Annotated in this window: 52 protein-coding genes and 1 tRNA gene (1 of these 53 running past the window's edge); 42 read left to right on the top strand and 11 right to left on the bottom strand. The window is 51.9% G+C overall.

Annotated elements, in window-relative coordinates; genetic code table 11:
* The 15 genes from WMO29_RS02615 to WMO29_RS02545 form a co-directional block, all read left to right on the top strand.
* A protein-coding gene (locus tag WMO29_RS02615) for an aminotransferase class V-fold PLP-dependent enzyme (RefSeq protein ID WP_349163638.1) crosses the window boundary here: on the top strand, positions 1 to 88 show its final stretch. 1064 nt of this gene lie to the left of the window's left edge; 88 of the gene's 1152 nt are visible here — the last part of the coding sequence; its start codon lies off the left edge, out of view; the stop codon is at positions 86 to 88.
* 2 nt (positions 89 to 90) lie between these two features.
* Positions 91 to 327 (top strand): putative Se/S carrier protein, encoded by a 237-nt coding sequence (locus WMO29_RS02610; RefSeq protein WP_349163637.1) that lies wholly within the window; start codon positions 91 to 93, stop codon positions 325 to 327.
* Between the two features lie 53 nt (positions 328 to 380).
* Positions 381 to 1772: a uracil-xanthine permease family protein gene (locus WMO29_RS02605; protein ID WP_349163636.1), complete on the top strand. Its 1392-nt coding sequence runs from the start codon at positions 381 to 383 to the stop codon at positions 1770 to 1772.
* Between the two features lies 1 nt (position 1773).
* Positions 1774 to 2535, top strand: a complete 762-nt coding sequence (locus WMO29_RS02600; protein ID WP_349163635.1) for an FAD binding domain-containing protein — start codon at positions 1774 to 1776, stop codon at positions 2533 to 2535.
* A 7-nt stretch (positions 2536 to 2542) separates the two neighbouring features.
* Positions 2543 to 3019: a (2Fe-2S)-binding protein gene (locus tag WMO29_RS02595; protein ID WP_349163633.1), complete on the top strand. Its 477-nt coding sequence runs from the start codon at positions 2543 to 2545 to the stop codon at positions 3017 to 3019.
* A complete protein-coding gene (locus tag WMO29_RS02590) occupies positions 3007 to 5280 on the top strand; it encodes a xanthine dehydrogenase family protein molybdopterin-binding subunit (RefSeq protein ID WP_349163632.1) in 2274 nt (757 codons plus the stop codon). Before WMO29_RS02595 ends, WMO29_RS02590 begins: the two co-directional genes overlap by 13 nt.
* 12 nt (positions 5281 to 5292) lie before the next feature.
* Positions 5293 to 6108, top strand: a complete 816-nt coding sequence (gene yqeC / locus WMO29_RS02585) for a selenium cofactor biosynthesis protein YqeC (protein ID WP_349163631.1) — start codon at positions 5293 to 5295, stop codon at positions 6106 to 6108.
* Positions 6105 to 7448, top strand: a complete 1344-nt coding sequence (yqeB, locus tag WMO29_RS02580) for a selenium-dependent molybdenum cofactor biosynthesis protein YqeB (RefSeq protein ID WP_349163630.1) — start codon at positions 6105 to 6107, stop codon at positions 7446 to 7448. The genes yqeC and yqeB overlap by 4 nt, the downstream gene beginning before the upstream one ends.
* 13 nt (positions 7449 to 7461) lie before the next feature.
* Positions 7462 to 8496, top strand: coding sequence for an XdhC family protein (locus WMO29_RS02575; RefSeq protein WP_435391107.1), 1035 nt, complete (start codon positions 7462 to 7464; stop codon positions 8494 to 8496).
* Between the two features lie 67 nt (positions 8497 to 8563).
* The gene (locus WMO29_RS02570; protein ID WP_349163627.1) at positions 8564 to 9394 is read left to right on the top strand and encodes a M15 family metallopeptidase; all 831 of its coding nucleotides are present in this window, start codon (positions 8564 to 8566) and stop codon (positions 9392 to 9394) included.
* A gap of 15 nt (positions 9395 to 9409) precedes the next feature.
* The gene (locus tag WMO29_RS02565) at positions 9410 to 10081 is read left to right on the top strand and encodes an epoxyqueuosine reductase QueH (protein ID WP_349163626.1); all 672 of its coding nucleotides are present in this window, start codon (positions 9410 to 9412) and stop codon (positions 10079 to 10081) included.
* A gap of 147 nt (positions 10082 to 10228) precedes the next feature.
* Positions 10229 to 10301: transfer RNA gene (locus WMO29_RS02560), tRNA-Gly, on the top strand.
* Between the two features lie 170 nt (positions 10302 to 10471).
* A complete protein-coding gene (locus WMO29_RS02555) occupies positions 10472 to 11491 on the top strand; it encodes a zinc-dependent alcohol dehydrogenase (protein WP_349163625.1) in 1020 nt (339 codons plus the stop codon).
* A 93-nt stretch (positions 11492 to 11584) separates the two neighbouring features.
* On the top strand, positions 11585 to 13270 hold the full coding sequence (locus tag WMO29_RS02550; RefSeq protein WP_349163624.1) for a sensor domain-containing diguanylate cyclase: 1686 nt from the start codon (positions 11585 to 11587) through the stop codon (positions 13268 to 13270).
* Positions 13260 to 15164, top strand: a complete 1905-nt coding sequence (locus tag WMO29_RS02545) for an EAL domain-containing protein (RefSeq protein ID WP_349163622.1) — start codon at positions 13260 to 13262, stop codon at positions 15162 to 15164. Before WMO29_RS02550 ends, WMO29_RS02545 begins: the two co-directional genes overlap by 11 nt.
* 97 nt (positions 15165 to 15261) lie before the next feature.
* Here WMO29_RS02545 and WMO29_RS02540 read toward each other — a convergent pair whose 3' ends face one another.
* The 5 genes from WMO29_RS02540 to WMO29_RS02520 form a co-directional block, all read right to left on the bottom strand.
* The gene (locus tag WMO29_RS02540; protein ID WP_349163621.1) at positions 15262 to 16344 is read right to left on the bottom strand and encodes an S-methyl thiohydantoin desulfurase family protein; all 1083 of its coding nucleotides are present in this window, start codon (positions 16342 to 16344) and stop codon (positions 15262 to 15264) included.
* Between the two features lie 27 nt (positions 16345 to 16371).
* A complete protein-coding gene (locus WMO29_RS02535) occupies positions 16372 to 17028 on the bottom strand; it encodes an aspartate/glutamate racemase family protein (RefSeq protein ID WP_349163620.1) in 657 nt (218 codons plus the stop codon).
* Between the two features lie 22 nt (positions 17029 to 17050).
* A complete protein-coding gene (locus tag WMO29_RS02530) occupies positions 17051 to 17992 on the bottom strand; it encodes an aminopeptidase (protein WP_349163619.1) in 942 nt (313 codons plus the stop codon).
* Positions 17993 to 18067: 75 nt separating this feature from the next.
* Positions 18068 to 18742 carry an AroM family protein gene (locus tag WMO29_RS02525; protein ID WP_178039770.1) on the bottom strand — a complete coding sequence of 225 codons (675 nt, stop codon included), beginning with the start codon at positions 18740 to 18742 and terminating at the stop codon, positions 18068 to 18070.
* A gap of 124 nt (positions 18743 to 18866) precedes the next feature.
* Positions 18867 to 19805, bottom strand: coding sequence for a DUF1177 domain-containing protein (locus tag WMO29_RS02520; protein WP_178039769.1), 939 nt, complete (start codon positions 19803 to 19805; stop codon positions 18867 to 18869).
* 248 nt (positions 19806 to 20053) lie between these two features.
* On the opposite strand from WMO29_RS02520, the gene WMO29_RS02515 reads away from it, so the two are divergent.
* The 16 genes from WMO29_RS02515 to xerD all read left to right on the top strand — a co-directional run bounded on the left by WMO29_RS02515 (position 20054) and on the right by xerD (position 40362).
* Entirely contained in the window at positions 20054 to 21736 is a 1683-nt protein-coding gene (locus tag WMO29_RS02515; RefSeq protein ID WP_349163618.1) for an OPT/YSL family transporter, read from the top strand.
* Between the two features lie 157 nt (positions 21737 to 21893).
* Entirely contained in the window at positions 21894 to 22844 is a 951-nt protein-coding gene (locus tag WMO29_RS02510) for an AEC family transporter (protein ID WP_349163617.1), read from the top strand.
* Between the two features lie 90 nt (positions 22845 to 22934).
* Complete coding sequence (locus WMO29_RS02505; RefSeq protein WP_349163616.1) at positions 22935 to 23846, top strand: DUF6092 family protein; 912 nt, start codon at positions 22935 to 22937, stop codon at positions 23844 to 23846.
* A gap of 146 nt (positions 23847 to 23992) precedes the next feature.
* Positions 23993 to 25078, top strand: a complete 1086-nt coding sequence (gene asd / locus WMO29_RS02500) for an aspartate-semialdehyde dehydrogenase (protein WP_349163615.1) — start codon at positions 23993 to 23995, stop codon at positions 25076 to 25078.
* 11 nt (positions 25079 to 25089) lie between these two features.
* Positions 25090 to 25911, top strand: coding sequence for a M15 family metallopeptidase (locus WMO29_RS02495; protein WP_349163614.1), 822 nt, complete (start codon positions 25090 to 25092; stop codon positions 25909 to 25911).
* Between the two features lie 275 nt (positions 25912 to 26186).
* Complete coding sequence (gene recA / locus WMO29_RS02490) at positions 26187 to 27275, top strand: recombinase RecA (RefSeq protein ID WP_349163613.1); 1089 nt, start codon at positions 26187 to 26189, stop codon at positions 27273 to 27275.
* The gene (locus WMO29_RS02485; RefSeq protein WP_178039763.1) at positions 27250 to 27789 is read left to right on the top strand and encodes a RecX family transcriptional regulator; all 540 of its coding nucleotides are present in this window, start codon (positions 27250 to 27252) and stop codon (positions 27787 to 27789) included. Before recA ends, WMO29_RS02485 begins: the two co-directional genes overlap by 26 nt.
* Positions 27790 to 27976: 187 nt before the next feature.
* Positions 27977 to 33007 carry a SpaA isopeptide-forming pilin-related protein gene (locus tag WMO29_RS02480; RefSeq protein WP_349163612.1) on the top strand — a complete coding sequence of 1677 codons (5031 nt, stop codon included), beginning with the start codon at positions 27977 to 27979 and terminating at the stop codon, positions 33005 to 33007.
* Positions 33008 to 33397 (top strand): S24/S26 family peptidase, encoded by a 390-nt coding sequence (locus WMO29_RS02475; RefSeq protein WP_349163611.1) that lies wholly within the window; start codon positions 33008 to 33010, stop codon positions 33395 to 33397.
* A gap of 47 nt (positions 33398 to 33444) precedes the next feature.
* The gene (locus WMO29_RS02470; RefSeq protein ID WP_349163610.1) at positions 33445 to 34638 is read left to right on the top strand and encodes a DUF7601 domain-containing protein; all 1194 of its coding nucleotides are present in this window, start codon (positions 33445 to 33447) and stop codon (positions 34636 to 34638) included.
* The gene (srtB, locus tag WMO29_RS02465) at positions 34622 to 35389 is read left to right on the top strand and encodes a class B sortase (RefSeq protein ID WP_349163609.1); all 768 of its coding nucleotides are present in this window, start codon (positions 34622 to 34624) and stop codon (positions 35387 to 35389) included. The genes WMO29_RS02470 and srtB overlap by 17 nt, the downstream gene beginning before the upstream one ends.
* Entirely contained in the window at positions 35386 to 36066 is a 681-nt protein-coding gene (locus WMO29_RS02460) for a hypothetical protein (RefSeq protein WP_349163608.1), read from the top strand. The genes srtB and WMO29_RS02460 overlap by 4 nt, the downstream gene beginning before the upstream one ends.
* 142 nt (positions 36067 to 36208) lie before the next feature.
* Entirely contained in the window at positions 36209 to 37717 is a 1509-nt protein-coding gene (gene rny, locus WMO29_RS02455) for a ribonuclease Y (protein WP_435391110.1), read from the top strand.
* 124 nt (positions 37718 to 37841) lie between these two features.
* Positions 37842 to 38639 (top strand): pyrroline-5-carboxylate reductase, encoded by a 798-nt coding sequence (gene proC / locus WMO29_RS02450; protein WP_349163606.1) that lies wholly within the window; start codon positions 37842 to 37844, stop codon positions 38637 to 38639.
* Positions 38640 to 38692: 53 nt separating this feature from the next.
* Positions 38693 to 39283: a stage II sporulation protein M gene (locus tag WMO29_RS02445; protein ID WP_349163605.1), complete on the top strand. Its 591-nt coding sequence runs from the start codon at positions 38693 to 38695 to the stop codon at positions 39281 to 39283.
* A 206-nt stretch (positions 39284 to 39489) separates the two neighbouring features.
* Positions 39490 to 40362, top strand: coding sequence for a site-specific tyrosine recombinase XerD (xerD, locus tag WMO29_RS02440; RefSeq protein WP_349163604.1), 873 nt, complete (start codon positions 39490 to 39492; stop codon positions 40360 to 40362).
* A 183-nt stretch (positions 40363 to 40545) separates the two neighbouring features.
* Here xerD and WMO29_RS02435 read toward each other — a convergent pair whose 3' ends face one another.
* On the bottom strand, positions 40546 to 41574 hold the full coding sequence (locus WMO29_RS02435) for a 3-deoxy-7-phosphoheptulonate synthase (protein WP_349163603.1): 1029 nt from the start codon (positions 41572 to 41574) through the stop codon (positions 40546 to 40548).
* An 86-nt stretch (positions 41575 to 41660) separates the two neighbouring features.
* Positions 41661 to 42989, bottom strand: a complete 1329-nt coding sequence (locus tag WMO29_RS02430; RefSeq protein WP_349163602.1) for an oligosaccharide flippase family protein — start codon at positions 42987 to 42989, stop codon at positions 41661 to 41663.
* 137 nt (positions 42990 to 43126) lie between these two features.
* Here WMO29_RS02430 and WMO29_RS02425 point away from each other — a divergent pair, with 137 nt between their 5' ends.
* The 4 genes from WMO29_RS02425 to mnmA are packed head-to-tail and all read left to right on the top strand — an operon-like array spanning position 43127 to position 46378.
* Positions 43127 to 43588, top strand: coding sequence for an Rrf2 family transcriptional regulator (locus WMO29_RS02425; RefSeq protein ID WP_178038085.1), 462 nt, complete (start codon positions 43127 to 43129; stop codon positions 43586 to 43588).
* A gap of 19 nt (positions 43589 to 43607) precedes the next feature.
* A complete protein-coding gene (gene nifS / locus WMO29_RS02420) occupies positions 43608 to 44789 on the top strand; it encodes a cysteine desulfurase NifS (protein WP_349163601.1) in 1182 nt (393 codons plus the stop codon).
* Between the two features lie 17 nt (positions 44790 to 44806).
* On the top strand, positions 44807 to 45250 hold the full coding sequence (gene nifU, locus WMO29_RS02415; RefSeq protein WP_158363365.1) for a Fe-S cluster assembly scaffold protein NifU: 444 nt from the start codon (positions 44807 to 44809) through the stop codon (positions 45248 to 45250).
* Positions 45251 to 45265: 15 nt separating this feature from the next.
* Positions 45266 to 46378: a tRNA 2-thiouridine(34) synthase MnmA gene (gene mnmA, locus WMO29_RS02410; protein WP_349163600.1), complete on the top strand. Its 1113-nt coding sequence runs from the start codon at positions 45266 to 45268 to the stop codon at positions 46376 to 46378.
* Between the two features lie 224 nt (positions 46379 to 46602).
* Here mnmA and WMO29_RS02405 read toward each other — a convergent pair whose 3' ends face one another.
* Complete coding sequence (locus WMO29_RS02405; RefSeq protein WP_349163599.1) at positions 46603 to 47403, bottom strand: histidinol-phosphatase HisJ family protein; 801 nt, start codon at positions 47401 to 47403, stop codon at positions 46603 to 46605.
* 238 nt (positions 47404 to 47641) lie between these two features.
* Here WMO29_RS02405 and gap point away from each other — a divergent pair, with 238 nt between their 5' ends.
* The 5 genes from gap (at position 47642) to WMO29_RS02380 (ending at position 53578) form a co-directional block, all read left to right on the top strand.
* Complete coding sequence (gene gap / locus WMO29_RS02400) at positions 47642 to 48655, top strand: type I glyceraldehyde-3-phosphate dehydrogenase (RefSeq protein WP_178038091.1); 1014 nt, start codon at positions 47642 to 47644, stop codon at positions 48653 to 48655.
* A 262-nt stretch (positions 48656 to 48917) separates the two neighbouring features.
* Entirely contained in the window at positions 48918 to 50123 is a 1206-nt protein-coding gene (locus WMO29_RS02395; protein ID WP_349163598.1) for a phosphoglycerate kinase, read from the top strand.
* A 34-nt stretch (positions 50124 to 50157) separates the two neighbouring features.
* Positions 50158 to 50907, top strand: coding sequence for a triose-phosphate isomerase (gene tpiA / locus WMO29_RS02390; protein ID WP_349163596.1), 750 nt, complete (start codon positions 50158 to 50160; stop codon positions 50905 to 50907).
* Positions 50908 to 51102: 195 nt separating this feature from the next.
* Positions 51103 to 51456 (top strand): hypothetical protein, encoded by a 354-nt coding sequence (locus WMO29_RS02385; protein ID WP_349163595.1) that lies wholly within the window; start codon positions 51103 to 51105, stop codon positions 51454 to 51456.
* A gap of 472 nt (positions 51457 to 51928) precedes the next feature.
* On the top strand, positions 51929 to 53578 hold the full coding sequence (locus tag WMO29_RS02380) for a sensor domain-containing diguanylate cyclase (protein WP_349163594.1): 1650 nt from the start codon (positions 51929 to 51931) through the stop codon (positions 53576 to 53578).
* A 2-nt stretch (positions 53579 to 53580) separates the two neighbouring features.
* On the opposite strand, the gene WMO29_RS02375 is transcribed toward WMO29_RS02380, so the two are convergent.
* From WMO29_RS02375 to WMO29_RS02365, 3 genes are read right to left on the bottom strand one after another with little or no spacing between them, the layout of a single operon-like run.
* Entirely contained in the window at positions 53581 to 54525 is a 945-nt protein-coding gene (locus WMO29_RS02375) for a TlpA disulfide reductase family protein (RefSeq protein WP_349163593.1), read from the bottom strand.
* 42 nt (positions 54526 to 54567) lie between these two features.
* Positions 54568 to 55455: a 4Fe-4S binding protein gene (locus WMO29_RS02370; RefSeq protein ID WP_349163592.1), complete on the bottom strand. Its 888-nt coding sequence runs from the start codon at positions 55453 to 55455 to the stop codon at positions 54568 to 54570.
* Positions 55448 to 55588 (bottom strand): CD1871A family CXXC motif-containing protein, encoded by a 141-nt coding sequence (locus WMO29_RS02365; RefSeq protein ID WP_349163591.1) that lies wholly within the window; start codon positions 55586 to 55588, stop codon positions 55448 to 55450. The genes WMO29_RS02370 and WMO29_RS02365 overlap by 8 nt, the downstream gene beginning before the upstream one ends.
* Positions 55589 to 55665: 77 nt before the next feature.
* Here WMO29_RS02365 and WMO29_RS02360 point away from each other — a divergent pair, with 77 nt between their 5' ends.
* On the top strand, positions 55666 to 56406 hold the full coding sequence (locus tag WMO29_RS02360) for a response regulator transcription factor (protein ID WP_349163590.1): 741 nt from the start codon (positions 55666 to 55668) through the stop codon (positions 56404 to 56406).
* The gene (locus WMO29_RS02355) at positions 56403 to 57581 is read left to right on the top strand and encodes a sensor histidine kinase (protein ID WP_349163588.1); all 1179 of its coding nucleotides are present in this window, start codon (positions 56403 to 56405) and stop codon (positions 57579 to 57581) included. The genes WMO29_RS02360 and WMO29_RS02355 overlap by 4 nt, the downstream gene beginning before the upstream one ends.
* The last annotated feature ends 90 nt before the right edge of the window (positions 57582 to 57671 follow it).

Raw genomic sequence — 57671 nt, 5'->3', positions numbered from 1 at the left:
GGCCGTCCGGTTCAGCTTTTCGTATTTTAACACGGAAGCGGAAGTGGACAGAGCCATCGAGGCCGTCCGGGAGCTTGCGGAGGAATAGCCATGCGGCAAAAAAAGGACACACTGATCATTTCCTTCGGTACGACTACAGAGGCCATGAAAATGGAGCGATACTGCGAAGGGAAGGGACTTCCGGGGCGGCTGATTCCCATTCCCCGGGAGATTACGGCAGGCTGTGGTATGGCCTGGAAGGCATTGCCGGAGGATAAGGAGCTGCTGCAGCAGGAGCTGCTGGCGGGTAAGATCCGATGGGAAGGTATGTATACTTTGAAATTGTAAAAAAATGGGATTTACAAAAGTCCCGGTGAATTGCTACAAGAGGAGAAACATTTATGAATGAAGTAGAGAATAAGAAAGCAGCCTACGATTTTTACGGCAAAATGCCCTTTCGTAAGGCATTTCCTTTAGGACTCCAGCACGTGCTGGCCATGTTCGTGGGAAATCTGACCCCGATTCTGATTATCACAGGAGCCTGTGGAATCGGCTCCGGTACGGAATTTGCGGAGGTGCAGGTAGCGCTTCTGCAGAACGCCATGCTGGTGGCGGGAATTGTAACCCTGATTCAGCTGTACGCCATCGGTCCGGTGGGCGGAAAGGTGCCGATTATCATGGGTACCAGCTCCGGCTTTATCGGCGTATTCAATAGCGTGGCAGGCGTTATGGGCGGCGGTATCCTGGCGTACGGCGCGATTCTGGGAGCTTCCCTGATTGGCGGCCTTTTTGAGACGGTTCTGGGCTTTATGCTGAAGCCCCTGCGCCGCTTCTTCCCGGCAGTTGTGACCGGTACCGTGGTACTTTCCATCGGACTGTCCCTGATTTCCGTAGGCGTGGGATCCTTCGGCGGCGGAAGCTCCGCGAAGGATTACGGCTCCATGGAAAACCTGCTTCTGGGAACCCTGGTGCTGGTGGTCATCATTGCGCTGAAGCATGGCACCAAGGGAATGACCAGTGTTTCTTCTATTCTGATTGGAATTATTGTAGGTTATATTGTGGCGGCGATCATGGCGCTGGTTCTGCCCACCACCGGAGTAACCGCGGAGGGCGTGGAGTATACCAAGGCCTGGGTTCTGAACTGGGACAAGGTAGCCCAGGCAAAATGGTTCGCGGTTCCGGCCCTGATGCCGGTGAAGCTGGTCTTCGATCCCAGAGCCATTGTTCCGGTGCTGATTATGTTCGTGGTAACCGCGGTGGAGACCGTAGGAGATATCTCCGGCGTCATTGAGGGCGGTATGGCTCGGGAGGCGACCGATTCCGAGCTGTCCGGCGGCGTAGTCTGCGACGGCGTGGGATCCTCTCTGGCTTCCCTGTTCGGCGTGCTTCCGAACACCTCCTTCAGCCAGAACGTAGGTCTGGTCACCATGACCAAGGTGGTAAACCGGTTTGCCCTGGCGACCGGAGCCGTGTTCCTGATTCTCTGCGGCCTGTTCCCCAAGCTGTCCGCACTGATTTCCATTATGCCCCAGAGCGTTCTGGGCGGCGCGGCAGTTATGATGTTCTCCTCCATCGTTGTCAGCGGTATCGGCCTGATTACCAAGGAGAAAATGACCGTCCGCAACACGACGATTGTATCTGTAGCACTGGGTCTGGGCTATGGTCTGGGCGCCAACAGCGGCGTGCTGGCAGGACTGCCCCAGAGCGTACAGCTCATCTTCGGCGGATCCGGTATCGTACCGGCTGCCCTGGTAGCGATTATCCTGAATATTGTTCTCCCAAAGGAGGAATAGCATGATAAAAATAAGAGAATTGGTAAAGGTGGAAAGTCTGGAGGAGGCCTGGGAGCTGAACCAGAAGCGCACCAACAAGATCCTGGGCGGTATGCTGTGGCTCCGCCTGGGCAACCGGAACGTGCAGAAGGCCATCGATCTGTCAGGCCTGGGGCTTGATCAGATCGAGGAGACGGAGGAAGCATTTTCCATCGGCTGTATGGCGACCTTACGTCAGATCGAGCTGCATGAGGGACTGAACGCCCTGTGCGAGGGACTGCTGCATGACGCGGTCTGTGATATCGTGGGCACCCAGTTCCGGAATCTGGCTACGGTAGGCGGCAGTATCTTCGGACGCTTCGGCTTCTCCGATGTGATGACGGCGTTTCTGGCCCTGGATTCCTACGTGGAGCTCTATAAGGGCGGCGTTGTCCAAATGTCAGAATTTGTAAAAATGAAGCGTGACAATGACATTCTGGTGCGGGTCATCGTAAAGAAATGTCCGGGTCATTTTGTCTATCTGTCCCACCGGAACACACGAACCGATTTTCCGGTGCTGACCGTGGCCGTATCCGACTGCGGCGGCGTAAAGAAGGCCGTGATCGGCGCAAGACCGGGTATCGCGAAGCTGTATGAGATCGAGCGCATGGACAAGGAGACGGCAGAGCGTCTGGCAGAGGAAACCCCGTTCCAGAGCAATATGCGCGCCTCCGAGGCTTTCCGCCGTCATCTGGCGGGCGTACTGCTAGGACGTGCCTTCGCAGAGATTCAGGGAAAGGAGTGAGGCTGACATGATCGTAACGATGACCTTAAACGGAAAAAAGATAACAGATGAGATTGCCGCGGATATGACACTCTTTACCTTTGTCCGGAAGCATGGCTGCTACAGTGTAAAATGCGGCTGTGAGACCACCAACTGCGGACTCTGTACCGTATTTCTGGACGGTACTCCGGTGCTTTCCTGCGCCATGCTTGCGGCGCGGGCAGAGGGACGCCGGGTGGAGACCCTGGAGGGACTGCAGAAGGAGGCAGAGGAATTCGGCTCCTTTATCGCCGATCAGGGCGCGGAGCAGTGCGGCTTCTGCAATCCGGGCATGATTATGAACGCTATCGCCCTGTTCCGGGAGAATCCGGAGCCCACCGACGAGGAAATCAAGCAGTATCTGGCAGGCAATCTGTGCCGCTGCTCCGGCTATGAGGGACAGCTGCGGGGAATGCACGCCTTTATCGAGTATAAGAAGAACGGAGGTGCCGCATGCGGGAAGTAGGAAAACGGGAACGCAAGAAGGACGCCATAGCGCTGGTGACGGGACAGCCGGTCTATGTAGATGACCTCGCCCCGAAGGAATGTCTGGTGGTAAAGCTTCTTCGCAGCCCCCACGCCAATGCCATCGTGGAGGACGTAAACTATGCGGCGGCCCTGAAGATTCCGGGTATCGAGGCAGTGTATACCTGGAAGGACGTGCCGAAGAACCGGTTTGCCACAGCGGGACAGACCTATCCGGAGTGGAGCCCCTACGACCATCTGATTCTGGATCAGCATGTGCGCTTTGTGGGCGATCCGGTAGCGATTGTAGCAGGCGAGAATGAAGAATGTGTGGATAAAGCCCTGCGGGTGATCCGGGTGAAATATCAGGTGCTTCCGGCGCTGCTGGATTACCATGAGGCCATCGACAATGAAATCCTGGTGCATCCGGAGGACAACTGGGAATCCCGGTTCCCGGTGGGAGCCGACAACAGGCGGAATCTCTGCGCCCATATGGAGGACGGCGACGGAGATGTGGAGGCGGTCCTTGAGGACTGTGAGGTAAAGCTTACCCGCACCTACCATGTCCCGGCGGTCAACCAGGCCATGATGGAGACCTTCCGGACCTATTGCTATATCGATACCTACGGAAGACTGGTGGTCGTAAGCTCGACCCAGATCGTATTCCATGTAAGACGAATTGTGTCCACGGCCCTCGGGATTCCCAGGGCAAAGGTGCGGGCTATGAAGCCCCGGATAGGCGGCGGCTTCGGCGCCAAGCAGACGGTGGTGTCGGAGATTTATCCGGCCTTTGTCACCTGGATGACAAAGAAGCCCTCCAAGCTCATCTATACCAGAAAAGAAAGCCAGATTGCCGGCTCTCCCCGTCATGAGATGGACGTCCGGGTCAGCATCGGCGCAGACCGGGACGGAACGATCCGGGCCATCGATCTTTACAACCTGTCCAATACAGGCGCTTACGGCGACCACGGCCCCACTACGGCGGGACTGACGGGACACAAGGCGATTCCCTTGTATACAGCCAACCTGGAGGCCTTCCGTCATGTATTTGACGTAGTCTACACGAATCAGCTTGCCACAGGCGCGTACCGGGGGTATGGAGCCACCCAGGGAATCTTTGCCCTGGAATCCATCGTAAATGAGCTGGCGACGGTTCTTCACATGGATCCGGTGGAGCTCCGTCTGAAAAATGTGGTACGGGAAAAGATGCTTATGCCGGCTTATTTCGGCGAGGTGGCAGAGAGCTGCCGTCTGGACGAGTGTCTGGTCCGGGCCTGCGAAATGATTGGCTGGAAGGAAAAATACCCTGCCCGGGATATGGGAAATGGCAAGGTACGCGCCGTAGGCGTGGGCATGGCCATGCAGGGCTCCTGTATCTCCAACGTGGACGTGGGATCCGCGACGATCATGCTCAACGAGGACGGTACCTATAAGCTGGCCATCGCGGCGGCGGATATGGGAACCGGCTGCGATACCATTCTGGCCCAGATGGCGGCGGAATGTCTGCATGTGACCACCGACGAGATCTTCGTCTCCGGCGCGGACACAGACAGCTCTCCCTATGATTCCGGATCCTACGCCTCCAGTACCACCTATATTACCGGTCAGGCCGTGGTCAAGGCGGCCACAGAGCTGGAAAAACGGATCTGCCAGGTAGCGGCAGGCATGCTGGAATGCGACCCGGAGGACGTGGAGTTCGACGGCAGAAAAGCCACCGATGTGAAAACCGGAAAATCCGTTACCAGCGAGGAGATCGGCTACAAGGCCCAGGTCTGCAACGAAATCGCGTTACAGGTGACAGAAAGCCACAGCTCCCCGGTATCGCCGCCTCCCTATATGGCAGGCGCGGTGGAAATCGAGCTGGATAAGGAGACGGGCCATGTGGAGATCCTGGACTATGCGGCGGTGGTAGACTGCGGTACGGTTGTGAACCCGAACCTGGCGACAGTTCAGGTGGAGGGAGGCTTAGGTCAGGGAATCGGAATGACTCTCTACGAGAATATCCAGTACACGGAGAAGGGTAAGCTTATCAATAGTTCCCTGATGCAGTACAAGATCCCGACCCGCCAGGATATGGGACATTTCCGGGTGGAATTTAAGCCGAGCTACGAGCCTACCGGTCCCTTTGGCGTGAAATCCATCGGCGAGATTGTGATCAATACTCCGGCTCCGGCCCTGGCCCATGCCATCTATAACGCGACGGGCGTATGGCACCGGAACCTGCCGATTACCAGCGAGAAGATTGCACTGGGGACAGACTGATTCGGATAAGATATGTTAAAAGAATGGATAGACGGAAAATGGGTGGAGCGGGAGTCGCTGCTGGCTGCCCTGGGGCTGATCGAAAGCAGCGTTGCTTTTGGCGGGAAACCGGAAAAGAAGCCGGAAAAGAACCGGGTCATTTCCATCGTGGGCGCAGGCGGAAAAACCACCTGCCTGCGCCGCTTCCAGTTGGAATGTGAAAAACTGGGAATCCTGGCGGCCGCAGGCACCACCACCCATATCCAATATGAAAAGAATACCGGATTTCTGGACCGTCCGGATCTGCAGGCGGCCCGGGAGATGTTAAAGAATACAGGCACTCTCTGGATGGGAGAGCCTGTTTCCGACTGGAAATGTAAAGCGCTGCCGGAATGGTTTTACCGGGAGCTTCTGACGGAGGGGATCTGGCTTTTGCTGGAGGCAGACGGAGCCAGAGAGAAGCCGGTCAAAGCGCCCAGAGAGGGCGAACCGGTAATTTTGCCGGAGACCGGGCTTGTGCTCTGTGTGTATGGACTGGACGGAGTGGGGCAGCCTATCAAAGAGGTCTGCTGCCGTGTGGAAGAGGTCTGCGCCATTCTCGGAAAAGAAGAGAAGGACGTCCTGACGGCGACAGATCTGGCGAAGCTGGCGGCCAGTCCGGCAGGAGGGAGAAAGGGCGTAAGACCCGGTATGGACTACGCGGTGTTATTTAACAAGGCGGATACCCGGGAGCGGGAGGCAGCGGCGCTGGAAGCCGCGAAAGCGCTTGCGAGCCCGGAAACGAGGATTCTCATGGCGGCGGATCTGATGCCGCCCTGGAAGCTTCAGAGAGCAGGAGAGACAGGATGAAGATCGTAATCAAGGGAGCCGGGGATCTGGCTACCGGCGTGGCCTGGGAGCTTTTCCGGGAGGGACACCGGATTATCATGACAGAAATTGCCGTACCGCTGACGGTACGCCGCCAGGTGGCCTATTCCCGGGCGGTCTACGAGGGACGGGCGGAGGTAGAGGGCGTGACCGGCGTGCTGGCCGGATCGGCGGAGGAAGCCATAGCCCTTTCGGAACAGGGCGTCATCAGCGTGCTGGTGGATCCAGAAGCCCGGGTGCGAAAGATCTGGCAGCCGGAGGTGGTCATCGACGCCATCATGGCGAAGAACAATATCGGAACAACGCTTACGGACGCGCCGCTGGTGCTGGCTCTGGGGCCCGGCTTTTCGGCAGGGACAGACTGCCACGCGGTCATTGAAACCATGCGTGGGGAAGCCTTAGGCCGCCCCATTTACCGGGGCAGCGCCATTCCCAATACGGGCGTGCCGGGCATGGTGGGCGGCTACGCCATGGAGCGCCTGATCAAGGCTTCCGGAGACGGCCGGATGGAGCCGGTGGCAGCCATCGGCGATATCGTAGAGAAGGGCAGCGTCCTGGCCTATACGGGCGGCGAGCCGGTGTACGCGCAGATCGACGGCGTGATCCGGGGTATGCTGCAGGCAGGCGTGCCGGTAAAGAAGGGCATGAAAATCGGGGACGTGGATCCGAGAAAGGACGAAAGCCTGGTTCACCTCATTTCCGATAAATCCCATAAGATAGGACGAGGCTGCGCGGAGGCCGTCCGGACGCTGGTAGGGCGGCAGTACGGTATCGTGGCGCTGGCAGCGGGGCTGTCCAGCCGGTACGGCGGAAATAAGCTTCTGGAGGAGCAGGTGGACGGGCGTCCCCTGTATGAAGTAACTTTGGATAAGCTGGGCGCTTTTTCGGACTGCACCCGTGTGATTGTGACCCGGTTTCCGGAAATAGCCGGGGCGGCCGGGGAGCGCGGCGTAAGGGCTGTGATAAACCGGGAGCCGGAGCGGGGCATCAGCCATTCCCTGCAGCTTGGACTTACGGAATGTCTTCGGCAGAATCCGGATCTGCGGGGCGTATTGTGTATGGTCTGCGACCAGCCCTATCTGGAACCGGCGACCATGGAAAGACTTCTGGAGGAGGGCTTTTCTTATCCCGGGGCTATCGTCTGCGCCGGACACGGGGAGCGGCGGGGCAATCCGGTTCTCTGGGACCGAAGCTATTTCCCGGAGCTTCTGGAGCTGACCGGCGATACCGGAGGCCGTCAGGTGATAAAGCGGTATCCGGAAAGGGTACGCCTGGTGGAATGTGGGGAAAAGGAACTCGCAGATGTGGATATCCGCGCATAAAGAAAGAAGGATTGTGGAAAACTTGCGTCATTTATATACCATCTTACAGGAATATCAGGATAAAAAGGAAAAACGGATTCTGACCGTCTTAAAGGGACCCCATGCGGGGGAAAAAGCCTTTTTTGCCGGAGACGGGCTTCTCTGGGAGAGAACCGGACAGGGCTTCTTCACAGAACACCGGGAAGAGGCCGGGGCAATCCGGGCCGAAGGGCAGCAGGAGCTGGCAGGGGAGACGGTATTCTGCGACTGTCTGGGAGAAGCGAAGAAGCTGGTGATCTGCGGCGCGGGCCATGTGGGCGTGGCGCTGCTTCGTATGGCACTGCTGCTGGGCTTCGACGTGACGGTTCTGGAGGATCGACCGTACTTTGCGGACGGAGCCAGACGGGCCGGCGCCCGGAGGGTGATCTGCGATACGTTTGAGACAGGGCTTGCAGAGGTTCCCGGGGACGGGGACACCTTCTTTGTCGTCATGACCCGGGGACACCGCTACGATCTCATCTGCCTGGAAAAGATTCTGGGGAAGAGCTATGCCTATCTGGGTATGATGGGCAGCAGGGGCCGGTCGGCGCTTGTGAAAAAGAAGCTGTTGGAGCAGGGCTTTCCCGCAGGACAGGTGGAGGAGCTTCACGCGCCCATCGGACTGAGCATTCACGCGGAGACGCCGGAGGAAATCGCGGTCTCGATACTGGGAGAAATCATTTCCGCCAAAAACGGAGAAAAGAAGAACAGCAGCTTCTCGGAGGAACAGCTGGAGCTTCTCGGGGACGGGACGGACACACAGGCGAAGGTACTGTGTACCATCGTAGCCCGCCGGGGATCGGCGCCAAGAAGCGTCGGTACCAAAATGCTGGTGCTGGAGGACGGCACCGTATCCGGAACCATCGGCGGCGGCTGCGTGGAAGCGGGCGTGAAGGAAAAAGCCCGGTGGCTTATGCAGGATAAGGAAAAGCGGCAGGAGCTGATTTCTGTGAGCATGACAGCCTGCGACGCGGAGGAAGAGGGCATGGTCTGCGGCGGCGTCATAGAGGTACTGCTGGAGAAATGCTGAAAGAATTTTAAAATGATACAAGCCGGATACATTCCTCACCTATACTGAGCTTCAAGAGGTGAGGAACATGCAGCGTGAGCATGGATATGAGAGACCGGGGCGTTCCGAATCCCGCCGTCGCCGCCGGCAGAGGCAGTTTTATCGGATCCTTGCAGCCATCTGGTTGATGGCCTTTGTGTTGGGATTGCTTTGCGGGAAGCTTGTATTTGCGAAGGAGACGGGGCTGCTGGCGAGAGCCGGGGCGGAATCGGCGGCAGAAGAATCCGAAAATGACAGGACGCAGACGGCTGAGCATGACAGTGGGACAATCGATAACCCGGACGGGAAAGAAAGCGCCGGGGACTGGAAGCTGACCCTGGTCAACGCCACGCACCCCATGGCGGAGGGCTATCGTCCCCGGGTGTCTGAAATCGAGAATAATTACTATTTTGACAGCCGGGCGGTGGGAGAGCTGCAGCAGATGCTGGCCGATGGCCGGAAAGAGGGCCTGGACTTCTGGATCTGCTCCGCTTATCGGACCATGGAGAAGCAGACAGATCTTTATAACAATAAGGTGAGCCGCCTGCAGGCCGAGGGCTTAAGCTATGAGGATGCCTATCGTCAGGCGGGAACCGTCGTGGCCTACCCCGGAACCAGCGAGCATAACCTGGGACTGGCGGCAGATATTGTGGCAAAGGATTATCAGCTTCTGGACGATAAGCAGGCAGAGACGCCGGAGGCTAAATGGCTCAAGGAAAACTGCTGGCGCTACGGCTTTATCCTGCGCTATCCCACGGATAAGACCGGGGAAACGGGGATCATCTTCGAACCCTGGCATTACCGCTATGTGGGGAAAGAGGCTGCCAGGGAAATCATGGAGCAGGGAATCTGCCTGGAAGAGTATCTGGGCGAGAAGTAAGAGGAAGCAGGAACGATGAATAAAATAAATTATCAAAAAGAACTGGATAAAGTAATCGAAGTATTGCAGCGTCAGGGCCGGGTGCCCCGTCTTCTGCTCCACAGCTGCTGCGCGCCCTGCAGCAGCTACGTGCTGGAATACCTGTCCCGGTATTTTGAAATCACCGTCTTTTATTACAATCCGAATATCTATCCGCCGGAGGAATTCGGAAAGCGTGTGGAGGAGCAGAAGCGCCTGATTGCCCAGCTTCCCGCAGAGCATCCCATCTCCTTCCTGGACGGGCCTTACGAGCCGGAGCGCTTCTATGAGATGGCAAAGGGCCTGGAGCAGGTTCCCGAGGGAGGGGCGCGCTGCTTTAAGTGCTATCGTCTGCGTCTTACGGAGACTGCGGAGATGGCCCGCGCCGGAAAATACGATTACTTTACCACGACGCTGTCCATCAGCCCTTTAAAGAACGCGGAGAAGCTCAATGAGATCGGCGGTCAGCTGGCGAAGGATTATGGCGTGGACTATCTCTACAGCGATTTCAAAAAACGGAACGGTTACAAGCGCTCCACAGAGCTGTCCAGGGAATACGGCCTCTACCGGCAGGATTACTGCGGCTGCGTGTTCTCCATGCGGGAACGCCGCGCGCAGCAGGAGGCCGCGGCAAGACAGGAACCTGCTGAACCGAAATTATTTCTGTGAGAATGAAAAAGATGAGAAACGCATAGAAAAACAGAAATGTTTCGGAAAATGAAAAAACACAAAAAAATTCACAAAATGGGTTGACAAACCGCTCATCATCCCGTATAATACATTTTGTTACTGCTTCAGTAAGAAGCAAACATAAATGCGATAGTGGCGTAGTTGGTAACGCGCGACCTTGCCAAGGTCGAGACCGCGGGTTCGAGCCCCGTCTATCGCTCTTGCGAAAAGGAATCATGCATAGCATGGTTCCTTTTTTTGATCCTTATTTACAAAAAGAAAATTGCAGAACAAAGGAATTCATGTTATAATTGTACAAAAGTGATAAAAAGAAAACGAAAAGAAAGAAATTTATAGGCAAAATAGAAAAGACATAAAGGAGAGGGAAACATGAAAGCTGCGTATCTGAAAGCAAAAAATCAATTTGAAATCCGCGAGGTGGAGGTGCGGGAGCCGGAGGCCGGAGAAGTACTTGTGGGAGTAAAGGCCTGCGGATTCTGCGGACACGATAAGATTCTGGCGAGCTATGCCGGAGAAGAATGGCAGCCCTTCGGACATGAATTTGCCGGTGTGGTAGAGAAGGTCGGACATGGCGTAAAGAATGTAAAGGTGGGAGACCGGGTGGTAGTAGAGACTTCTATCTTTGATCCTATTTCGGATTACGCGCGGAACGGTCGTCCCGATCTGGATACCGAGGGCCCCAACTATATGACCATGGAGCATACGGGAATGGGCTTTGCGGAGAAGACCATTGTCCCGGCGATTCTCTGCGTGCCCTTTACGGATCTGGAGGATCGGGAAGCCTGCTTCCTGGAGCCCATGGGTGTGGCGGCAGACCTGATTCTGACTGCGGATATCCATCTGGGACAGGACGTATTGCTGATGGGCTGCGGAGCCATCGGCCTGATGGCCCTGCAGATGGCGAAGGCCTCCGGCGCAAGAAATATCTATGTGGCAGAGCATAAGGCAAACCAGAAGAAGATAGAGCTGGCAAAACAATTCGGGGCCACCGATGTGATTCTCACTGATGAGATGGAGCTGACGGATTATCCGTTCCCCCGGGGAGGCGTAGACCGGGTGCTGGTTACCACGCCGCCCGTCACCATAGCCGAAGCGGTAAAGGTGGCAAACGTGGGCGGCATTGTGGCGTTCCTGGGTATCAGCTACGGCCCCGGCGCCATGGTGACCTTTGATTCCAACATTGTGCATCTGAACAAGCTGCAGATCCGGGGATCCAATGCGATTCCGGCGCTCTACTTCCCCCATTGCCTGGATTTGGTGAAGGCGGGAATCGTAGATGTAAAACCGCTCATTACCCATACCTTCCCGCTGGAAAAGGCGCCGGAGGGTATCATGGAATTCCTGACGGATAAAGCGCATGCGGTGAAAGCGGTTATGCTGAACGAATAAGAAAAAATTTCTTTCGCACATCTTCATTTTACCTGATTGCCTGCTTCCTGTTCCTATGGTAAAATAGGAGTAACGAGATTGTGAGGTGGGAAAATGAAGATGTCGAAGGGATGGAAGCAGTTCGAGAGAACGTTACTGGTTCTTCTTGTACTGCTTCTTTTTGCGTTGACAGGCCCGCTGCGGCTAAGAAGCGGCGGTGGAGAGCAAAGCAGAGCGACAGCCCTCAGAACCGGCTGGTATCAGCTTTCGGACGGGGGCAGGAAGGAGATACAGCTTCCGGTCAGGATGGAGGCTTCCGGGGAGGGCAGCATCGAACTGTGGAACGACAGCCTCCGGCCGGAGGACGCCGGGAAGGTATTGTCTGTAGGGGGCGTACAGTATGGACCGGAGGTCTGGCTGGGTGAGACACTGCTCTACCGATATAAGGACAACGCGTTTCCGAAAAACGATCAGATGAAGGGAAAGCTGTGGGCGGATATTACGCTTCCCCAGGAGACGGGAACCGAGCCTCTCCGGCTGATTTATACACAGACGGGCGCCGGAGAACTTATCATAGAAGCGCCGGAGCTTGGAAGCAGGCAGGAGATCACCGGACGGCATCTTCAGAAGGTATCGGTTTCCCTGGTTATCGTGGTGTGTATGCAGTGCCTGGGAGTGATATCCCTGTGTATCTATCTCTATATGCGCAGGCAGGGAATCCGGGAAGAACGGTTTCTGGATGTATCGCTTTTTCTGCTGGTGTGCGGCTTCTGGTGCCTGACGGATTCCGGGATCTATCAGATGTATGGAAAAAATACAGCCCTGGGAAGCGTGCTTTCCTTCTATGCGTTTATGCTGATGTCGATTCCCATGTTGCATTTTGTCCGCAATACGTTGAAAAAAGAGTCCGGTGTGGTTGTGAATCTCTGGATTGCGGCCCTGTATCTGAACGCGCTGATTCAGGGATTATTGAATAAAATGTATGGGATTCCCTTTATCCGGATGCTGGTTGTGACCCATCTGCTGCTGTTCTCCGGCGTGCTGTGTATGATTTTCCTGCTGTGGAGAGAATACCGGATCGAGAAGAATCTGCAGTCCGGGCTCTGCCTGTACGCGTTCAGTGTGCTGGGACTCTCCGGGGTGACTGCGCTTGTGCTGTACTGGGCGTTCAGGATATACTGGTACGAGGCTGTTTTCCAGTTTGGAATTCTGATTTATATCGCGCTGATGTTCTGGGGACTGATTTGCAAGGTGACGGAGGATATCCGGTTTCGCATGGAGCAGAGGATCTGTGAACGGATGTCCATCGAGGATCGCCTGACCGGCATGAAGAACCGGAAAGCCTTTGAGAAATATCTGCAGAACTGCGCCCGGGATGTGGAAGGCGTGAAGGATGCAGAGCTGATTTTTATTCAGATGGAGGATCTGCGGGAATTTAATGACACCTACGGCATGAGCGTAGGTGACGAGAGCGTTATCGGCACGGCGGGCTGTGTAAAGCGGGCCGGAGCCCTGGCGGGAGAAGGGGTAAGGTGCTTCCGCGTCAGCGGCAATGAATTTGCGGCCGTGATGACTGGGCAGGATGGCGGAGAGACATTTGAGAAGCTTCTGGTTCAGGAGGTCTGCCGCTATAACGGCATGGTCACAGGAAGGGGACGGCTGCATTTAAGCTGTGGAAGCAGTTCCTTAAGAAAGCAGGACGGTTCCCGCAGAACCGTCAGCGACTGGATGGCTTGCGCGAATCAGAATCTGCAGAAGAATCGAGACAGCATGAGGGGAGGCGGAAGAGATGACGTATAATATGGATTTCCTGTTCGTGGCAATGATCCTTCTGGTGCTGGTTCTGTGGCATTATTACAGCCAGAGACGGCCGGACAACCTGAACAACCGCGCGTTTCTTATTTTTGTGGTGCTGGGCAGTCTGGATGTGCTGGCAGAAATCCTGAGTACCTATTATATCATTTCCACAAAGGGAAGCTTCGGAATCGGAGCTGTTCTTACGACGACGGTATTCTATGTGTTCCAGGCACTGATTCCCTATGTATTTATCTGTTATATTTGTACGCTCAGGGAAAATCATACGGTTTCGTGGAAGTGTCTGGCCCTGTGCGGCGTTCCGACGCTGATCCTTCTGGGGATTATCCTGACCAATCCCTTTACAGGTCTGTTATTTTCCTTTGACGCGTATAGGGGGTATGTAAAAGGCAGCTGGTATATGTTGATGTACGCAAGCGCCCTGTTTCATATCCTGGCGGCGTTTATAATGGTTCTGGCCTGGAAAAAGAAGCTGGATCGGCAGAAAATCAGGACGCTCAGGGAAATTGTGGTGCTGACCGCAGGCGGCGTACTGATACAGAGCCGGTGCCAGTGGCTTCTAATGACAGGCTTTGGCCTGAGCCTGGCGATTCTGACCCTGTTCTTTACCATCAACAATCCTTACACCAACTCGGACAGTATGACAGGACTTTATGACAAGCCCTGCCTGATCCGGAAAATGGATGAAATGATTCGGAGCGGCCGGCAGTTCCATCTGATTATGGTGGACGTCTACCAGCTGTCCCACATCAATAAGGTGGCCGGAATCCGCGGCGGTGACAGGTTGCTTCAGGAGCTGGCAGAGCGGATGCAGCTGCTGGCAGGCGCCCGGGCGTTCCGGACGGCAGGCAAGCACTTTGTGCTGCTGGCAATCTCCCTGGAGGAGTATGAACGATTTCTGAAAACCCTGAAAGGGCTGTTTGAGAAGGATATGACACTTGGGGACGAGGAGCAGTGGATAAAGTGTCCGGCCATACTCAGCGGCATTGTAAATGCAGAGAAGCTGGAGGATGGCAATATGGTGCTTTCCTATGCGGAATATCTGGAATCCCTGTCCCTGAAAATGGGTTCCTCCGAGGTGGTCCAGAATGACGCGCATACCAAGAAGAGCTTTCTGTACAACAAGCAGGTAGAAAATTTCCTGTATACAGCCATCGAGGAGGATCTGTTCCAGGTATACTACCAGCCGGTCTATTCCACCAGAAATAAGCAGTTTGTGACCCTGGAGGCCTTAAGCCGTCTGAAGCATCCGGAGCTTGGCTGGATTGCGCCGGATATCTTTATCCGGATTGCGGAGGACAACTGCCTGATTGACCGCATCAGTGATCTGCAGTTTTACCGGATCTGTCGGTTTCTGAAGGAGCATTCGGATTTGATGAAGCAGATTCGGAATGTGAAGATCAACCTGTCCCCACTGGATCTGATGCGTAAGGACTGCAGCGGCCATTTTATCCGGATCATGGATGAATTCGGACTGCCCCATGAATGGGTTCAGTTTGAAATCACCGAAACCGTGGCCACCGAGTACAATACGGGGCTGTGCCGGGTAGTAGAGGATTTTCTGAAGGATGGAATCGGCCTGTGCCTGGACGATTTCGGTTCCGGCTACGCGAACCTGAATACGGTTATGCAGCTTCCGTTCTCGGTGATCAAGCTGGACCGCTCCCTGCTGTTCCATATCTGTACGGATGAGCGGGCGGCTTCCTTCTATCAAAGTGTGGTATCTACCTTTCAGCACATGGGCTATCGGATTATCTCCGAGGGCGTGGAGACAGAGAGCGAGATGGAGCTTTTGAGCAGTTGGGGCGTGGACATGATCCAGGGCTATTACTTCTCCCGGCCTCTGCCGCCGGAGGAGCTGCTGAAGCTGTTGGGATAAGAGAAGATAAGAGATGAGAAAAGAATACGGGCAGCTTTCCCGATCCGATCGGATAAGGAAAGCTGCCCGTATTCTTTTAAAAATTGGAAATTATTTACTATACAAACAAGCCGTCATTGCATGCGACCATGTCCTTGTGAAGGAGATCCTCCACCTCCTGGAACAGCTCTCTCTGATGCATGCCTGCGCCCAGAATCAGCTTCTCCTTGGGAATCACGATGGCGTAGGCTTCCATGCCGTCCTTTGCCTCGGCGGTGGAAATGGCCTCTCCGGTAGCGGCGTCCAGAGTACAGATGAGATCCGGGAAGGTAGCGGCGCGCTGTCCGTCCTGCTCTGCCAGCATGTACTCATTCCAGAAGGTGAAGCTTACGCTGCCCTCCTCGCCGGTTACGTCCAGATGTCCGATATCATAGCCGCCGTCCATCTTCAGATCGTAGTTTGCGATTTTACCCTTAGCCAGAATCTTTGCGTCGTAGTTTTTCTCCAGGAAAGCTACGAACTCCGCGCCGTTCTTGCACTGGCTGAAGGCCTTTCCGATATCCAGAGCCTGGGAAATGGCGCCCACAGCCGCGTTCTTTGCCAGATACTCGGCGGTCACCGGGTTACGCAGCACGCCTACCATACCGCCGTCGGCCACCGCACTCTGGCGGATCACATGGGAGGTGGAGTTCAGGGCTCCCTTTGCCACGGTTTCCACGTAGCGGGCGCCCACGCCGCCACAGGCAGACTGGGTAGTCTGATAATCCGGCAGCAGGTTCAGTCCAATGCTTCCCATGGTTCCGGTGGGATGAGCGCGTCCGTTGCTGGGCGCGTCCACCAGGGGAATGCCGGTAAGAGCGGAGATAACCCAGCCGTTGGCGGTGGAAATGGCTCCGTTTTCGCAGGAGGTAAAGCCTGCGATTTTCTTGCCGTAATTCAGCTCAAAATTCTTCAGGGCAGTCATCCAGTGCTCGGCGGTCAGGTGAACGTCCTTCGCGGAGGGCGCGCCCAGGGTGGAGACATTAACTACCACATCGTCGGGCTTCAGTTCGCTGACGTCCAGCATGGTCAGCTTATCGGTGTGCTTGAAGGTCTCTTCCAGAGCTTCTCTTCCGGCTGTAAGGGTACCGCCTCCGCCGCCTCCCAGAAGGAGACCGCCCAGCAGGGCCTGTTCACACAATTCTTTTGTCAGATAAATCATAGTTGTTCCCTTTCTGTGGATGTCGTTTTATTTGCGGATAGATTCAAAAAATGCGAAAAGACCTTCCGCCAGTACCGGGTCGATGACCGGAAGTCCCACTTCCTGCTCCAGTAGCTTGGCGATGCCGATGGTGGTGAGACCGGTGCAGCCCAGGGCGATGACGTCCGCGCCCATATCCTTGATTTTCCGTGCGCAGGCTACGCAGTTCTTCCGGCCTTCGTCGGTCATTAGATCCAGCGTGCTGTTTACGCCCTCCGGCTTCTCCACGGCTACCAGACGGTCCTTCGGCAGCTTGCGGTAAGCTCTCGGCGCGTAGTCGGTAATACCCAGAAGGCCGATTTTCTCACCGTATTTGCCTGCCAGTGCAACGGTAGTTTCGCCGCCGCCGGTTACGGACATATGCGGAAGAGCCTCGCGGATCTCTGCCACGCCCGGATCATCGGCGCAGCTCACAATAATCATATCCTTATCCTGGAAGGTTTTTGCCAGCTCTACAATTTTCGGAACGGCAATCAGCTCCAGCTCATGGCTGTGGATGCCCTCCCACTGGTCCGGGATACAGCGGCTTTCTACCTGGATGCCCGGAAAATGGTCCATGATAATCTGGCCGTGCATATCTACGAAATGCGGATCGTCAGAGGTCAGCACACGGATCAGGCCGACCTGAAATAGTTTCTTTTCCATACGAATTACCTCATTGTCTTTCTCAGATCTGAAATTCGCCATCCTTGATTACCAGGGTATCGTCCAGATACAGGGTCGGCTTCAGAATGATGCCGTCCATATGGCAGTCTGCCTTGTTGACGCCGCCGAAGGAGGTATTGGTACCGAAGGCTACGTGTACGGTGCCGTATACCTTCTCATCCTCCAGAATGATGCCGTTCAGGATAGCTGCCTCATTGGTGCCGATACCCAGCTCCGCTACGGTGCGGTTCCGGTCGTTGGTCAGAAGGACATCTAACATCTCGCTCTTTTCGCCGGAGATGGACTGGATCTTTCCGTCCTTGATCACGAACCTCAGGGGAGCGTCCAGCTTGCCGATGCCGACCATGGAGCCGTCCACGATCATTTCACCGTTGACGCCGTCCTCCAGGGGAGCAATGTAAGCCTCGCCGGAGGGCAGGTTGCCGCACTGGCCGGCTTCCCGGTATACGCCCGGGCTGGGCACGCCGTCACGGCCATCCAGGTTCAGGGTCAGGGTGCAGCCGTCCTTCTGGATGACAGCCTTCTTTGCTTTCGTGAGGAGTTCAGTTACCTTGCCGGTGAGCTTCAGGACCTCGTCGTAATCCGCAGTCATGGCGCCTGCGCCGAACATCTCCTCGGTGATGCCGGGCATGGTAGCCACGCGGGTGCCGGTCTTCTGAGCTTCGATCTTTGCGTTGGTGTGGGTCAGGGACTTGGCGGTGGGGCAGATAACTACATCCGCAGCCTTCATGGCCTCCGCTACGGTGCGGGGCGGCTCCTCGCCGGAGAGCTCGCGCTCCTTCATAACCATCAGCAGAGCCTCGCAGCCCAGTTCCTTGGCTCCCTCGTAGAGCGCGGTGCCAATGGTGAGGCGGCTGTCGTCGGTGATAATCAGTACATCCTCGGTGGGCTTTACAGCCAGGCAGGATACCATGACATTTTTTGCGATTTCTTTCAGTTCCATTTCTATACTCCTTTGTTTCGATGCAAAATCATTACTTATTAAAAAATCAGATACTTAAAAGTCAGATACGATCCGCTAGATATCGGTGACCTCCGAGATCACCCGGGCCAGGAGGGTACGGGGCAGAACTACGGTCTTGCCGGTCTTTTCGGCGAACATTTCCTTCATCTTCTGGGTGAAGCCGATGCAGTCCAGAACCACCAGATCCACGTCGTCCATTTTGCTGATTTCCTCGGCTGCCTTTTCCAGCTCCGGCCACTCACCGTAGGGGGAAGCAGCCACGCTGGTACACTCTTTCACATAGCCGCTCCATTTCTGGTTATTCTGCTCTAACTGGAGCGGAGACGGCGTGACAGCGGCGATATGGGAGGTGCGGGTCAGAAGGGGCACTACCTTATGCAGAATGTCGCAGGGGAAGACCATGGGGACATGAGAGGTCAGACTTTCCGGAAAGCTTCCGGTACAGAATACCATGATAAGCTTCACGCCTGCAGCCTCCAGATCGTCGATGCCCTTCTGAAGATTGCCCAGGATGTATTTCTCGGCAAAGGTGACGGAAGAGCCATCGGTGAGACGGGATACCAGCACATAGTCGTCGCCTTCAGGTTTGAACTTCTCGATCTCCTCCCGGGTCAGGCCGTCCAGGCCGCCGCGTTGCAGCAGCTCGATCTTGCCGCCGAAGATATCCATAATATCGCAGGTCACGTCCACACGGGGGGCCTGTCCGATGGTGATTGCTCCGATTTTCATAAGATCATCCTTTCTGAATAAAATGTGATAAATGGTTCTGTAACAGGAGAACCCAGGGAAATTCTCTATTACAGAAAAAAGGCAGCCGCAAAGTATGCGGCCGCCTCCTTGCGTGCAAAATAATTTATTCGTTTCCGAGAGTCTGAAGCTGATCCATTCTGCCGTACAGCTTCACCAGACGCTCATACTCCTTCTCGTCATAGAAGCTTGCCTCGCCGCGGCCGAAGGATTTGGCAACCTCCATCATGTAGCGTGCTGCCTCTTCCACGTCTGCGAAGTGGCTGGAGCCTGTAGCACAGCCCGGAACCATGGTCTCGGTGGTGATAGCCACGCCTACGACCGGCGCCTTGGTAGCGGTGCAGGGCTGCAGGATGCTGTTCAGGTGATATACGTCATTGCCGTAAGGTGTGATATCCTGCATGCTCAGCGGGAATACATAGGGCAGCTGACCGGTAGTACGCTGCATGATCTCCAGCAGATCCTCGGATACGCGAAGGATCCAGCCCTCTTTTACGGTGTTGGAGATGGCGAAGCCTCTGGTATTGATGACACGGTTGCCCTTGGTGGTGTCTACGGTCAGGATAGCGTCCAGCTCGGGGCTGACCTCTTCCTTATTGACCTGGGACATCTCCACCGGGGAGCCCATGAAGGGAACCGGCTTGTGGGGAGCAGTCGGAGCGTGGGGGCAGATCTGTGTGGAGACAAATACGTCGCCTTCCAGGTAATCGCCCTTGGTCTGCATATCCAGAAGCTTGGCTGCTACAGCCAGAGCGCAGAGCGCGCCGTCGCCATCGGATACGAAGCCGATCATCTCCGGACGCGCGCCGATGCCACCCAGACGTCCCAGAAGACCGATGGTGGGAGCGGAGCCACCCTTGGACTTACCGTTGGTACCCGGGATGCGGACCTTTACCATATCAGTGCTGCCCTTAGGTCCTTCCAGCGGATAGACTTCCACGTTGGCCTCAGGATTTACGGACTGCAGATATTTTTTAACAGCCGCGCCGTCTACCGTACTGCTGTCAAGTACGTCAAATACTTCCATAACCTGTTTAATAAGCATGGTGTTTCCTCCTAAAGTGATTTATATTCAGATAGATCATACCTCATTTTCTATGGAAAAGCAACTGATTTGGAAAGAAAGATAAGTTTCCTGAAAATTTATGAAAAATTAAGAAAGTTTAAGAAACATTAATACTTTAGCTTGACACAGCTAGAAAGTGAGAGTATGATTATAAATATCACGAGCTATGAACGGGCATAGGAACGGGATGCCTGCGTCATAGCTTTTTTAGAAAGGAAGCTGATAATATGACAAATGAAAATCCTGAACTGAAAAAACAGCAGTCAATTTCAGCAGCCGAGCATCCGAAGGCGTGGGATCCCCAGGTAATGATTCTGGGACTTCCGCTGGCAGTCGTAGGATGTATCATCGGCCTGGAGCTGATTGTCCGTACAGGAGTAACCCCGAACACCTCCATCATCGGAGCACTGTTTGCCATTCTTCTTTCCAGAATTCCGGTGGCTTTCTTAAGAAAGTACCGCAGCATTCACAGACAGAATCTTTTACAGACATCCATTTCCGCAGCTACATTCTCCGCTGCGAACTGCATGATCCTTCCCATCGGTATTCCGGTTATCATGGGATATCCGGAGCTGATGTTCCCCATGCTGATCGGCGTGATGCTGGCTACCTGCGTAGACGCGACCATCCTTTACAACTGCTTCGGATCTGAGATGTTCCCGGCAGAGGGTGCATGGCCGCCCGGAGTCGCTGCCGCAGATTCCATCCTGGCAGTTATCGAGAAAGGTAAGAAGGCAGTCCTTCTTCTGGTTGGTATCGGCCTTGGCTGGGTAGGTAAGATCGCAGGCCTTCCCATGGACCTTCTGGGAGTATCCTGGTTTGGTGATTTCGGAGCCATGGCCGCTCTGGCAGCAGGTTCCCTGGTGATCGGCGTCCTGAAGGTAAACGGCTTCTCCTTCTCTATCTTCGGACACGCGTTTAATTTCGTAACCAATGCATTTGGCGAGGGCTTTGTATATACAGATCACCTTTCGCTGCAGTATATGGCGCACGGCGTTATGATCGGCGCCGGTATCATTTCCCTGGTACAGTGCGGGATCGCCCTGTTCAAGAAGAGCAAGGGTACCAAGGCAGTGGATACCACCAATGTGGTAAGCAACGAGCACATGAAGAAGACCCTGGGCGTGGGCTTCGGCGCATACCTGGTCATCGCTCTGTTCCTGGCAGTCGTGGGCGGCATCATCACCAAGATGAGCGTACCGCAGTTCATCCTCTGGCTGATCTTCGCGGCATTCGCTGCTGAGGCATCCGAGCTGATCGTAGGTATTTCCGCCATGTATTCCGGATGGTTCCCGGGCTTCGCTACTGCCCTGATTTTCCTGATAGTCGGCATGCTTCTTGGCTTCCCGAAGCTGGCGCTTGGCCTGCTGGTAGGCTTTACCGCAGCCACCGGCCCCTGCTTCTCTGATATGGCGTACGACTTAAAGTGCGGCTACATTTTAAGAGGAAGCGGAGCAAATCCGGAGCTGGAGAAAGAGGGACGTAAGCAGCAGTTCCTTGCAGAGCTCATGGGCTTTGCCGTAGCGTTTGTAATGGTTGCCTTCTTTGCAAACAAGTACTTCGGACAGGGACTGTTCGTAGCAGTATCCAATACCTTCGTAGCTACCATTGACGCGGGAGCAAGCGGAGAAATCGCGAAATGGCTTCTTATCTGGGCTATCCCGGGCGCTATCATCCAGCTCCTTGGCGGAAAGCGGCAGCTGGGTATCCTGTTCGCTACCGGACTTCTGGTAGGTAATATCATCAACGGCCTGACCATCGCAGCTGGTCTGATTATCCGTCTGATTGCTGTCCGTGCCAACAAAGAGAACGAGCAGACCCTCAACATCCTGGGTGCAGGCGCACTGGCAGGAGCTGCTATCTACAGCTTCTTCACCGCTACTCTGGGACTGGTAGGAAAGAAAGACTGATAGGCGTTACATAAGGAAAAAGCCTGAGTTATAGAAAATGGGGAATCCAGTCCGCAGGTCGGATGGGATTCCCTTTTCTGTTACGAAGTATCCGTAAGGAGCTGCCGGTGGCAGGTCCTGTAGGTAAATGGAGGGTTATTTGCGAGGAATTTAAAATATGGATTACTTTATTATCATAGCGCCTAAGCTTGTCAGCTTTTTTCTGCTGATCGCTTTAGGCTTCACTATTTCAAAATTGGGAATTTTCCCCAAAAGCTGTTTGCCGTCTCTGTCGGCATTCCTGATTAAAGTGGTGCTGCCCTGTCTGACCGTATCGCTTCTCTGTCAGAGAGGAACCACCTGGGGCGATCTGGCAGGCTTCCATGGTATTGTGCTCTGCCAGATGGCCGGATATGCGCTGCTGGCCGCTGTGGGACTTCTGTGCGTAAGACTGGCCGGAATACGCCCCACCACTTCAAATGTGCATGTGGGCTGTATGATCGGCGGCAATTACGGCTTCGTGGTCATCCCGATTCTAATGGCCCTGTACACGCCGGAAAACGGACAGCAATATATCCCTATCTGTTCCGCCATTGACACCATGATGGTCTGGACCCTGGGGTTATACTTTTTCACAAGAGGGATCGAAAAGGACAGGGAACCATGGTATCAGATTTTGGTAAAAAGGCTGTTTAACCCGATTTTGGTGTCCATCGTGCTGATTCTGACCCTGAATTCCCTGTCGGTGACCCTGCCCGGCCCGGTACTGGAGGTCTGCACGAACGTGGGCAATATCAGCTACAGCCTGGGACTTATCTATGTGGGCTGTACCATCTGCTTCCTGAAAAAAGGAAGCCTGCACTGCCTGAAAACCCTGTGGATGCTGGTGTTGACCAAGCTTTTCGCAGTGCCGCTTCTGATTTACATTCTGACCGGGCCGATTCTGCCCGAGACCGAGCGGGTGGTGCTGATGCTGATTGCGGGAGCGCCGTCCATGACCACCAGCTGTATGATAGCGGGTCAGTATGGGCTGGATGAGGACTATGCTTCCACGGCGGTCTTTGTGACGACGATTTGCTGTATGGTGACGATTCCGCTGCTGTTTCTGACCTCAGCGTTGTTTCGGTAAAAGCATACGCACATACTCATAGGAAGAAAGCGCCTTATCCGGGTAGCGCATGCGAAGACGGAAGCGCTTATATATAGGGAGGAAAATCATATGGAACTGACAGAAGTAATCGAAAAACGAAGAAGTATCCGGAAATTCTCGGACAAACCGGTTTCCAGGGGAATACTGACAGAGCTTATAAGAGAGGCCGCTCTGGCCCCCACAGCCAGCAATCTGCAGGCCTGGCGCTTCTTTGTGGCAGATGATCCGGAGCTGGTGCGGGACATCGACTCCTTCAGTCCCGGACTTTCCGGAAAGCCGCCGGTCATTATCGCCATCGCAAGCGATCTGGCGGAAGCGGAGCGCCGGGGAAGCAAGAACAGTCTTGTCTACGGCCTGATGATGGACGCGGCCATGGCGGCGGAGAATCTGATGCTGAAGGCCACGGAGCTGGGGCTGGGCACCTGCGCCATCAAAAGCTATAATGATAAGGCGGTGCATAAGCTTCTGAAGCTGCCGGATACGATGCGATTGGAAATCCTGATTTCCGTAGGCTGGCCGGCGGCAGAACCACGGGAGCCGAAGCGAAAGGCCATGGAAGACGTATTGTTCTGGAATACATGGGAAGAGCCGGAGGCTTCAGAAGAGGCAGCAGAGAAGCCGGAGGCCGGGAAAGAAGCAGTTCGGACGGACAACGGAAAATCAGCTGCAAGGGCAGCGGCGGCTTTTGCTTCGGAGAATACCCAGGCACAGCAGTTTAATAAGAAAGAACTGCAGGACCTGCTGATCTATATGATTACCAGCGCGGCAGGCCTGCCCGGCGAACCTCATATGTACGGCCCCTTACGTTTGATTGAATCCTCGAGAAGACTGGCAGGAATGCTGGGGGACGCCTATGGCGGAGCAGTCTTTGAGGAACTGACGGCGCTGATTGACGCGGGCAAGGGTAAGAATATGACGGATCCGGAAGGCTTTTGCGAGATGCTTCAGGACGCAGCGGCGAAGGCTACGGAGCTTCTTTGAATGGAACGTGAAAAAGTGCTTGCAATTTTTAAAAATTTGAGGTAGTATTTTGAAAGACACACAAATGTCCGCAGAATAAAGACAGTAACTGTTCGGGTATTGAATAGCTACAAAAAAGACATTTAAAACAGAGGAGAGTATGAAAAATGAGTGAGAAGCTTAAAGTCGGTATCCTTGGCGGTACCGGAATGGTAGGACAGAGATTTATTTCCCTGCTGGAAAATCATCCCTGGTTTGAGGTTGTAACCATTGCAGCCAGCCCGCGAAGCGCAGGCAAGAGATACGAGGACGCGGTGGGAGATCGCTGGAAAATGGATACGCCGATGCCGGAGGCAGTGAAGGACATCGTTGTTATGAATGTCAACGAGGTCGAGAAGGTAGCTGCCGGCGTAGATTTCGTATTCAGCGCCGTAGATATGACCAAGGACGAGATTCGTGCCATCGAGGAAGCTTACGCAAAGACCGAGACCCCGGTTGTCTCCAACAACAGCGCGCACCGCTGGACGCCGGACGTTCCGATGATTATCCCGGAGATCAACTCCGATCACACGCAGATTATCGAGAAGCAGAAGGAGCGTCTCGGTACCAAGAGAGGCTTTATCGCTGTAAAGCCGAACTGCTCCATTCAGTCCTATACCCCGGCTCTGAAGGCATGGGAAGAGTTTGAGCCCTATGAGGTAGTCGCTACCACATACCAGGCGATTTCCGGCGCGGGCAAGACCTTTAAGGACTGGCCGGAGATGGTAGGCAATATCATTCCCTACATCGGCGGCGAAGAGGAGAAGAGTGAGAAGGAGCCCCTTCGTGTGCTTGGCACCTGCGAGGATGGCGAGATTAAGCTGGCGAAGGAGCCGGTGATCACCTGCCAGTGCATCCGTGTTCCGGTTTTGAACGGCCATACCGCAGCAGTATTTGTGAAGTTCCGCAAGAAGCCGACGAAGGAGCAGCTTATCGAGAAGCTGGAGAGCTTCCGGGGCGCACCGCAGGATCTTGAGCTTCCCAGCGCGCCGAAGCAGTTTATCCGGTATATGACAGAGGATAACCGTCCCCAGGTTACTTTGGATGTGGATTATGAGAGAGGCATGGGCGTATCCATCGGAAGACTCCGCGAGGATACCGTATACGACTGGAAGTTTGTAGGCCTGTCCCATAACACTGTCCGCGGCGCGGCAGGCGGAGCCGTACTCTGCGCAGAGCTTCTGAAGGCAAAGGGCTTTATCGCAGCAAAATAAGTAGTGTGAAAATGAATAAAAAAGGTGTAAAAATGGTCATTTCTGCCGCAGGAATGGCCATTTGCCTGTTATGCGGCGGATGTGCGGGGCAGGACACGCCCGATACAGAGCAGAATATAGGAAATGTGATCACTTCGGAGCAGGAAGGCATGGATGATGAGAGCGCTGCAGCGGATAGCGATAGTCCTACGGTGGATTACGGTATCTGCCCGTCGGGCACGATTGTAGATAAGACGCTGACTGAGGCGGATATGGACGGACTGTTCACAGCCGAGGCTGTCCCCGACGAGATTTTTGACCGTATCAACGGCGTTTCCTATGTAGAAAATGAGAATATCGGTCGTGATGACCTGCGCTATCTGCGGCTCTTATACTGCGGCTTTGACGGCGAAACCCATGTGGGGGAAATGATCACAAACGCGGCGATAGCGGATGAGGTGCTGGAAATTTTCCGGGAGCTCTACGAAAATGATTACCCCATTGAAAAAATGCTGCTTATTGACGAGTATGGCGGCGACGATGATCTGGCTGTGGCCGACAACAATACATCCTGCTTTAACTACCGGGTGGTGGCAGGCAGCACGAAGCTGTCCCGGCATGCCCTCGGCCTGGCCATTGATATCAACCCTTTCTATAATCCTTATGTGACTTATCCGGACGGTGTAAAACACAGTTCTCCGCCCGGAAGTGAGCCTTATGCGGATCGAAGCGTGGATTTTCCCTATAAGATAGGCGGAAAGGATGACCTGTGCCTGCAGCTTTTTGACGCCCACGGCTATACCTGGGGAGGGCGCTGGAAGAGTGTGCAGGACTATCAGCATTTTCAGAAATAAGAGCTTCTCAGGCTTATCCGAAGTCGGACCCAAACAACGGAAAACCATTGACGGGAGGATGAAAATTGTGCTATGCTTCGAATAGCGGATATCCGCTATTCCGGAACAGCTCTTTCCGATTTCCCCTGTTTACAGATGATAACATACGAATGAGAACTTTTCTACTTGACAGAAGACAAAAAATATAATAAGATAGTACCTGAAAAACGAACAAATATTCGAAAACAAATGTTTGGAATATCGAAATAAAACAGGTACGGAATAAAGGAGAAGCTATGGTAAAGGAAGAAAAGCAGAAGGCATTGGACGCGGCGCTTGCGCAGATTGAGAAGCAGTTTGGTAAAGGATCTGTCATGAAGCTGGGAGACAAGGGAGCGAACATGCAGATTGAGACGATCCCCACAGGATGCTTAAGTCTCGACCTGGCGCTGGGACTGGGCGGTATCCCGAAGGGACGTATCATCGAGGTCTATGGCCCTGAGTCCAGTGGTAAGACCACGGTGGCCCTGCACATGGTGGCAGAGGTACAGAAGCGCGGCGGTATCGCTGGCTTCATCGACGCGGAGCATGCCCTTGACCCGGTATATGCGAAGAATATCGGCGTAGACATTGACAATCTTTACATTTCCCAGCCGGATAACGGCGAGCAGGCTCTGGAGATCGCGGAGACCATGGTTCGTTCCGGCGCGGTGGATATCATCATCGTGGACTCCGTAGCAGCCCTGGTTCCGAAGGCCGAGATTGAAGGCGACATGGGCGATTCCCATGTGGGTCTGCAGGCACGGCTGATGTCCCAGGCTTTAAGAAAGCTGACCGCTGTGATCAGCAAGTCCAACTGTACGGTGATCTTTATCAATCAGCTGCGTGAGAAGGTGGGCGTCATGTTCGGTAATCCGGAAGTGACCACCGGTGGCCGTGCGTTGAAGTTCTATTCTTCCATCCGTCTGGATGTGCGCCGTATTGAGACCCTGAAGCAGGGTGGCGAGATGGTGGGTAACCGTACCCGTATCCGTGTGGTGAAGAATAAGATTGCTCCGCCTTTCAAGGAGGCAGAGTTTGATATCATGTTTGGCGAGGGAATCTCCCGTGAGGGCGACATTCTGGATCTGGCGGCCAACACCGGCGTGGTGAATAAAAGCGGCGCATGGTACGCGTATGAAGGCGATAAGATTGGCCAGGGCCGTGAGAATGCCAAGCAGTTTCTGAAGCAGAACCCGGAGATCTGCCATGAGATAGAGGAGAGAGTCCGGGAGGGCTTCGGCCTGGACAGCACCGGGATCGATGAGGAGAAGGCAGAAAAGGCACAGAAGGAAAAGACAGAGGCGGCAGGAAAGAAGAATGCGGCAGAGACAGCAGAGAAATAATTACAGAAATTACACAGAAGAGAACCCCGAGGAAGAGTATGAAAAAAAGCCGGAGAAGTCCGGCGATCTGAACCGGGCCAAACGCAGAGCGCTCCATATCCTGGAGCGCTCTGATCGTACCGAGCAGGAATTACGTGATAAGCTTTTGAAGAATTATCTGCCCGAGGTAGTGGATGCGGCAGTGGAGTATGTAAAAAGCTATCACTATATCGACGATCATCGATATGCGGTCAACTATCTGAACAGCAGAGGAAAAGTAAAGAGCAGCCGTCAGGTGGAGCAGGAGCTGCTATATAAAAAAGGAATCTCCAAGTCCGTGCTGGAAGGGGCGCTGGAAGAGGCAGAGCCTCAGGACGAGCGTGCCCAGATCCGCCGCTGGATGGAAAAGAAGCATATGGATCCGGCTGTGGCGGATCAAAATGAAAAACGGCGTTTTTATCAGTTCCTTTTGCGTCGGGGATTCCGAAGCTCAGATATATTGGCGGAGCTTCGGCAGGCTGAAGACGATACCTGACAGGTGATTCACCAAAATTCACCAAAATTCACCAAAATTCATCCAAATCTTTCACCCAAATATTGTCTTGAATAGTTGAAATATGTACAGGGATGCGATATAATGTTGAATCATAATGGATGATCGACCAAACACGCACAAATCAACACAATCCAACTAAGAATATTGTTGAAAAACGGTGAAAAAGATGAGATTTATACGGAAGAGGAAAAACTGGCTTCTTCTTGCGCTTGCTGTATTTCTGGTCATAAAGCTGCCTCAGCCATATTTGAAGATTCTGGCTGAAAATGAAGGAATCAGTCAGGAAGAAGAAACCAGTCAGAGCGAAGAGAACAGGCAGAATGAGGATGGCGATCCGATCGGCGGAGAAGGAACAGAGGATGGAGAGACGCCGGATTCGGATGCGGCTGTCCCGGGCGGGGATAAGTCCGGTGAGAATGCCTCAGATGCGACTGCATCGGATAAAGCGGAAGCAGATGCAACGGCTGGTGACGCGACAGCTACAGAGAAGGAAAATTCCGATGTGGCTGAGCTGGCAGGGGATAGTTCCGGGGAACAAAATGAAATTGCCGTCGTATCACAGGCGGAAGAGACGACTGCAGAACCATTGGATGTGACGCCCTATATTACGAATGTGCAGGCCTGGTACCGAACGGAAAAATCAGACGATAACTGGGTGAAAGTAGGCGCTGATACGACAGGTATCCCTGCGGACGCTGAATTAAAATTCACCATTTCTTATAAAAATGCGAACGCAGGAGATGTGGAGGCTCACAGCAGGACACTGCAGTACAGGCTGCCGGATTTGCTCATTGAGCCACATGTGGAATTAAGCGTTATACAGGACGCGAATGGAAAAGAAATCGGAACGATTACGGCTGATACCTCAGCTAAGACGATTCAGATGAGCTTTACGGATGAATTCCTGAAGCGGGAGGAAGCAGAAGTCAAGACGATTGACGGTTCTTTCTCATTTTATGCAGGAGCTGACCGGGATAAGGTGAGAGAGAATCCGAATCAGAATCTGCTCATAGGAAACATGAACATAAGTCTCCCATTTGAAACAGAAAGCGACGCAAGACTGGGTACTCTGAATCTGATGAAAACCGCAGGTCAGTTTATAACGGACGAAGCCGGTGTATCTTATCTGGAATATACGCTTACCGTGTCTACGGGAGACACGGCCATGCCGGAGATAAAGGTTACGGATCACTTTACGGCAAATGCGGAATATATAGAGAAGTATGTAGGTGTGACCGGTACAGAGAGCGGGGCGGGTACGAACCAGGATTCTTCTGTGGCGCCTTACGAGGTCGGAAGTCAGGCTGGAAAGGGCAAGCTATATCTGGGGAACACCATCACAGAAGCGGCCCCGATTCCGAAACAGGCCGGAGCTTCGGTTACGTCTCCGGGCGTTCTGGTGTGGAATGTGGGAAACATGAATGCACAGGAAAGCCGCAGTCTTGTTTACCGCGTACAATTAAAGCCGGAATATACAGGAGCCCAGAGCAGGGGCGCCATCACGAATGCGGCAGCCTCTTTTGCAAGGAGCTATCCGCATCAGACGGTATCGACAAACTTTGAACCGCACACCTATGTGGGAATTCAGAAGACCGGCGGCAAATATACGCCGAATGAGTCCGGAGGCGGAACTATTACTTACCAGGTGACAGTCAGTGCCGACAAGACCAATACCTATCCGTTAAAGAATGTAAAAATCAATGACGCCTTAAAGGATATTACAGATATCAGATACCTGCCATATCTGCATTATGCAGTTGGAAGCTTTCAGCTGTATCAGGGAAGTCAGGCGGATGAATCCGAAAGGCAGAATATCGGACAGAATCCACATAAGGATCAGAGCAATCCGATCATCTATGACAGCGATACGGAAAAAAGGTTTGACTTCTATATCGATACCCTGAATCCGGGAGAGACCATGACTCTGACTTATCAGGTAGAGGTGAGTGGGGATATCTTTGCTTTGGGGAACGAAACAATTCGCATTAAAAACAGGGCGGCAGCCTATTCTGATGATACTGTAACGGGCGGAAATCAATCCTTTTCTTTCGCAAACGTGGAAAAGACGCTGGATAAAAAGGTTTGGGACAGAAAGCTCCAGAGTGAGAAGACAGCAGAAGATAAAAATGTGCCGCTCTCTGAAGGGGCTGCAGTTTACCGTTATCAGAACGCATCCGGTTCATGGGTAGAAGCGACAGACGCGGCTGCTTCCTTTACAGTACCGGCGGGAAGCTTTCCCTATCAGGTAGTGGTCAATGAAGCGGCAGACTGGGATGTGGCTTCTGCGGTTCTCACAGACACCCTGAAAAATGAGTATCTGGCTTATACGGGATATCTGCGGGTGGACTATTACGAAAGTGGCTTGCGTGAACAGCCGGCAAACGACACGCAGGCGGTGGAGCTTCTGAAGAAAACGACGGTGACGAAGACGGTATGGGCGGATATTGACAAGATGTCTACCTTCAGTTTTAGTCCGAAGGAACTGGGCATGGCAGATGGAGACGTATGTAAGGGCGCTTTCCTCTTAACTTATTACGCGAAACCGAACCAGGTATCGAACGTCAGTCAGGTGACAACCGGTAATGCCTTTACGGTAAAAGGCAATGTGGTGGGACCTGGCGGAATTTCGGTGACTCTGGCCGGTGTGCAGGTAAGCACATCCACTGTGATACAGGGAGAGAAAAACCTGAATCTCGTAAAGTCGGGCTGGTATTTCGACCATAACAAAGAAAGCAGCGGCGACTGGGATCAAGGGCGCTTATATTGGGTGATTGACGTTACCGGAACGGAGATTAGCGCAGGGACACAGATAAAGGACGTGCCTTCCACCAGTGTCGGCTCCCTGCATCAGGTGCGTGGTACATCCATGGTAGGTCTGTATATCGGAACAATTCCGGATGGAAAAAGTTTTACGGATTACTATGGTTCGGTCAGAGAGCTGGAAGCAGATAAGAAAATGAAGAAGCTTTCGGGAAATGATAAAAATGGCGAAATCCTTCCGGCGGATGCGGACTATGCATGGAGCGCGCCTGCAGATGGAACATCAGCCACCATAGAAATAAAGAAAACATTGACATTACAAGAGGGTGAGCATCTCTACATGGTTCTGCAGACCAGACCGACTTATAATCTGAACGGGACAAGAGCCTGGAGAAATTATTATAATGAGCTGTGGTTCCGGGAGAGCAGCACTTCGGAATTTATGAAAGTAAATGAAACAGTACTGCGTGGAGCTTCAGCCGGAACCAATTTTAAAGAAATGGCCGGCGTCTATGAATACAGCGGTGGATCAGACTGGAAGGTCATTTCAAATGAAAAAGGAAATATCAGCCAGCTGCTTCAAGATGAAATTACAGAGCCGGGCACCTATGTGGAGTGGCGAATCAAGATCAACTACGCCGGGGATCTGGAAGGTGCTGTGCATGTGGAGGATCAGATTCCGGAGGGACTGACACCGGTATACGCCAGATATTTCTGGATTGCGAAAGAACTCTTTGATAATCCGCCTGTGGTTCCGGAAATCGGCGAATATAAGGATGAACAGAACTGGGAAAAACTGGAAACAACCGCGCTGATAGATGGCAATGACAGAGGAAATGTAAAGAGGACCTGTATTTCCTACTTTAACAGTGAGACAGGACAGCTTCAGTTCCGGGTGGAAAACCTTCAGAAGGGCGGCGAATCGGCGGATCAACGTTCTCTGGAAATCCAGGTGCTTACAAGGGTCAGCGATCCGGAGATACTGCTGAATGGAAAAGAAAAGGAGTTTGTCAACGCAATTACAGTAAAGAATGATTCGGATAAGGTGATCAGTAATTCTTCCGCCACGGTAACAGTTACGAAAAAGACCATCAGTAAAAAAATGGGAAGCGTGAATAACAGCAAGCTGCCCTTTACATTGCAGGTAAACAGTCTGGGAGAGGATCTGGTAAAAGGAGAAGATACCCTGACCCTGGTGGACGAAATGAAGGATCCGCTGCAGTTCGATACGGAATCGCTGAAGGTAACGGATAAGGACGGAAACCAGATATCCAATATTTTATCGCGCATTGAAGATACAGAGGACGGACAAAAGCTGATACTGACCATACCCGACGGACAGGCGCTTACCATTACCTATGACGCGATCCTGAACAGCCCGCCGGATCAGGATATTTCCGTAAACAATGCGGTGTACTGGTGGGGGCAGAGCAGCGATATTGCGCAAATCAAAGATGCCACAGTAAGGTACACGGTGAGCTCAACGGCGGAAACCACTACCTGTCCGGTGCTTCAGGTGAAAAAAGTAGATAAGGACAATACAGCTGCCGCACTGAATGGAGCAAAATTCCGGCTGGAGCAGGTGGCCTGGAATACAGAGGAAAAGTGCTGGAAAAAGGTGGAAAATGGAACGGACATAGTAGGAACCACCGGCAGCACAGGCAATCCGGCTGGAATATTCTCTTTTGGAAACACAGACGGAACAAGGTTACAGTATAATACCGTATATCGCCTGACGGAAGAAGAAGCACCGGAAGGGTATGTGCTGGATAAAACACCGCAGTACTATGTGGTTGCCAAAAAAGTGGATGACAATTATCCGCCGGAGCTGGAAAAGTGGCGGGAATGGGGAGCGAAGCTCTCCTATTCCGGAACCACATACTACGTGACAGCCTACAATAAAAAAGGCAGACTGGGACTGGAAAAAACCTTTCAGAATGTGAATGGGGAAACGGTCACCGGTTCCGGGCTGCCGGATGGCAGTTACCGGTTCGGACTGTATCCCTATCAGGAATCGGGAAGCTATGACAGTACAGCAGCTTTGCAGCTTCTGGAGGTTATCTGTCAGAATGGAAATGTGACCTATAAGCTGAATGGCAGCTCCACAGAAAAGCCGGAGTTTACGCAGGTGCCGGTGGGAGCGCGGTACCGTGTGCTGGAGCTGGACAGCAATGGCGAGCCCATAACCTCCACGGGAACCGTGGTCACAATGACCAATGGGCTGAAATACCGGGTGGAATATAAGAGCGGAGCCGATGCCGTCACCATTTCGGAGGATGGAACCGCACAGCCGGTGAAGATTACGAACCGGCAGTACGCTGACATGGAGCCCGGAACGGGAATCTTCACGGAATCCAATCTGATTTACGGAAGCCTTCTGGGCGGAATCGTGATAGTTGGAATCCTGTTTTGGATAAGCAGACGGAGACGCAGATAGATGAAGCAGGGACTTGGAAAAGGATATCTGAGATTATTTGTGCGGGCAGCGGTATTTCTTCTGGTTTTATATCTGGTATTTACCAGAGTCCTTTTTCTGGGGCGGGTGACCGGAATGGAGATGTACCCATCCCTGAAGGACGGGGATCTGGCCCTGGGCTATCGATTGGAGCGGGAATACCGGACAGGCGACGTCATAGTCTATGAGGCCGGCGGGGCGCTACATTTCGGAAGAGTAGCGGTAAAAGAGGAAGAAAATACAGACGAGGAGACGCTGTCTGTACAGCAGGATTACCAGACAGACCCGGAAGACAGCACGGATGGCGACGAAGTGTCCCGAAAACAGGTAAGGGGAAGGATTATAACGATTCTCAGAAGAAGAGGCCTGTGAGAGAAAAAAGCAGCAAATAGAAACCAGTCAATAGGAATGAAAAACTTATGAAAAAGAAAGCATGGAAAACAGTATATGGCGTGGCGCTGGCAGCAGTGCTGGTGCTGGGAAATGCAAAGACAGCAAGAGCGGAAGACGGCGGAGCAATCACGGGCTATTCGTTCAATAAGGTATATCAATTGGATGGAGACAGCGCGGAGGGCGCCAAAAGCCCGGCAGAGACATTTGTGTTTGAAAGTGCGGATACAACGCCCCGGGAGAATCAGGCGACGCTGTATGCAGTGTCCTGTACAAAATATAATAGCGCCGCCAATCTGGATCAGATCACAAAGCTGGGAGAGCTTCCGGCGGGACAGGCTGACAGCATTCCGGATGCTGCAAAAGCGATAACCATTGGTTCTGCCGCATATGCGGAAGGGAATCTGGCAAAGACAGCGGATACGGTGTCAGCACCCGTTACGCAGCTGGTGGCAGTCGCGGTCACGGCGGACAGCTATCAGAGCGTGGGCTACTATTACTATGAGTTCCGGGAGAAAGCGGGAAATACAGCCGGCGTAACCTATGCCGCAGATACCTGTGCGGTCCGCGTGGCAGTGGTCAATGACGACGCGTCAGCTGGAGCCCTGAAAATCGACAACGTAAAGCTGTACAGGGTCAATGCGGATGGTTCTCTGGGACAAAAAGCAGAGAACGTAACCAATGTGTACGCCGCAGGCAGCTTGAGCGTCACAAAGACAGTTACCGGTAATATGGGAGACAGAAACAGAGAGTTTGATGTAACGGTTACCTTTACCGCGCCTGCCGGAACAGAAATCCACGCGCCGATCGCCATCAGCACCAGCGCCGGTATAACAGGCAATCCGACAGAAGCTGTTATCAATGCTGCAAAAACCGGCGCAACCGCTTCCGTTAAGGTGAAAGACGGAACAACGGTAGTATTTTCCAATATTCCGAAGGGCGTCACCTACCAGGTAACGGAGACGCAGGCAGACGGCTATCACACACCGAAATACAATGGTACAGAGTCTGCCGGCGGCAAAAGCGGAACCATAACGGATATGGCAGCCGGAGCCGGCACAGTGGGAATGACGCAGTCTGTGGAGATTGAAAACAAAAGAGAGACAACCATCGACACCGGCATCTTCCTTTCCGATCTGCCCTACGTCCTTGTACTTGCGGGCATAGCGGCTGCAGCTCTTTTGTTCTTTGCAGGTAAGAAACGCCGTGACAGAGAAAAATAAGCAGAGTATGGGAAGCATTCTGCTGAAGCTGCTCAACAGACTGCTGGATGGGGCTGTTTTGCTGACGCTGCTTGTAACAGCGCTTTACTGCGTCTACTGCATCTGGGATAATAACACCATCTATGACGCGCCGCTTAAGCTTCAGCAGGAGCTGAGAAAACAGAGGCCAAAGGAAGAAAGCCCATCCTTTGAAGAGCTTCAGAGACTCAATCCGGATGTGGCGGCCTGGCTGACCCTGGAGGGTACCGGAATCGATGACCCAATTGTGCAGGGCGAGGATAACCTGGAATATCTGAACAAAAATGTGTACGGGGAATATGCCCTGGCAGGAAGCATTTTTCTGGATTCCAGGTGCGACAGGACATTTCAGGGCGCATACCAGCTGGTGTATGGACATCATATGGAAAAGCACAGAATGTTTGGGGATCTGGACCGGTATCTGGAAGAGGACTTTGTGGAAGAGCATACCACGGGAACACTGATGGTTCCGGGAAAAATATATCCGCTTACGTTTCTGGCGGCTATGAAGGTGGATGCAGCGGACTCCTGTATTTTTGAACCGCAGGATTGCGGACCGGATTCGGATGTGTTTCAGCAGACAGTTTTAACGAAGGGGCAGTATGTCAGAAAGGAGCTTTTGGAGAAGCTTTCGGAAGAACCGGATAGCTGGGCTGTCCTGGCTCTCAGCACCTGTTCGTCGGAAAAGGAAGAAGAACGTATTGTTGTATTGATGGTATATGAGCGCAAATGAGAAGAATATTTTACAGAGTAAGAAGAGTAAAAAGATATAGTTTATTGATAGCCTTGGGGCTGTTTCTGATGCTGGCTTTTCCGGTGTACGCGTCAGGCGGCAGCCGGTTTACCCTGCCGGTAACAATTACCTGGGGACAGGGCGGTCTGAATGAGGACAAAACATATCAGTTGGCCCTGAAGGGACTGGATGAAGGGTGTCTCATGCCGGACGGAAGTCAGGAGGAATATTGTGTAACACTGACCAGGGACAAGACCATCACGCAGCTGCCGGAAATCCGGTTTGAAAAGCCGGGAGACTATCATTATGTACTGACAATGACCCGGGAGGATCAGAAGCAGATCGCTGTGTATTATCTGCATGTCATGGCTGTCAACGGGGAAAATGGAGAATTGACAGTTACATCGACTCTGCGGGAAAAGGATCCGCAGGGAACTAAGACTGACGAGCTTCGGTTCGCGGACGACGAGGGAAAGAAGCCGGAAAAGGAACCGGAGAAAAAAACGGAAGATAAAGCAGGGCAGAAATCCAGCCGGCAGAAGCCTTCTGAAACAGGTACCAGGGTACAGACAGGCGATGAAAATGAGGCGGTATTCTGGATCATTTTGCTTCTTGCGGGTATTACCGGACTGGGAGCTGCTGTTACCCAACTATTACTTGACAGAAAGGTAAAATAAGTATAGAATTTAATAGTTGTATGTTATTCCTAATCGGCAAAACTTATAAAAATAAGCGTGTCAAACAGGTTATATTTGTACAATGAAAATTAAATAAGGAGGTGCTCCTGTGCCGTTTTATGTTCTTATAATCGTTGCGATTGTGTGCATTGTGGTAACGGCTCTTGTGACCCTGACTGTCCGCAAGAATACGGTCGAGAAAAAGGTCGGTAACGCGGAAGAGAAAGCAAGAGAGATCATCGACGACGCACTGAAGGTCGCGGAACGATCCAAGCGCGAAGCTTTGCTGGAGGCGAAGGAAGAATCACTGAAGACAAAGAACGAGCTGGACAAAGAGACAAAGGAACGCAGAGCGGAGCTGCAGCGTTATGAGCGCAGAGTGCTTGCCAAAGAGGAAGCTCTTGACAAGAAATCTGATGCCCTGGAACGCCGTGAGCTGAGTTATGCGGCCAAGGAAGAGAAGCTGGCGAAGCAGACAGCTGAGATCAACAAGCTTCAGGAAAAAAGAGTACAGGAACTGGAAAGAATCTCTGGCCTTACCTCCGAACAAGCAAAAGATTATTTATTAAAGACTGTTGAAGACGAAGTAAAACATGAAACCGCTGTGCTCGTCAAGGAACTGGAGAGCAGAGCAAAAGAAGAAGCTGACAAGAAGGCAAAGGAATATGTAGTAACGGCGATTCAGAAGTGCGCTGCCGACCATGTGGCAGAGACGACGATCTCCGTGGTACAGCTTCCGAACGACGAGATGAAGGGAAGAATCATCGGTCGTGAGGGACGGAATATCCGTACTCTTGAGACATTGACAGGCATCGACCTGATCATCGACGATACCCCCGAGGCAGTCATTCTGTCAGGCTTTGACCCCATTCGCCGCGAAGTGGCAAGGATTGCGCTGGAAAAGCTCATCGTGGACGGACGTATTCATCCGGCACGTATCGAAGAGATGGTAGAAAAGGCGCAGAAGGAAGTGGAGATCATGATCCGCGAGGAAGGCGAGGCAGCCGTTCTCGAGGTTGGCGTCCATGGAATTCATCCGGAGCTGGTGAAGCTCCTGGGACGAATGAAGTTCCGTACCAGCTATGGTCAGAATGCATTGAAGCATTCCATTGAAGTAGCGCATCTGGCAGGCCTTCTGGCAGGCGAGGTCGGCGTAGACGTCCGTATGGCGAAGCGCGCCGGACTGCTTCATGATATTGGTAAATCCATTGACCATGAGGTGGAAGGATCCCATATCCAGATTGGTGCAGATCTGTGCAGAAAGTACAAGGAATCACCGATTGTTATCAACGCGGTAGAATCACATCATGGTGATACGGAGCCGACATCTCTGATTGCATGTCTGGTACAGGCGGCAGATACCATTTCCGCAGCCCGTCCGGGTGCCCGCAGAGAGACGTTGGAGACGTACACAAATCGGTTAAAACAGTTAGAGGATATCGCCAATGGTTTTAAGGGCGTAGACAAGTCTTTTGCAATTCAGGCAGGTAGAGAGATTCGTGTAATGGTAGTTCCGGATCAGGTAGATGACGCCAGCATGGTATTGCTGGCAAGAGATATTTCCAAGCAGATAGAAGCTGAGTTGGAATATCCGGGTCAGATCAAGGTAAATGTTATCCGCGAAAGCAGAGTAACAGATTACGCAAAATAAAAAGACGAAGGATGTCGCAGGGCGGCATCCTTTTTCGATCGGAATCCAAGTGGACTGTGAATGAATTCCACTTGGATTCCGGTCAGATTTTGAACAGAGGTTGATGAAAGAGGAGGAGATACAGATGGCAGAGATAGGATTTATCGGAATGGGTAATATGGGTTACGCCCTTTTGAAAGGCGTCCTGAAAGAGTTTCCGGCGGAAAAGCTGATTTTTACCGCAAAGACCACGGAGACAAAGCTGCGGGTGCATGCGGAAACCCAGGTGGTATACGCGGAGTCCAACGCGGAATGCGCCAACAACTGTAAATACGTGGTACTGGCTGTGAAACCCCAGTATTATCCCCTGGTGCTGAAGCAGATCCGCTACGCGGTGACACCGGATCATGTAGTAATCTCCCTGGCTCCGGGTATCACCATTCAGAGCCTGAAAGAAACCCTTGGCTCAGATCGGCGGATTGTACGGGCTATGCCCAACACCCCGGCTCTGATTGGCGAGGGTATGACAGGGCTGTCTTTTGACGCGGAGGAATTCAGTCAGGAAGAGATTGACCGGGTACATCAGATCTTCGGAGCAGTCGGAAAGTACGCCGATGTGGAAGAACGGATGATGAGCGCGGTGGTCTGCGCCAGCGGAAGCTCTCCGGCTTATGTATACCAGTTTATTGAGGCACTGGCGGATGGCGCAGTGCAGTTTGGCCTTCCGAGAGCCCAGGCATACACCTTTGCGGCCCAGGCAGTAGCCGGCGCAGCGAAAATGGTGCTGGAGACCGGTGAGCATCCGGGAGCATTGAAGGATAAGGTCTGCTCTCCGGGCGGAACCACCATCGCCGGTGTGGCGGCGCTGGAAAACGCGGGATTCCGGGGCGCGGTGCTGAAAGCCTGCGAGGCCTGCTATCAGAAATCCGAAGGAATCAAATAGTATGAATGCGGCGGCCCTCTCATATATTGAAAGGTATATGGGAGGGCTGTTTTATGTGGAAAAAAATTACAGGTACAAGAAAAACATTCCTGCCGGTATTCCTGACAGGATTTGCGGCGGGAATTTTATATATGGTGCTGTTTGGTCGGGGAGCAGCCCATGAGACAGCTCTGCTTGGCCGTTATTTTTTTTCCAGATATCAGCAGGCAGAGCTGGCCAGCGGGGAACTGCTCCGGTATACATTGAAATCGCGCGTGAGCCAGTTTACCCTGTTATGGCTGACCGGTTTTACTTTCTTTGGCACAGCTGCAGTTTTTCTATCTCTGGCATGGATGGGGGCGGCGCTTGGCATCACACTGACGACGGCAGCCATGAAGCTGGGCTTTGCGGGGATTCTGGTCTGCCTCGCTTCTGGTCTGCCGCAGTTTTTTCTGTATGTGCCTGCCGCGGTCTGGCTTTTTCAGAAAATCTGTGAGACGTCGGAGAACCGTCCCTGGAAAGGACAGCGATACAGTGGGAACAGTCGGCAGATGATGCCTTATCTCCTGGTCTGGGGACTTGGATTTCTGCTGCTTTTGGCCGGCTCTCTGCTCGAAAGTTATGTAAATCCCATGTTTTTGAAGCTGATTTTAAAAAATATTTAAAAATATTTTACGAATTCTTTACCAGATTTGGTGGAACAGGAAAAGAAGAAAACCAGATATTGTGGAAAGCCGTAAAAAGCCTTGATTTTACAGTATTTTGCGAAAAAAAGATCATTGCTTTTCTGGTGATTTCTTACTATAATAAAATCCAAAGACTTTAGAAGAAAACGGCTTGGGTGAGCATAAGCTGAGGGGCACATGGATATATGGAACAAGAGATTAAAGGATTCATGTCTTATTTACATAATGTGAAAAAGACATCCCGGAATACGGAGCTTTCTTATCAGAGAGATCTGATGAAAATGATGCATTTTCTCCAGAAGCAGAAGGTAGAGGATGCGAAAGAGGTTACAGAGACAACCTTGAATTCCTATATTCTGGACTTGGAAAAAAATGGAATGTCAGCAGCGACGGTATCGAGAAATATCGCGTCCATGAAGGGTTTTTATCTGTATCTTTGGAAAGAAGGCAGCATCAGTTCCGATCCGGCAGAGAAGCTGAAAGCACCCAAAGTAGAAAAAAAACTGCCTGAGATCATGTCTGTGGAGGAGATGGAGCGCCTGCTGCGGCAGCCGGGCGACCGAACAAGCAAGGGTCTGCGGGATACAGCCATGCTGGAGCTTCTATACGCCACCGGTATCCGGGTAACCGAGCTGATTTCTCTGAAGATGGACGATGTGAACTGGAAGCTGGATTATATCGTGTGCCGCGACCGGAATAAGGAGCGGATTATTCCCTTCGGTCCGAAAGCGAAGAAAGCACTGGAGCATTATCTGAAGGAGGCGCGCGGTCAGCTCATAGGCGATAAGAAATGTGAGATGCTGTTCCCCAACTGCTCCGGCGAGGGCATGAGCCGTCAGGGCTTCTGGAAGCTTCTGAAGCAGTATGTGAAGCAGGCGGGTATTGAGATGGAGATTACGCCCCACACCCTGCGTCATTCCTTTGCGGCCCATCTGGTGGAAAACGGCGCGGATCTGCATGTGGTGCAGGAGATGCTGGGACATTCGGATATCTCCACGACCATGATGTACGCGGCGAGAACCCGGGAGATATATGCGAAGGCGCATCCGAGAGGATAACAGATAGAATAAAGTGACGAGAGATTCCTGATAATAATACACGGGAATCTCTTTTTTTACTCTATAGGAAACACCGTGTTACGTTAAAGTGCGAAAACTATGATTCCAATAGAGTAAAATAGAAAGAATAGAAAAAAGGGAGACGGTTGAACGCTCTCCCTTGGTATATAAGCTGTTTTTGAATTAGCAGCGCTCCGCGATCTCATACAGCAGCCGCTCGGAATCTTCCCAGCCCAGGCAGGCGTCGGTAATGGACTTGCCATAGACATGGTCGTGAATGCCCTGATTGCCTTCCTCGATATAGCTCTCGATCATCACGCCCTTGACCAGCTTGCGGATGTCGTCGGAGCAGGAACGGCTGTGCAGAACTTCTTTGACGATACGGATCTGCTCCTTGAACTGTTTGTTGGAGTTGTTGTGGTTCGCGTCTACGATGCAGGCCGGATTCTTCAGCTCTCTCTGGGCGTAGAGATTGCAGAGGTTCCGCAGGTTCTCATAGTGATAGTTGGGCAGGGACACGCCGCGCTCATTGACAGCACCGCGAAGAACCACGTGTGCCAGGTCATTTCCGCTGGTCTGGACGTCCCAGCCATGGTAAATGAAGGAGTGGCCGTTCTGTGCCGCGTGAACGGAGTTCAGCATAACGGAAAAGTCGCCGCTGGTGGGGTTCTTCATGCCCACGGGAATGTCGATGCCGCTGGATACCAGACGGTGCTGCTGGTTTTCCACGGAGCGGGCTCCGATGGCGATATAGGACAGGAAATCCTGTACATAGGGCAGATTTTCCGGGTACAGCATCTCATCGGCTGCGGTCATGCCGGTCTCTTCGATGGCGCGGATGTGCATGTGTCGCAGGGCGATGATGCCAGCCAGCGGGTCCGGCTTCTTCTCCGGATCCGGCTGATGCATGATGCCCTTGTAACCGTCGCCGGTGGTACGGGGCTTGTTCGTGTAGATACGGGGGATAATCAGGACCTTGTCCTTAATCTTCTCCTGTACCTGAACCAGACGGCGCACATAGTCGCAGACAGCCTCTTCATTATCTGCGGAACAGGGTCCGATGATGGCTATAAAGCGGTCGGATTCTCCGGTGAAAACTTTACGGATTTCTTCGTCTCTCTCTTTTTTTATCTGTGCCACATGGTCGGGAACCGGATACATTTCACGGATTTCCTGGGGGGTGGGCAGCTTTTGCTTGAAATCGAATGCCATTTTTCATAACTCCTCGTTTGTGTATATTGATGCCGAACTGTTTCTATCATAATACAAGAAAACGCAAAAGTCACGCAAATTTTACATTAATTATGTAGGAATTCCTGTAAAGAAGCCAGATTCATCCCGCATACGATCAGCTGTCCTGCCAGCAGTCCCCACAAATATCCTTCGATTCCGAAGCGCGGTACAAAGCACAGGACAAAAAGGATGCGAATCAGAATGCCCGCCAGATTATTGAAAAAGCCGGTTCCGGTGCGGCCAAGGCCGTTTAAGATACTGTGCAAGGTGTGGTTCAGATACAGAAACGGACAGATCCAGGCCAGGGTAAGGATAAAATCTCCGGCCAGGGTGCTTCGGAAGAAAAAGTTCCCGAGAAAGCGTCCGAAGAGCAGAAAGAGGACGGTAAAACTGATTCCCAGCGGCAGGCAGAAGGACACGGTTTTCCGGACCGTGCGGGAAAGGCTTGCGTCGTCCCCGGCAGCCTGGGATTCGGATACGGAGGGCAGCAGCATGACTGACAGAGCGCCTGTCAGGACGCTGGGAAACAGGATAAAGGACAGGGCCATGCCGGACAGGGTTCCATAGACGCTGAGCGCCTGCTTCGTGGACAGGCCGTATTGTTGGAGACAAAGGGGCAGCAGAATGGATTCGGCGCTGGCCAGCAGATTCATGCAGAGTCGGTTGCCGGTGACCGGAAGCGCCATGGCCAGCATCTGCCGTGTCAGGGAAAAAAGGGAGGGCGCGCCGGAGCCGTCCGCAGATTTTCCGGGAGGGGCAGATTGCCCGGAGACGCAGAAGACACAGAACAGCATGGACGCAAACTCCCCGATAACCAGACCAATGACGGCGGTTAGCGGGGACAAACCCATGCCCTGTTCACAGGCCACCCGGTAAATGAGAAAGACAGCCCCCACACGGGACAGCTGCTCGAAAAGCTGGGCAGCCGCCGGAACCGCGGGCTTCTTTAACCCGTAATAATAGCCGCAAATGCAGGAATGGCAGGCACCGAAGGGAATTGTGAACGCCATAATCTGAAGAAGCTGCACCGTCCGCGTTTCCTGTAAAATGTTCCGTGCCAGAAAAGCAGCATTTTCATACAGGAGAAAAGCGGTGGGGATGGCAAGCCCCAGAGCCAGGAGAAGCCCCACGCGCAGAACCTGTCTTGCGCTCTGCGGACGTCCGGCCCCATTTTCCCGGGAGACGAAGCGGGAAACGGCGATCTCGGCCCCGGAGGTGGTCAGCGCATAACAGACCCCGTAAATGGGAAAAATCATCTGGTAGATGCCGATGCCCTCGGCACCGATGGCGCGGCTTAAGAATATTTTATAGAAAAAGCCGATGAGGCGGGTCATAAGGCCTGCCGCAGTCAGAAGCAGCGTGCCGCCGACCAGCGGATGAAGCTGTTTTTTCATAGATTTCCTTAAATCAAAAATTATAAGTAATATATGGCAAAAACCTGCTTGACAGAACCTTACCTGAGTGTTATTATCAATACGAAATCCGACAAAAGTACTCGGAATTTAATAACCTTTGAGTGCGAGGTGACAATATGAAATTGTCTACAAAGGGAAGATATGGACTTCGCGCGTTGATTGATTTGGCCCTGTACAGCGAAAATGAGACGGTTTCCATCGCCAGTATTTCCGCCAGACAGAATATATCGGAAAGCTATCTGGAGCAGCTGATCGCGAAGCTCCGCAAGGCCGGACTGGTAACCAGCGTCCGGGGAGCGGGCGGCGGCTACAAGCTGGCGCTTCCGGCGTCCGAGATTTCCGTGGGAGATATCCTGCGGGCTCTGGAGGGAAGCCTGGACGCGGTGAACTGCCCGGGACTGGAGGAGGAAAGCAGCTGCGGCGGTTCTGAATTCTGCGTGACCAAGTATGTCTGGCAGAAGATTAACGACAGCATTAACCGGACCGTAGATGAGATTAAGCTGGATCAGCTGGTCGAAGAAAGCAGGAGCATGAAGGATGAAGCCGGGACCAAGGAAAATACGTCCTGTTGCATCTAAAAAAGAAGGAGATATCACCATGAAGAAGTTAATTTATCTGGATAACGCGGCGACCACAAAGACAGCGCCGGAAGTTGTAGAGGCCATGCTGCCCTATTTCACAGAGCATTACGGCAACCCCTCTACCGTATACAGCCTTGGAGGCGAGAGCAAAAAGGCCATCACAGAAGCAAGAGAGACCATCGCGAATGCGCTGGGCGCGCAGACCGAGGAGATTTATTTCACCGCAGGCGGAAGCGAGTCCGACAACTGGGCTCTGAAAGCGACTGCAGAGGCATATAAGAGCAAAGGAAAACACATTATTACCACAAAGATCGAGCATCATGCGATCCTGCACACTTGCGAGTGGCTGGAGAAGCACGGCTATGAGATTACTTATCTGCCCGTAGATGAGAATGGTGTCGTGAAGATCGACGAGCTGAAGAAAGCCATCCGTCCGGAGACCATCCTGATTTCCGTGATGTTTGCAAATAACGAGATCGGAACCATTCAGCCCATCAAAGAGATTGGTGAGATTGCCCATGAGCACGGCATTCTGTTCCACACAGACGCCGTACAGGCCTTCGGTCAGGTGCCGATCCATGTAGACGAGTACCATATTGACATGCTCAGCGCCAGCGGCCACAAGCTGAACGGACCCAAGGGTATCGGCTTCCTGTATATCCGAAAAGGCGTGAAGATTCGCTCCTTTATCCATGGCGGAGCTCAGGAGCGCAAGCGCCGCGCAGGTACGGAGAACGTGCCGGGTATCGTAGGACTGGGCAAGGCGGTCGAGCGCGCCATGGCGACCATGAAGGAGCGTACAGACAAAGAGATTGAGCTTCGTGATTACCTGATTGATCGCGTCCTGAAGGAGATTCCCTACACCAGACTGAATGGCCACCGGACCACCCGTCTTCCGAACAACGCGAACTTCAGCTTCCAGTTCATCGAGGGTGAGTCCCTGCTTATCATGCTCGACATGGAAGGCATCTGCGGTTCCTCAGGTTCCGCCTGCACATCCGGTTCCCTGGATCCATCCCATGTGCTGATGGCCATCGGCCTGCCCCACGAGATTGCGCACGGTTCCTTGAGACTGACTCTGAACGAGGAGATTACGAAAGAGGATCTGGATTTCGTAGTGGAGAACTTAAAGCGGATCATCGACAGACTGAGAAGCATGTCACCGCTTTACGAAGACTTCGTTAAGAAAAATAAATAATAGAGGAGAAACAAAGTATGTACAGCGAAAAAGTAATGGACCATTTTCAGCATCCCCGTAACGTAGGAGAGATAGAGAACGCCAGTGGCGTAGGCACCGTCGGCAATGCAAAATGCGGAGACATCATGCGGATGTACCTGGACATCGACGACAACGGCGTCATCCAGGATTGTAAGTTCAAGACCTTCGGCTGCGGCGCAGCCGTTGCCACCAGCAGCATGGCGACCGAGCTGGTAAAGGGCAAGACCATCCAGCAGGCTCTGGAAGTTACGAATAAGGCCGTTATGGAAGCTCTGGACGGACTTCCCCCTGTCAAGGTTCACTGCTCCCTGCTTGCAGAGGAGGCCATTCATGCGGCACTCTGGGATTACGCAGAGAAGCACGGTATTAAGATCGAGGGACTGAAGAAGCCGAAGTCTGATATTCATGAGGGCGAGGAAGAAGAGGGCGAGGACTACTAAAAGGAATCGTAAGCTATGGCTAAGAAAAAAGTAGTAGTAGGAATGTCCGGCGGCGTGGATTCCTCTGTGGCAGCCTATCTCTTAAAGGAACAGGGCTACGAGGTCATCGGAGCCACCATGCAGATCTGGCAGGATGAGGATGAGTTCACCCAGGAGGAAAACGGCGGCTGCTGCGGCCTGTCCGCGGTGGATGACGCAAGAAGAGTGGCGGCCCAGCTGGACATTCCCTATTATGTGATGAATTTTAAGACAGATTTCAAGGAAGCTGTCATGGACTATTTTGTGGCGGAGTATCTGGCGGGCCGGACGCCCAATCCCTGTATCGCCTGCAACCGTTATGTGAAATGGGAGGCGCTTTTAAAGCGCAGCCTGGACATCGGCGCGGACTACATCGCCACCGGTCATTACGCCCGGGTGGAGCAGCTGCCAAATGGCCGCTACGCCATCCGTAATTCCGTAACGGCGGCGAAGGATCAGACCTACGCCCTGTATAACCTGACGCAGGAGCAGCTTTCCCGGACATTGATGCCGGTGGGAGCCTATTCCAAGGATGAAATTCGGGAAATGGCGGAGAAGCTGGGCTTCCGGGTAGCCCATAAGCCGGACAGCCAGGAGATCTGCTTCGTCCCGGATCAGGACTATGCGGGGTTCATTGAGCGGACTACCGGAGAACCCTCGAAGGAGGGCAATTTCGTCACCGCAGACGGTACGGTACTGGGCCGCCATAAGGGGATCATCCACTACACCATCGGCCAGCGAAAAGGCTTAGGCCTGGCCATGGGCCGCCGCGTGGTGGTAACCGAGATTCGCCCGGAGACCAACGAGGTGGTCATCGGCGAGCAGGAGGACGTGTTCACCACGACGCTTCGGGCGAACCGCCTGAACCACATGTCTGAGCCGGATTTCTCCGAAGGAAAAGAGGTACTGGCTAAGATCCGCTACAATCATAAGGGTTCTCCCTGCGTCATCCGACGGGAGGGAGACGATCTGGTGCGTGTGGACTTTAAAGAACCCGTCCGCGCCGTGACACCGGGCCAGGCGGTCGTGTTCTACGACGGCGACTACGTGCTGGGCGGGGGAACCATCGTGCGGCAGCCGGATCCCTTTTATTCAGAGGCGAATATGTGATATCTGGATCGCGTAATTGCCGATATTGAAAGTGAAAAAGCAAAGCTTACAGAGCACGGGCTGATAGAGGATTCATAGATGAAGATACTCTGGGAAGAATGTGCTTGGGAGGATTATTGCGATTGGCAGACGAAGGATAAAAGGATAGTAAAAGAAGAAGAGGCCGTTGCAAAATAGAGAAATCATCATTTTGCAGCAGCCTTTTTCTATATAACAGAACATATTTATAACGGCACAAACTCCGCCTTCCGCTCCCGGAATACCGTAAAATACCGAAATCCGCATTCCCGAAGCACCTCTTTGGCGTCCGCGAACCGATACGCCACATACTCCGTCGTATGGGCGTCCGATCCCATGGTAATGATTTCCCCGCCGAGCTCCTTATAGCGGCGCAGCACGTCGTGACAGGGGTTTGGCTCAGAAAGTCCGGCCTTGTAGCCGCCGGTGTTGATTTCGATGCCTTTGCCCTTTTCTATCAGCAGCTTCAGAACCGCGTCCACCTGATCGGCATGCTTTTTGTAAGAAAAAACGCGATCCCCATCCGGTACATAGCGGATGATATAATCGATATGCCCGTATACATCAAAATCATCAAAAGCCCGGATATTCTGAAGGGTCACATCCAGGTACCGGTTTACGCCGGAAGCAGCGTCATAGGAGGTCCAGAAATCCGGATAGTAAGGGTCAAACCGATCCACCAGGTGGGTGGAGCCGATCAGAAAATCGAAGGACTTGTCTGAAAGCCATTGCCGGTAAGCATCCCCCAGCTGGGGCTGGATCCCAAGCTCTGCTCCGATACGGATTTCAATGCGGTCATGGTAGGCCTCCTGAAGCCGATGCATTTCCCGGAAATAAGCGTCCGCATCCAGGTCAAAGCTTACATCGGAATAGGGGTAATCCATATCCAGGTGCTCGGTCATACACATAAGAGAAAGCCCCTGCGCTAGCCCCTTTTTTATCATTTCCTCCGTGGGCGTCTCACTGTCCCCGGAAAAACAGGAATGTAAATGGTAATCAGCAGTCATATTTTTCACCTCTGCAACGAATATACACCCATCTTAATTGAAAAAATACACAATGACAAGAAAAAGATCGACGGGAAATTCATTGTTTTGACAAAAATTGCACAACGTCAGGGAAATTGCGGAATTGGGACTTGCTTTTTTGTATGGAATTGGGTACAATAATTGCAGGTTGGGCTCTGTCCTGAGAGGGGCGGAAAACCACGAATAATCTAAATTCATATTTAGGAGGAAATTTAAAATGGCAGTAAAAGTAGCGATTAACGGTTTCGGACGTATCGGCAGACTTGCATTCAGACAGATGTTTGGCGCAGAGGGATATGAGGTTGTAGCAATCAACGACCTGACAAGCCCGAAGATGCTTGCTCACCTGTTAAAATATGATTCTTCTCAGGGTAAATATGCTCTGGCAGATACCGTATCTGCAACAGAAGATTCCATCATTGTTGATGGCAAAGAGATCAAGATCTACGCAAAGGCTAACGCAGCAGAGCTTCCGTGGGGAGAGATCGGCGTAGACGTAGTTCTGGAGTGTACCGGATTCTACACCTCCAAGGAGAAGGCTTCTGCTCATATCACAGCAGGCGCTAAGAAGGTAGTTATCTCCGCTCCGGCTGGAAATGACCTTCCGACCATCGTTTACAATGTAAACCACGAGACACTGACAAAAGAGGATACTGTAATTTCCGCAGCTTCCTGTACAACAAACTGCCTTGCACCGATGGCTAAGGCTCTGAACGACTACATGCCGATCGAGTCCGGTATCATGTGCACCATCCACGCTTACACAGGCGACCAGATGATCCTTGACGGACCGCAGAGAAAGGGTGACCTGAGAAGAAGCCGTGCAGGCGCTATCAACATCGTTCCGAACAGCACAGGAGCAGCTAAGGCAATCGGCCTTGTTATTCCGGAGCTGAACGGCAAGCTTATCGGCGCTGCACAGCGTGTACCGACCCCGACTGGTTCTACTACTATCCTGAACGCAGTTGTTAAGGGTGAGGCTACTGTTGATGGAATCAACGCAGCTATGAAGGCAGCAGCTACCGAGTCCTTCGGTTACAACACAGACGAGATCGTATCTTCTGATATCGTTGGTATGAGATTTGGTTCTCTGTTCGACGCTACTCAGACCATGGTTGTAAACCTTGGCAACGGCACATCTCAGGTACAGGTTGTTTCCTGGTACGACAATGAGAACTCCTATGTATCTCAGATGGTTCGTACAATCAAGTACTTCGCTGAGCTTGCGTAAGCATTGAGCCATGCAGAAGACGGAAAGCGCAGACGCGTTGTGCTTGCACATAAGCGGCTGGGATTTACGGCTTCTATAGGGCGATAGCCCGTCAGCGAGATGAAGCGAAGCGACAAGGTGAGCTCGTAAGAGCGAGAGAGTGCCCTGGGGCAAATCGAGCGGCATGGCGGACTACCGTCAGGAATAAGACCTTAAGAGGTCCGGTCTTTATGGACCGGACCTCTTTTTATTATTTATCCATGACAAGTAAGGAGAGATTGAGATGTTAAACAAGAAATCTGTAGATGACATCAACGTAAAAGGACAGCGTGTCCTGGTAAGATGCGATTTTAACGTACCGCTGAAGGATGGCAAGATCACAGACGAGAATCGTCTGGTTGCAGCGCTGCCGACCATCAAGAAGCTGATCGCTGACGGCGGAAAGGTTATCCTTTGCTCCCACCTGGGCAAGCCCAAGGGAGAGCCGAAGCCGGAGCTGTCCCTGGCGCCGGTAGCCAAGAGACTTTCCGAGCTTCTGGGCCAGGAAGTAAAGTTCGCAGCTGATCCGGAGGTTGTAGGACCGAACGCAAAGGCAGCTGTAGAAGCTATGAAGGACGGCGAGGTAGTTCTTCTTGAGAACACCCGTTACCGCGCAGAGGAGACCAAGAACGGCGAGGCATTCTCCAAGGAGCTGGCTTCCCTGGCAGACGTATTTGTAAACGACGCATTCGGAACCGCGCACCGCGCGCACTGCTCCAACGTAGGCGTAACTCAGTATGTAAAGACTTCTGTAGTAGGATACCTGATGCAGAAGGAGATCAACTTCCTGGGCAATGCAGTCAACAACCCGGAGCGTCCCTTCGTAGCAATCCTGGGCGGTGCAAAGGTAGCAGATAAGCTGAACGTAATCGCAAACCTGCTTGAGAAGTGCGACACCCTGATCATCGGCGGTGGAATGGCTTACACCTTCCTGAAGGCAAAGGGCTACGAGGTAGGAACCTCTCTGGTAGACGATGAGAAGATCGACTACTGCAAGGAAATGATGGAGAAGGCGGAGAAGCTTGGCAAGAAGCTGCTTCTTCCGGTTGACACCACCATCGCAAAAGAGTTCCCGAACCCCATCGACGCAGAGATCGAGGTATCTGTAGTACCGTCCAACGAGATCCCGGCTGACATGATGGGTCTGGATATCGGAACCAAGACCGCAGAGCTGTACGCTGAGGCTGTGAAGTCTGCGAAGACTGTAGTATGGAACGGACCGATGGGCGTATTCGAGAACCCGATCCTGGCAAAGGGTACCATTGCAGTAGCAAAGTCCCTGGCTGAGACAGACGCAACCACCATCATCGGCGGCGGCGACTCCGCAGCAGCAGTCAATACCCTTGGCTTCGGCGACAAGATGACTCACATCTCCACAGGCGGCGGCGCTTCCCTGGAGTTCCTGGAAGGTAAAGAGCTTCCGGGCGTAGCAGCAGCAAATGACCTGTAAGATTTCATTATTTATATAAGAGGAGAACAAAACAATGGCAAGAAAGAAAATTATCGCTGGTAACTGGAAAATGAACATGACTCCCAGCGAGGCAGTAGAACTGGTAAACACCTTAAAGCTGCTGGTAGCAAACGATGACGTAGACGTAGTATTCTGCGTACCGGCTATCGACATCATCCCGGTCGTAGAGGCTACCAAGGGATCCAACATCCAGGTTGGCGCTGAGAACATGTACTTCGAGGAGAAGGGCGCTTACACAGGTGAGATTTCCCCGAATATGCTGACGGACGCAGGCGTAAAGTACGTAATTCTTGGACATTCCGAGAGACGTGAGTACTTCGCAGAGACCAGCGAGACTGTAAATAAGAAGATGCTGAAGGCATTTGAGCATGGTCTTACACCGATCATGTGCTGCGGCGAGACTCTGACTCAGAGAGAGCAGGGCGTAACCATGGACTTCATCCGTCAGCAGGTTAAGGTTGGTTTCCAGGGCGTAACCGCAGATCAGGCTAAGGAAGCAGTTATCGCTTACGAGCCGATCTGGGCTATCGGAACCGGTAAGACAGCTACAACTGAGCAGGCACAGGAAGTTTGCGCAGGCATCCGCGCATGCATCGCAGAGATCTACGATGAGGCAACTGCAGCAGCTATCCGTATCCAGTACGGCGGATCTGTAAACGCAGCTACCGCACCGGAGCTCTTCGCACAGGCAGACATCGACGGCGGCCTGGTAGGCGGCGCAGCTCTGAAGCCGGACTTCGGAAAGATTGTAAATTACAAGTAAGTCTGAAATTTTAGGCAAAATAACCAAATATAACGCTATAAAACGTGATAAAAAGCCATTTGATTTAGCTGATATTGCTAATTGAATGGCTTTTTATGATATAAGGGAAAGATTTTCAGAAACATCTGAAACTTTCTGAGCGTATAGATCGTCTAATAAAATGAAACAATAAAAGAATGACAGGAGGTTTTTGGTATGAAAAAGAGATTTGCAATGTTGATGCTTCTTACTGCTATGACTGCATCCATGATAACAGGTTGTGGAACAAAGAATTCGGGAGACAGCGGGCAGAATTCCCAGACCACACAGGAGGCTTCCGGATCTGAGGAGACAGCTTCCTTTACCGGAACATTGGATGAAAAGAAAGATTTTATGTTTATAGTGACGGATGATGCCGGAAATTCCTACGAATTTACCTTTGATAAGGAGAAGCCGGAGGGGCTTGACAAGGTGAAGGTCGGAGATAAGGTTACGGTGACTTATACGGGAACAGTGTCGGAAGTAGATCCCTTTATGGGAGAGGTGCTTTCTGTCACGGAAGCAAAGTAACGCTACAGAAGCAGAGTGAAGGGACTGCCGCCATATGGCGACAGTCTCTTTTTGATCTTTAGAAAATACCGTGTTACATTAAAGTGTAAAAGCTATGATTCCTATAGAGCAAAAAGAAAGGGATATTTGCGGTGTATAAAGATTGTATAAAAATGTAAAAATTGATAATCCCTCTTTATTTTAGAAGGTATTATCTGTATAATGTACTTATACGAAAGCAATAGGGGAGGGGCGAAGGATGAAAAAGCATTATCGAATCACTGCATTGGTAATTGCTATGGCGATAGTTCTTTTGTGTGGAATCAGATTCTACATGCATAGTGCCAGTTCTATAATCTACAGAGAAAATGCCGCTCATTTGCAGGAAAGCTATACACAGGTGTCAAAAACCCTGACTCTTTTTATCCAGCGCAACTGGAATGTTTTGTCCGATTGGAGCAGAGAATTACGCAGGCACGAGGCGGAACAGGAAATGAAAGAAATGTGGGAAAATCTGAAGGACGGGAAAAATGATTGGCAGTATAGCGATTTCTTTATGTTTAATGAAGAGAATCAGTTCATTACCGCCGCAGGCAGAAAAGGGACAGCGGACAGTATTACCGGAGCCTTTGATGAGATGTTTCAGAAAAACAGACGTGTGATTTCTTCGTATACGGCATCTTACGGGATAAAGAAAATCGTACTTGCCGCCCCGCTTCCTGAAGTATTTATATCCAATGACGTAAGCTACACCGGACTTGCAATCAGCTATGATGCGTCTGTTGTGGAGAACCTGATGGCAAGCAATCTGTATGAAGGTCAAAGTGACTGTTATGTTGTACGCTCAGATGGGGAGATTTTACTTTCTTTGACATCGAAAACAGAGATACCGCAGGATGTAAATAATCTGATTTCTTTTTACACGGATGCGGATATTGTCTGGAAAGACAGGAATCCGGTGTACGTACAGGAATGCATCGAACAGCAGCGCGAAGGAAATACCCAGTATACTTATAGAGGAAGAACCTATTATATGGTCTCTGAGCCGGTTGGGATTGAAGACTGGACACTGCTTGGAATTGTGCGTTCTGATGCGGTAGACTATAGTGACCGAAATTTGCAGAAGGTTACGCTGGGGATTCTTGGAGTTTCGGCAGCTTTAATTATGCTGCTCGTGGTGCTGGCACTCGTATCAGAAAATCGTGCGAAGCTGCTGAATGAAGAGAAGGAGCGACTCCTTTTGGAGAAAGAGAAAGAACGAGCCACGCAGTTCCTTGAAGGTATTTCCCGGATTGTTGACCGGTATGCGGTTGCTGACCTGGAAAATGACAGATATGAATATTATGAGTTAATCCTGGATGAGCCTCTTTATCCTGAAACAGGGGCATATTGGAGTCTGGTTGATTACATTTCCCGACGATATATTGTATTGACCAATACAGAGAACGCAAAAGTTTGCCGCATGATTGCACCGGATTATCTGAGAAAGGTGCTTCGAAAGGAAAGCGACATTTTAAAATTTGAGTATTGCATCCGAAATGAAAATATTTACAAAGTCATGCATGTGATTCCGATTGAATGGGCGAAGGATAACAGACTGACTAAGGTTATGCTGGTATCTATGGATATTGGGCAAAAAATCGAACTGGAGAATATGGCAAATACAGATGGATTGACTGGGCTGTTCAACGAACGGTATTTTACCAATATTCTGCAGAACAAGGAAAAAAAGAAACTTCCGTTTGTTCTCTTTTATATCGATCTGGATCGATTCAAACCGATCAATGATACCTATGGCCACAGCACCGGAGATCAGGTGCTTCAGGAAATTGCCAGACGTCTGCAGGAATGTATCCGCAGTAACGATTATGCGTTCCGTATAGGCGGAGACGAGTTCGCCCTGATTATCTGCTCCGCCTATGACAAAGCATTTTGCTGCCATATGGCGGAACGCATTCAAATTGCACTGACGGAGCCGGTAAAGCTGGCCGGAAAGACGCTTCGGGTTGGAGTCAGCTGCGGATGCGCAGCATTTCCGGAAGACAGCAGTGAAGCGGAAGAAGTCCGGGCTATTGCCGACCAGCGTATGTATGAAGAAAAAGAGAAGCATCATAGAGAGGATCCTATGCACTCCGGCAGATAGCTTTATTTCTGATCCAGCACGGACTGAATCTGTTTCATCAGCTGTTCGTAGTTTGACGGATCATCAATTCCGCCCATGAAAGGATCGCCAACGATATTTCCGTCTTTATCTACGAGAACGGTTGTCGGAAATGCCATGATATCCCCTGCGTATTTTCCAACGGTGGAATCGGAATCGAAGGTCAGGTTTTTGTAGGAAGCTCCCTTGGCCTTCAGGATTTCCTTCGCTTCTTTGATTCCATCCTGATTGTCGTCCAATGTATCCGTATTGATACCAACCACTTCGCCGCCCATTTCCTTCAGCTTATCATTTAATTCATTCAGCTTGGAAAGCTCTTCAACACAGGGCTTGCAGCCGCTGAACCAGAAGTTTACAACCGTAACTTTATTTTGGGCGAAAAGGCTGTCATCCACATCGTTCCCATCCAGATCTTTCCCTTTAAAATCGTGGAACACACCTGTAGAGTCAGCTGAGCCGGAGAAAGTGCTGCCGGAGGAATCAGATGCTGCAATTTCTTTCTCAAGCCTTGCAATTTCTTCTTCAATGCCGCGGATGGTTTCGATATCTTTGTTCAGAGTATCAAATTCCTCTTCAGAGAAAGAAGCCTTGTTTGATTCTATTGTATTTGCAAGAAAGTCCGCATAGTTTTCATTCGAGGCAGCATCGTCAGGGTTCTTGCTCATAAAGCCAAAGACCTTGTCCCATACATTTTTGTGATCTGCAAAAATCTGATTTTCCTGCTGGTACAGGTCGTCCAGCTTTTCGTTGGGCGCAGACGTGTCGCCTGCATTTGTGGCGGAAGCAGTCTCCTGTTTCGTGTTTTCCGTTGCGGCGGAATCAGAGGAATTTCCACAGCCTGTGAATGCAAAAAGCAGGGAAATGGCGAGAGACGCCGCAATTGCCTTTTTTAATTTCATTGAGTTTACTCTACCAGATTTGTTTTTCATGATTTTTATTCTCCTTTTGAATATGATTTGATTCATTTTAGCTTATTTATTGTCAGCCTGTTTCCTGGTTGAAAATCCGTAATGATAGCAGATCGCATTTGTTGGGCAGGCTTTCATACATGCTCCGCATCGGATACATTCCGGGTGGTTTGGCGTGTCTGTTACATTGACGTCCATTTTACAGGCATGACTACATTTTTGACAGCCGACACATTTTTCAGAATCCACCCGAAGCTTAAGAAAGGATACGCTGTTAAACAGCGAGTAGATAGCGCCAAGGGGGCAGATCCATTTACAGAATGGACGGTAAAACAGAATGCTTAAGAGGATAACAAGTACGAGGATTGCAAACTTAAATGTAAATAAGTGCCCGAGTGCCGCACGGATTCCTGAATTAGCAAGGGACAGCGGAATTGCGCCTTCAAGTACGCCTTGCGGGCATAGATATTTGCAGAAGAACGGGTCGCCCATCCCCAGCGAATTCGTTGCCAATGCCGGAAGCAGTATCACAAAGACGACCAGGATCAGGTATTTCAGATACCGCAGGGGCTTTAGCCTTGCGGTAGACAGCTTCTTGCCCGGAAGCTTATGCAGCAGATCCTGAAACCATCCAAACGGACAGAGAAAACCGCAGATAAATCGTCCGAACAGAACCCCCAGCAGGATAAAAAATCCGGTGATGTAGTAGGTGAACTTGAATTTTGAGGAACCGACTACAGCCTGGAAGGCTCCAATCGGACAGGCGCCTGTGGCAGCCGGGCAGGAGTAACAGTTCAGCCCGGGAACACATATGGTTTTTACCCTTCCCTGATAAAGCTTCCCTTTAAACAGATTCGGAATATGAAGATTGGTCAGCAGCGCTGCAGCTGCCTGAATCCATCCGCGGAAGCGGACCAGGAAGTTTTTGTTTGATTTTAATTTCTTATCCAATTCCCACACACTCCATACATAATTTGATTGCCTTACTGAGTACGACTGCAGCCTCACCACGGAAAATTCCAATAAGGAAAAATACCAGACCGGCTGCAAGTAAAAAAATCTGCGCTGCTTTTTCTGATTTCATTCAAATACCACTTGTTACTGCGAATAGTAACTGCTCCTTTCGATGATATTGCCCAAAGCCGGCTTATTGACCGCTCCATGATTGCATTATATAATAGGGGATGTAAATTCCCTGTTAAGAAAATGGAGAAAAATGAATTGAGATTATTAATTGTTGAAGATGAGAAGAAATTATGTGATATGATTGCGAAAAGTCTGCACCAGGCAGGTTATGAGGTAGATACGTGCAATGACGGCGAGCAGGCGCTGGATATGATCTATGTGGAACAGTACGATCTGATTGTGCTTGATCTGAACCTGCCCGGGCTGGATGGGATGGAGATCCTCCGGGAGCTTCGCAAAGAAAATGAAGAGACAAAGGTATTAATCCTGTCTGCCAGAAGCCAGATCGCAGATAAGGTTGAGGGCCTGGATTCCGGTGCAAATGATTATATGGAAAAACCATTCCATTTACAGGAACTGGAGGCCCGTGTGAGAAGCCTGACAAGAAGAAAATTCGTACAAAAAAATGTCTGTCTGGAATGTGGAAAGCTTCGATTTGATACGAGAGAAAGGGCTGCATATGCAGAAGATAACCCGATTACGCTGACGAGAAAGGAAAATGGAATTTTAGAATATCTCCTTTTAAATCAGGGAAGACCGGTCAGCCAGGAAGAACTGATGGAGCATGTCTGGGATTCTTCAGTGGACAGCTTCAGCGGTTCCATCCGGGTACATATGTCTTCGCTGAGAAAGAAGCTGAAAGCAGGGCTCGGTTATGATCCAATCGTGAATAAAATCGGCGAGGGCTATAAGATAGGAGGAGACAGCAAAGGATGAAAAAAATATCACTCCAGTGGAAATTAACCCTTCTTACCACAGGGCTTATCACCATATTATGCGGATGTCTTACCTTTTTCTTATACAAAAACGGAGTCTATTATTTCGATACGCTTCAGGAATCTGTCACGGATCAGGGTACAGCGCCGGAAGCGGTGTACATTGATATTCCGGAGGATGAGTGGGATGACTTTGTGGCACAGTTTTCCATGAAGATTTATGACTCCAAATCAGATTACAGGAGCAGAAGCCTTCTGATTACTGCGATTGTAGCGCTGATTGGCGGCGCGGCGACGTATTTTATCAGTGGACGGGCATTGAAGCCACTCAGGGAATTTTCAGAGACGGTGGAAAAAGTTCAGGCGCAGAATCTGGCAGATTATACCATTGAAGAGAATAAAATTGCAGAACTGGACAGGCTTCGTACCTCTTATAATAAAATGCTTATGCGGCTTTCCGAATCCTTTGAGACGCAGCGTCGGTTTACCGGAAATGCAGCACATGAACTACGTACTCCGCTGGCATTAATCCAGGCGCAGCTGGACCTATACCATGCGGCAGAGCATCCGGAGAGCTCCACAGAGGCGGAAGAGACCATTCAGATGGTAACGGAGCAGAATGAACGTCTTAGCAAGCTGGTCAGAACACTTCTGGATATGAGTGAATTGCAGACAGTAGCGCGAAATGACAGAATTGAGCTCCATAGTCTGATTGAGGAAGTGCTGACAGATCTGGAACCATTGGCGCAGGAAAAGAAGGTGAAACTGATACAGAAGCCGCAGGGTTCGTCAGAGGGAGCGGGAGAAAAGGCAGAGGACGAATTAATTCTGACAGGAAGTGATATTCTGATTTACAGAATGCTTTATAATCTTGTGGAAAATGCGATTAAATACAATCGGACAGACGGAACCGTTACGGTATCTGCAGGGAGGGAAAAGAACGAAGCCGTTCTGACGGTTTCGGATACAGGAAATGGAATTGATGAGGCGTTCAGGGAGCAGATCTTTGAACCGTTCTTCCGGGTAGATAAGTCAAGAAGCCGGGAGCTTGGAGGCGTGGGGCTCGGACTTGCGATGGTGCGGGAGGTTGTGCGGGTCCATGGCGGGACGATTGAAGTTTATACAGGTAAGCACGGCGGGACGACATTTGAAGTGAAAATGAGTATAGGGGCATAAAACAGGGCGTTTCGGCAGTCAGCCGGAACACTCTGTTTTTTATGGAATAGGAAATTCCGATAGAATTCCCTATTCCATAAAAAATATTAT

The organism is Laedolimicola intestinihominis (assembly GCF_040096155.1).
In the GTDB taxonomy this organism is placed as follows: Bacteria; Bacillota; Clostridia; order Lachnospirales; family Lachnospiraceae; genus Laedolimicola; species Laedolimicola intestinihominis.
This window is presented reverse-complemented; position numbering and strand designations above follow the sequence as displayed.

Bases quoted from the DNA above. Each gene is read 5' to 3' on its own strand.
- WMO29_RS02610 (WP_349163637.1), top strand. From the start codon at position 91: ATGCGGCAAAAAAAGGACACACTGATCATTTCCTTCGGTACGACTACA.
- WMO29_RS02605 (WP_349163636.1), top strand. From the start codon at position 381: ATGAATGAAGTAGAGAATAAGAAAGCAGCCTACGATTTTTACGGCAAA.
- WMO29_RS02600 (WP_349163635.1), top strand. From the start codon at position 1,774: ATGATAAAAATAAGAGAATTGGTAAAGGTGGAAAGTCTGGAGGAGGCC.
- WMO29_RS02595 (WP_349163633.1), top strand. From the start codon at position 2,543: ATGATCGTAACGATGACCTTAAACGGAAAAAAGATAACAGATGAGATT.
- WMO29_RS02590 (WP_349163632.1), top strand. From the start codon at position 3,007: ATGCGGGAAGTAGGAAAACGGGAACGCAAGAAGGACGCCATAGCGCTG.
- yqeC (WP_349163631.1), top strand. From the start codon at position 5,293: ATGTTAAAAGAATGGATAGACGGAAAATGGGTGGAGCGGGAGTCGCTG.
- yqeB (WP_349163630.1), top strand. From the start codon at position 6,105: ATGAAGATCGTAATCAAGGGAGCCGGGGATCTGGCTACCGGCGTGGCC.
- WMO29_RS02570 (WP_349163627.1), top strand. From the start codon at position 8,564: ATGCAGCGTGAGCATGGATATGAGAGACCGGGGCGTTCCGAATCCCGC.
- WMO29_RS02565 (WP_349163626.1), top strand. From the start codon at position 9,410: ATGAATAAAATAAATTATCAAAAAGAACTGGATAAAGTAATCGAAGTA.
- WMO29_RS02555 (WP_349163625.1), top strand. From the start codon at position 10,472: ATGAAAGCTGCGTATCTGAAAGCAAAAAATCAATTTGAAATCCGCGAG.
- WMO29_RS02550 (WP_349163624.1), top strand. From the start codon at position 11,585: ATGAAGATGTCGAAGGGATGGAAGCAGTTCGAGAGAACGTTACTGGTT.
- WMO29_RS02545 (WP_349163622.1), top strand. From the start codon at position 13,260: ATGACGTATAATATGGATTTCCTGTTCGTGGCAATGATCCTTCTGGTG.
- WMO29_RS02540 (WP_349163621.1), bottom strand. From the start codon at position 16,344: ATGATTTATCTGACAAAAGAATTGTGTGAACAGGCCCTGCTGGGCGGT.
- WMO29_RS02535 (WP_349163620.1), bottom strand. From the start codon at position 17,028: ATGGAAAAGAAACTATTTCAGGTCGGCCTGATCCGTGTGCTGACCTCT.
- WMO29_RS02530 (WP_349163619.1), bottom strand. From the start codon at position 17,992: ATGGAACTGAAAGAAATCGCAAAAAATGTCATGGTATCCTGCCTGGCT.
- WMO29_RS02525 (WP_178039770.1), bottom strand. From the start codon at position 18,742: ATGAAAATCGGAGCAATCACCATCGGACAGGCCCCCCGTGTGGACGTG.
- WMO29_RS02520 (WP_178039769.1), bottom strand. From the start codon at position 19,805: ATGCTTATTAAACAGGTTATGGAAGTATTTGACGTACTTGACAGCAGT.
- WMO29_RS02515 (WP_349163618.1), top strand. From the start codon at position 20,054: ATGACAAATGAAAATCCTGAACTGAAAAAACAGCAGTCAATTTCAGCA.
- WMO29_RS02510 (WP_349163617.1), top strand. From the start codon at position 21,894: ATGGATTACTTTATTATCATAGCGCCTAAGCTTGTCAGCTTTTTTCTG.
- WMO29_RS02505 (WP_349163616.1), top strand. From the start codon at position 22,935: ATGGAACTGACAGAAGTAATCGAAAAACGAAGAAGTATCCGGAAATTC.
- asd (WP_349163615.1), top strand. From the start codon at position 23,993: ATGAGTGAGAAGCTTAAAGTCGGTATCCTTGGCGGTACCGGAATGGTA.
- WMO29_RS02495 (WP_349163614.1), top strand. From the start codon at position 25,090: ATGAATAAAAAAGGTGTAAAAATGGTCATTTCTGCCGCAGGAATGGCC.
- recA (WP_349163613.1), top strand. From the start codon at position 26,187: ATGGTAAAGGAAGAAAAGCAGAAGGCATTGGACGCGGCGCTTGCGCAG.
- WMO29_RS02485 (WP_178039763.1), top strand. From the start codon at position 27,250: ATGCGGCAGAGACAGCAGAGAAATAATTACAGAAATTACACAGAAGAG.
- WMO29_RS02480 (WP_349163612.1), top strand. From the start codon at position 27,977: ATGAGATTTATACGGAAGAGGAAAAACTGGCTTCTTCTTGCGCTTGCT.
- WMO29_RS02475 (WP_349163611.1), top strand. From the start codon at position 33,008: ATGAAGCAGGGACTTGGAAAAGGATATCTGAGATTATTTGTGCGGGCA.
- WMO29_RS02470 (WP_349163610.1), top strand. From the start codon at position 33,445: ATGAAAAAGAAAGCATGGAAAACAGTATATGGCGTGGCGCTGGCAGCA.
- WMO29_RS02460 (WP_349163608.1), top strand. From the start codon at position 35,386: ATGAGAAGAATATTTTACAGAGTAAGAAGAGTAAAAAGATATAGTTTA.
- proC (WP_349163606.1), top strand. From the start codon at position 37,842: ATGGCAGAGATAGGATTTATCGGAATGGGTAATATGGGTTACGCCCTT.
- WMO29_RS02445 (WP_349163605.1), top strand. From the start codon at position 38,693: ATGTGGAAAAAAATTACAGGTACAAGAAAAACATTCCTGCCGGTATTC.
- xerD (WP_349163604.1), top strand. From the start codon at position 39,490: ATGGAACAAGAGATTAAAGGATTCATGTCTTATTTACATAATGTGAAA.
- WMO29_RS02435 (WP_349163603.1), bottom strand. From the start codon at position 41,574: ATGGCATTCGATTTCAAGCAAAAGCTGCCCACCCCCCAGGAAATCCGT.
- WMO29_RS02430 (WP_349163602.1), bottom strand. From the start codon at position 42,989: ATGAAAAAACAGCTTCATCCGCTGGTCGGCGGCACGCTGCTTCTGACT.
- WMO29_RS02425 (WP_178038085.1), top strand. From the start codon at position 43,127: ATGAAATTGTCTACAAAGGGAAGATATGGACTTCGCGCGTTGATTGAT.
- nifS (WP_349163601.1), top strand. From the start codon at position 43,608: ATGAAGAAGTTAATTTATCTGGATAACGCGGCGACCACAAAGACAGCG.
- nifU (WP_158363365.1), top strand. From the start codon at position 44,807: ATGTACAGCGAAAAAGTAATGGACCATTTTCAGCATCCCCGTAACGTA.
- mnmA (WP_349163600.1), top strand. From the start codon at position 45,266: ATGGCTAAGAAAAAAGTAGTAGTAGGAATGTCCGGCGGCGTGGATTCC.
- WMO29_RS02405 (WP_349163599.1), bottom strand. From the start codon at position 47,403: ATGACTGCTGATTACCATTTACATTCCTGTTTTTCCGGGGACAGTGAG.
- gap (WP_178038091.1), top strand. From the start codon at position 47,642: ATGGCAGTAAAAGTAGCGATTAACGGTTTCGGACGTATCGGCAGACTT.
- WMO29_RS02395 (WP_349163598.1), top strand. From the start codon at position 48,918: ATGTTAAACAAGAAATCTGTAGATGACATCAACGTAAAAGGACAGCGT.
- tpiA (WP_349163596.1), top strand. From the start codon at position 50,158: ATGGCAAGAAAGAAAATTATCGCTGGTAACTGGAAAATGAACATGACT.
- WMO29_RS02385 (WP_349163595.1), top strand. From the start codon at position 51,103: ATGAAAAAGAGATTTGCAATGTTGATGCTTCTTACTGCTATGACTGCA.
- WMO29_RS02380 (WP_349163594.1), top strand. From the start codon at position 51,929: ATGAAAGAAATGTGGGAAAATCTGAAGGACGGGAAAAATGATTGGCAG.
- WMO29_RS02375 (WP_349163593.1), bottom strand. From the start codon at position 54,525: ATGAAAAACAAATCTGGTAGAGTAAACTCAATGAAATTAAAAAAGGCA.
- WMO29_RS02365 (WP_349163591.1), bottom strand. From the start codon at position 55,588: ATGAAATCAGAAAAAGCAGCGCAGATTTTTTTACTTGCAGCCGGTCTG.
- WMO29_RS02360 (WP_349163590.1), top strand. From the start codon at position 55,666: ATGATTGCATTATATAATAGGGGATGTAAATTCCCTGTTAAGAAAATG.
- WMO29_RS02355 (WP_349163588.1), top strand. From the start codon at position 56,403: ATGAAAAAAATATCACTCCAGTGGAAATTAACCCTTCTTACCACAGGG.